This is a genomic window from Aeromicrobium sp. 50.2.37 (genome assembly GCF_024655735.1).
Classification (GTDB): domain Bacteria; phylum Actinomycetota; class Actinomycetes; order Propionibacteriales; family Nocardioidaceae; genus Aeromicrobium.
Window position 1 is genome coordinate 57,672 of record NZ_JANLGG010000005.1, and the last position, 48,676, is coordinate 106,347.

Consider the following 48,676-nt stretch of genomic DNA (forward strand, 5'->3'; position numbering starts at 1 on the left):
CAGTCCGCCGAGGATCACGTTGCGCTCGCCCGAGAGGTCCTTGATGAGTGCGGCGCCGACGCCGAGCATGCTGGGCCGTGACGACGCGTAGATGGCGCCCTTGGACGTCGGAGTCAGGCCGACGATCGCGCGCATGAGCGTCGACTTGCCCGAGCCGTTGGACCCGATGACGCCGATGCTGTCGTTCTCGTAGGCCGTGAACGAGACTCCCTTGAGGGCGTGCACGGTGCGGGTGCCGCGCGAGCGCTGCATCAGCTTGCGCCCGGAGTCGGCGGCCGTGGCGCGCTTGCCGGTGGCCAGCACCTTGTACTCCACGTGCACGTCGACCACCTCGACGACGGGGCGTCGAGCTGGGTAGTCGGTCGGCCGGCCCACGTTCGCGGCGGGCACGCTGCCGTCAGTCCGTTCGGCCATAGCGCTCCTCGGCTGCCCAGAAGAAGACCGTGCCGAACACCAGCACGGCGACCGACCAGGCGGATGCGTAGCCCCAGAAGTGCCAGGGCATGGCGTACTCGGGTCCGTCCAGCAGCACCGCCCGGCCGAGCGAGAGGAACTCGTGGATCGGCTGGGCGTCGGCGACGGCGCGGAAGATCGAGCCCTCGTCGAAGCGCTGGTCGATGCTGTAGAAGATGCCCGAGGTGTAGAAGAAGAACCGGGCGACGAACGGCAGCAGCTGCGTCAGGTCACGGAAGTGGACCGTGAGGCGTGCCGTGATGAGCGTGAGGCCCGTGTTGAACACCGTGAAGAGCAGCACGAGCGGAACGAGGAGCAGCCACTGCGCGTCGGGGGCGTTCCCGAACACCACGGCGACGATGGCCATGATCACGACCATGGGGACGTACTGCATGAAGCGCTGCACCACCAGTGCCAGGGGCAACGACATCCGAGGGAAGCTCAGGCTCTGCACGAGCGCTGCGTTGGAGGTGATCGACTTCGCGCCCGTGGTGAAGCAGGTCGAGAAGTACTCGAACATGAGGACTCCGATGACCAGGAAGGCGACGAAGTCCTCGACACCCCGGCTGGTCTGCAGAAGGAAGCCGAACACCAGGCCGTACACGGCGGCGTTCAGGAGAGGCTTGAGGACCACCCATCCCATGCCGAGGCGGTTGCGGCCGTTCTCGGCCTCGAGGCGGTAGCGGGCCAGCGAGTAGATGAACTCGCGTCGGCGGAAGACGTCGGCCAGGTACCGGGGAAGAGGTGGGCGGCCTCCGACCTTGCTGAGGCCGTGACGACCCCCGGTCTGCACGACGTTCGCGCTCTGACGACTCATGGGGTCCGAGGGCCTTTCTGTCGTCGTGGCGGCGTGCGGGTCCGGGGTGGCAGCCGTCGAAAGTGTAGAGGATGGCTCACCGGACGACGTCTGCCCGTTCCTGCTCCGCGACTCGCGTCAGCTGGTCGGCGTCGGCACCCGCCAGGACCACGAGCGATCCGCCGCCACGCAGGGCGCTCACCAGGAGCAGCGCGTCACGGCGGAGGTCGCCGGGCTCCACGAGCACCCGCCGCGGATCGGGAGCGCAGAGCTCGATGAGCCCGGCGTGGTCGAGCGGGTCCGTGCCGGCGAGGTCGAGGGCGGCCGACCCGGCGTCCGGGACGTCGAGGGGCGTGAACGCGTCCGGCTGCCCCGGGACGACGGTGGCGAGGTCGACGAAGCCCTCCGGCTCGCCGACGAAGGGACCACCGAGCGGACGCAGCGACGCGGCCAGGCGCACCGGCTCCTCGCCGACGAGCTCGGGGCCGCTGACCCCGATGTCGGCGTCGCGGTCGACGACGACCGCCCCCACGGTCCAGGAGGAGAGCAGCCACACGAAGCGCAGCCAGTGGCTCGGCAGGCCGATCCGGACCCGGGTGCCGATCTCGGCGTCGAGCTCGTCCACCAGGAGGGACGACGTCTTCGCGACCCAGTTGGCGGTGGTCGTGGCACTCAGCTCCACGCGCTCGCCGGTCGTGCGGTCGTCCCAGGTGAGCAGCGGTCGACCGGGGTCGCGGACGGCGGGGAGGAGGTCGGCGAGGGTCGGCATGGGACCATCCTCCCGCCGAGGCGAGAGCGGGGTCGAGCGGGGCCGACGAGCACGGCGTCGCCCCTGGAAGGCGGCGCGACACGCCGGAGGTTCCGCGGATCGTGCAATTCCGCTTGACGTATGGCAGCGCCGGGCGTGTAATTACGGACATGTCATTCGATCTGGGGTTGCCACTGTCGCCCGAAGAGGAGCTCATGTGGCAGGAGCGTGCGCTCTGTGCCCAGACGGACCCGGAGGCGTTCTTCCCCGAGAAGGGTGGCTCGACCCGTGAGGCCAAGCGGGTCTGCCTGACCTGCGACGTCCGGGGCGAGTGCCTCGAGTACGCCCTGGCCCACGACGAGCGGTTCGGCATCTGGGGCGGGCTCTCCGAGCGGGAGCGGCGCAAGCTCAAGAAGCGCGCCTGAGGCGGCGTCCGGGCGCACCCGGCCCCACTTTCGCCCCCCGCTAGGTTGGCGGGCATGGACGAGCCCGGCACCGAGGACGAGGCACCTGTCGTCCCCGCCTGGCGATCGTCGCCCCCGACGGTGGGGGCGGTCCTCGTCACGCACAACGGAGCCCGGTGGCTCCCGCAGGTGCTGGCCTCCTTCGCCGCCCTCGAGCACGACCCCACGCTGTGGCGGGTCGTCGACGTCAGCTCCACGGACGACGGAGCCGACCTGGTCCGCTCCTCGTTCGGTGCGGACCGCATCACGTACGCACCGGCCGGGACCGGCTTCGGCGAGGCCGTCCACCAGGCGGTCGAGGCCATGCCGCGCACGGACTGGATCTGGCTCCTGCACGACGATGCGGCGGTGCGTCCCGACACGCTGGCCGCCCTCCTCGACGAGGCCACCACGGCGGACGACATCGCCGTGGTCGGTCCCAAGATCCGCGAGTGGCCCTCCCTGCGGCGCCTCGTGGAGGTGGGTCTGACCGTCACGTCCACCGGCGCCAGGGAGACCGGGCTGGAGACGGGGGAGCCCGACGCGGGGCAGCACGACTGGCCGCGTGACGTGCTCGCGGTCAACACGGCCGGCATGCTCGTGCGACGAGACGTGTGGGACGAGCTGGGCGGGCTCGACGCCGAGCTCCCCCTGTACTTCGACGACGTCGACCTCGGCTGGCGCGTGGCGCGGGCCGGGTACCGCACCCGGATCGCCCCGCAGGCCGTCCTCTTCCACGCCGAGGCATCGCGTCGCGGGACGCGGCGGCGGGTGGCGGGCGACGTCGAGGCCTGGGAGCAGCGCCGCGCAGCGCTCCACGTGCAGCTCGCGAACGTGTCCGGTCGCCGCTTCTGGTGGCAGTACCTCCGGCTGCTGGCCGGGACCCTCCTGCGCACGTTGGGTCTCCTCGTCGCTCGTGACCCCGAGGCGGCCGGCGACGAGCTGCAGGCCCTGGTCTCCGTCTACGGACACCCTGCGAAGCTGCGCGACGCCCGACGGAGCCGGATCGGCACCGCTCGGCGCGACGACCGGGAGGTCCGACACCTGTTCGCGCCGTTCTGGCTTCCCTACCGGCACGGGTACGACGCTGCGCGCGACGCGGTCGTGGCGCTCGTGCGGCCCGAGTCCGTCGAGACGACGGGACGCCGGTCCACGGCCGACGAGGGCGTCGGTGACGCGCCCCTCGACGACGGGCCGTCGTTGTGGAGGAGGAGGCCCTGGCTCGTCACGGTGTCGGTGCTGGTGCTCCTCTCGCTCCTCGCCGCCCGGGGGCTCTTCGTCGGGCCGTCGGGGAGCTCGCTCACCGGAGGCGCGCTCGGCGCCACTCCCGGCTCGGCAGGGGAGTGGTGGCGGATCTGGTTCGAGCGCAGCCACGACGTCGGCCTGGGCAGCACCGATCCGGTGCCCACGACGGTCCTGCTGCTGGCGCTCGCCTCCACACCCGTGTGGTTCGCGCCGGGGCTCGTCGTCGGACCTCTGCTCCTGCTGGCCGTGCCCCTGGCCGGGCTCACGGCGCATCGCCTGGGGCGACGCCTCACCGACCATCGCAGGCTGCGGATCGTCTGGGCGGTCGGCTACGCGCTGACGGTCGTCGCCACCGGAGCGGTCTCGCAGGGCCGGCTCGGCACGGTCGTCGCGCTCGTCGTGCTGCCCGTCGTGGTCACCACGACGCTGCAGCTGGCCGACCACGGGGAGGCGCCACGTCGCACGGCGCTGCGGTGGGGGATCTGGGTGGCCGTGGGCACCGCCTTCGCGCCCGTGGTGCTCCTGCTGGCCGTCCTCGGTCTCGGGGTCCTGCTGCTCGTCGATCGCAGGCTCGCGCGGCCGGCGCTGATCGGCGTGACGGTCGCCGTCGTCCTGGTGGGGCCGTGGCTGCTCACCCGTGTGCTGCACCCGATGCTCTGGTGGTGGGAGAGCGGTGAGCTGCTGCCCGGTGCCGGGCCGGGGTGGCGGACCGCCCTCGGGCTCGTGGTGGGCCGGGCGGGCTCGCCGGAGCAGGCGCCGCTCTGGCTCGGGGCGGGGCTCGTCGTCCTGGCGGTCCTCGCACTCCTGCCGCGGGCCACGCGCTCGGTCGCCGCGGTCTGCTGGGTGCTGGCCCTCCTGGCCCTGGCGGTCGCGGTCGTGGGCGTCGTCGTCGACGGTGCCGTCCCGGGGAGCCCGGCTGCGGTGCAGCCGTGGGTCGGTGTCCCGGTCGGGGCCGTCGTCCTGGCGCTCGGCACGGCGGCGCTGGTCGGCGTGCCGACCCTGGCGGCCGACCGGGGCCGGAGCGCAGGCATCGCGCTGCTGGTCGTCGCGCTCGTCCTGCCCGTCGGCACGACGGCGTGGTGGGTGGCCCGCGGCGTCGCCGACCCGATCGACCGGACCCGACCCGACAGCGTGCCGGCCTTCCTCACCGAGCGCTCCGGCGACACCCTGGTCGTCTCGGGCTCGACCGCCGAGGGCGTCGAGGTCGCGGTCGTCCGCGGGGAGGGGCCCGTGATCGGCGAGGAGGGCCTGCGACCGTCCGACCGATCGACGGCGGACCTCACGGCCGCGGTGGAGTCGGTGCTGTCGGCGCCCGGTGCCGACGCGATCCGGCGGCTCGGCGCCCTGGGCATCGACGCCGTGTACGCCCCCGACGTGGACGCCGGTGTGGCCCGAGCGCTCGACGCCGCACCCCTGCTGGAGCCCTCGGGCAGCGACGCGCCGACGTCGCGCGTCTGGACGATGGTCGAACCGGCCGACCCGCCCGCCGTCGACGGTGTGGCGTGGCGGCCGTGGGTCGCCGGCGCTCAGCTCGGGCTGTGGCTCCTCGCCATCGTGCTCACCGCACCGGTCCAGCGTCGCGAGAGCACCCTCGAGGACGACGTCGAGGAGGTCCGGGCATGAGTGGCGGAACGCGCGTGCGCGGCGGGTCGCGATCTCGCACCGCACCCCGCGGTGGTCGCGGGCTCGCGTTCGCCCTGCTGCCGGGGGTCGCGGCCGGCCTGGTCGTCGTGGCCGGGCTCGCGCCCGCCGCACCGGAGTCGACCGAGGCGCCGCGTCCCGTGCCCGCGCGCGAGACGACCTACGCCTGCACCGGGGCGCCCGACCTCGCCACGGGCCAGGTCGACGCGGGATCGTCCACGTCGGCCCGGTCGCTTCCCGGTGGCGCCGACGTCGACGGTGCCGCCGACCCGCGGAGCTGGGTCCGCTCCGAGCTCGCCGACGTGCTGGGCGACGACGCCGACGCGCTCGTCGTCACGCAGCGCGGCACGGGGTCCGGCGCGGTCGGCTTCGTCTCCGGGACCCTCGACGAGGACCAGGGCGACGGCCTGGTCGTCGGCCGGTGCCCGGGCGTCGTCGACGACGCCTGGTACGCCGGGCTCGGATCGGGCCAGCGGCACCTGAGCGACCTCGTGCTGACGAACCTCGCCGACACCCCGGCCGTCGTCGACGTGGCGCTGTGGTCGGCGGACGGCCCCGTCGACGCGGTGGGAGGGGACGGTCTCGTCGTGGAGCCGGGCGACATCCGCACGGTGCCGCTGGCCGATCTCGCGGCGGGCGAGCCCGACCTCGGCGTGCACGTCTCCCGTCGTCGCGGTGCCGTCGCCGTCTCCGTGCTCGACACCTCCACGGGGGCCTCGCAGGGCTCGGAGCTCGTGAGCCCGGCACCCGCGCCCGCGCGCCGCCTCGTGCTGGCCGGCCTCCCGGCCGGGGAGCGCGGCCGCACGCTCCACGTGCTCAACCCGTCGGGGTCGACGGCACGCGTCGCGGTCGAGGTGCTCGGATCGGACGGTGCGTTCGTTCCCGAGGGCTTGGGCGAGGTGAAGGTCGGGGCCGGACGGGTCGTGTCGGTCGACGTCCCGCGCAGCGCGGGGTCGGGACGCGTCGCCCTCCGCCTGGTCGCCGACACCCCGGTCGTGGCGACGGCCTCGGTGTCCCCGACCGGCGACGACATGGCGGTGACGGAGGCGGTCGGGCCGTGGACCGGCCCGGCGGTGGTCCCGGTCAAGGGAGGTCTCGGCGTGCCCGAGCTCGTGCTCAGCGCGCCCGGCGCCGACGTGGACCGACGGGTCGTCCTCGAGGCCCGCGACGCCGACCTCGCGGTGGTGTCGCGTGCCGAGGTGACGGTCCCCGCAGGCACGACGATCGGGGTGGACCCCGACGACGAGCTCGACCTCGACGGCGCGACGTCGCTCGTGGTCCGCTCGACCGGGGGCGTGGTCGGCGCGGCGCAGTTCAGCGACGGCGACCGGAGAGCGAGCCTGGCGCTGACCGCTGCCCCGACGGACGTCCTCGCGCCACGGGTCCGACCGGCGCCCTGAGCCCGGCCCACGACCCTGCGGTGCGGTCGCCGAGGCTCAGCGAGGATCGAGGTCGTCGGGGGAGACCTGCCAGACCTCGGCGAGGCGGTGCAGGACGACGTCCCACACCCGGTCCTCGAGCTCGATCCGACTGGTGCAGTGGTCGGTGAGCGGTCGTCGGTAGAGCACCACGAGGGCCACGTCGCCGCGTCGCGACAGGTTGCTCAGCGGCACCTCGTCGGTCCAGTCGGCCGGCAGCAGGGGGACGTCCTCAACGACCACCTCGACCTCGTCGGGCTCGGCGTCGAAGTGCTTCTCCAGCGGCGCGAGCACGCCGGCGACCAGGTGGTCGAACTCCTCGCGGGGCGTCCGGTGGGCCGGGACGCTCGCGGGTGACAACGGGCCGGGCAGGGCGAGCGGCCCGCGTGCAGCGCGTCGGCGAGCCCGCATCCGACCGGGCCGGGGTCCGCTCACCGCCCCGCCGAGGTGCTGCAGACGTCCCGCCACACCGTGAGCCTAACGGCCCGGAGGGCGATCGCCCGGCTACGCTCGGCGGGTGGGTGCTGTTCGACGCTGCACGCGGTCCGCGTGCTCCCAGCCGGCTGTGGCGACGCTGACCTATGTCTACGCCGACCAGACCGCCGTCCTGGGTCCGCTGGCCACGGCGGCCGAGCCTCACACCTACGACCTGTGCGAGGCGCACTCCGCCCGGTTGTCCGCGCCCAACGGCTGGAGCGTGCTGCGGCTCGCCCCCGACCCGTCCACGGTTCGCCCGAGCCACGACGACCTCCTGGCGCTCGCCGACGCGGTGCGCGAGGTCGGCCGTCGCCGTCCGCGTCCCGCACCGGGACCCCCGGGACTGACCCTGGTCCCCCCACCGAACGAGGACTGAATGCACGCACGGCTGCGCCCTGTCGTCAAGGCCTACGACGTCCGTGGTCGGGTCCCCGACCAGCTCGACACCACCATCGCGCGGGCGCTCGGCGAGGCCTTCGCCGACGAGGTGGGCATCGCCGACGGCCGGGGACGTGCCGTGGTCGGCCGCGACATGCGGGCCTCCTCGCCGGAGGTGGTCCGGGCGCTCGCCGACGGGATCCGGTCCCGCGGTGCCGACGTGGTCGACATCGGGCTCGCCTCCACCGACATGCTGTACTGCGCGTCCGGCGTGCTCGACGTCCCGGGCGTCATGGTCACCGCCAGCCACAACCCCGCGGCCGACAACGGCCTCAAGCTGTGCCGCGCGGGTGCGCGGCCGATCGGCCTGTCCACCGGCCTGGCGGCCATGGCCGAGGCAGCCGGCCCGCTGCTCGAGCGTGAGGAGTCCGCGGTGCCGGCGCCGGTCGGCACCGTCGAGACGCTGGAGTTCCTGACCACCTACGCCGACACGCTGCTGGGCCTGGCGCCGGTCGAGGGCCGTCGGCTGAAGGTCGTGGTGGATGCCGGCAACGGGATGGCCGGGCACACGGTCCCCGCCGTGCTGGGCCGTCTGGACCTCGAGGTGATCGGTCTGTACCTCGAGCTCGACGGCACCTTCCCGAACCACGAGGCCAACCCGCTCGACCACAGCACCCTGGTGGACCTGCAGGCCGCGGTCCGTGAGCACGGGGCCGACCTCGGTCTGGCGTTCGACGGTGACGCCGACCGCTGCTTCGTGATCGACGAGCACGGCGACGTCGTCGCGCCGTCCGCCATCACGGCGCTCGTGGCGTCGCGCCACCTGCTCCTCGAGCCCGGCGCCACCATCCTGCACAACGTCATCTGCTCTCGGGCCGTCCCCGAGATCGTCACCGAGCGTGGGGGAGTGCCCGTCCGGACCCCCGTCGGGCACTCGCTGATCAAGGCGGAGATGGCCCGCACCGGCGCGGTCTTCGGCGGCGAGCACTCCGGGCACTTCTACTTCCGCGAGTTCTACCTCGCCGACTCCGGGATGCTGGCGGCGCTGCACGTCCTGGCCGCCCTGGCCGAGACCGACTCCACGGTGAGCGCCCTCATGGCGGAGTACTCGCGCTACAGCGCCTCGGGCGAGATCAACAGCCGGGTCGACGACGCGGACGCCGTGATCGAACGACTCGTCCGCTCCTACGCCGACCACGAGCAGGACCGGCTCGACGGGCTGACGGTCACCGCTCCCGACTGGTGGTTCAACGTGCGAGCCTCCAACACCGAGCCGCTGCTGCGGCTCAACGTCGAGGGCGCCGACGAGGCCACGATGGGGCGGGTGCGCGACGAGGTGCTCGCCGCGATCCGGGCCTGAGCCCACTAGGGTGGACGCATGATCCTCGACCCCGCACTCCTGGAGATCCTGGTCTGCCCGCAGTGCCGGTCGTCGCTGTTCGTCGACCACGACGCGTCGGAGCTGGTGTGCCAGGCCTGCAGCCTCGCCTACCCGGTCCGTGACGACATCCCGGTGATGCTGGTCGAGGAAGCGCGCGCTCTCTCCTGACTCCCCCCACGGACCGGGGGTGGGCCGGGTATCCTGAGCGGCATGGATTTCAACGTCGCTGACCTGTCGCTCGCCGAGTTCGGACGCAAGGAGATCGAGCTCGCCGAGCACGAGATGCCGGGCCTGATGGCCATGCGCGAGCGCTTCGGGGACAAGAAGCCCCTCGCGGGCGCCCGCATCGCCGGTTCGCTGCACATGACGGTCCAGACCGCCGTGCTGATCGAGACCCTCGCCGACCTGGGCGCCGACATCCGCTGGGCCACCTGCAACATCTTCTCCACCCAGGACCACGCGGCCGCTGCGGTCGTCGTCGGCCCGAACGGCACGCCGGACGACCCGCAGGGCGTCCCGGTCTTCGCCTGGAAGGGCGAGAGCCTGGCCGAGTACTGGGACGAGGCCGAGAAGGTCTTCGACTTCGCCGAGGGCGGACCGAACATGCTCCTCGACGACGGTGGGGACATCACGATGCTGCTGCACCTCGGCGTCGAGTACGAGAAGGTCGGCGCCGTGCCGCCGCAGGACTCCACCGACAACGAGGAGTTCAAGGAGGTGCTGCGCGTGCTGGCCCGCTCGCTGGAGGACGACCCGCAGCGCTGGACGAACCGCGCCCCGATGATCAAGGGTGTCTCCGAGGAGACCACCACCGGCGTCCTGCGCCTCTACGACCGCTTCCGCGAGGGCACGCTGCTCTTCCCGGCGATCAACGTCAACGACTCGGTCACCAAGAGCAAGTTCGACAACAAGTACGGCTGCCGCCACTCGCTGATCGACGGCATCAACCGCGCCACCGACGTGATGATCGGCGGCAAGGTCGCCGTCGTGTGCGGCTACGGCGACGTCGGCAAGGGCTCGGCGGAGTCCCTGCGCGGCCAGGGTGCGCGCGTCATCGTCACCGAGATCGACCCGATCTGCGCCCTCCAGGCGGCGATGGACGGCTACGAGGTCAAGCGCCTCGAGTCCGTCGTCGAGACGGCCGACATCTTCATCACCACGACGGGCAACTTCGACATCATCACCGTCGAGCACTTCGAGAAGATGAAGAACCAGGCCATCGTCGGCAACATCGGCCACTTCGACAACGAGATCAACATGGCGGGCCTGGCCAAGATCCCCGGCATCGTCAAGGACGAGATCAAGCCGCAGGTCCACCAGTGGATCTTCCCGGACGGCAAGAAGATCATCGTGCTCTCGGAGGGTCGTCTGCTCAACCTCGGCAACGCCACCGGCCACCCGTCGTTCGTGATGAGCAACTCCTTCACCAACCAGGTGCTCGCGCAGGTCGAGCTGTTCACGAAGGCCGACCAGTACGAGCTGGGCGTGCACGTGCTGCCCAAGCACCTCGACGAGGAGGTCGCCCGCCTGCACCTCGACGCCCTGGGTGTCGAGCTCACCGAGCTCACGAAGGAGCAGGCCGCGTACCTCGGCGTCGACGTGGCGGGGCCGTACAAGTCGGACCTCTACCGCTACTGAGGGTGGTGCGAGCGAGCACGATGGTCCGGCACACGGCGGTCGAGCGTCGATGAGCTACCGGCGCAGCAAGCGCGACCGGGTGCTCGTCGTCGACGACGACGCGTCGCTCGCCGAGATGCTGACCATCGTGCTCGAGGCCGAGGGCCTCACCACCATGGTCTGCCGGTCCGGCGACGAGGTGATGGCGGCCTTCGGGGCGTTCAAGCCCGACGTGGTGCTGCTCGACCTCATGCTGCCCGGGCTGGACGGCATGAAGGTGTGCCGGCAGATCCGCGCCGGTTCGGCCGTGCCGATCATCATGCTCACGGCCAAGTCCGACACCCCCGACGTGGTGCGCGGTCTCGAAGCCGGTGCGGACGACTACATCACCAAGCCGTTCAAGAACACCGAGCTGGTGGCGCGGGTGCGGGCGCGCCTTCGTCGCACCGACGCGGTGGGCGAGGTGCTCGAGTTCGGCGACATCGTGCTCGACCCTGCGGCCCACACCGTGAGCCGCAAGGGACGTTCGCTCGACCTGACACCGCTGGAGTTCGACCTGCTGGCGTGCCTGCTGGGCAACCCCGAGCAGGTGTTCACCCGCGAGGTGCTCCTCGAGCGCGTGTGGGGCTACCACCACCCGGGCGACACCAAGCTCGTGAACGTCCACATGACCCGGCTGCGGTCCAAGATCGAGGACGACGCCGAGTCGCCCGAGGTGATCCGCACCGTGCGCGGGGTGGGCTACCAGGCCATCTCGCCCGTCGCCGTCGACGAGCACGGCACGGCTCCATGACGGCGGCGCCGGCTCCGGCCACCCGGCGTCGGCGGGCCACGTGATCCGTCGGGTCGCCTCGCTCTGGCGTCGCTCGCTGCAGACGCGGGTGGTGACCAGCACCGTCCTGCTCGTGGCGCTGGTGGTGGGGCTCGTGGGGTGGGCGCTGCTGCAGCAGGTCGCCGACGGCCTCACCGAGAGCCGCAGCGACACCGCCGTCGCCGAGGCCCGCACGGGGTTCGAGAAGGCCCAGGCCGAGCTCGACGCAGCGGTCGAGACGCAGCCCCAGGCCCAGGCCCCCACCCTGACCCAGCTGGTCGACTCGGTCACCGACACCGACAGCGAGAACCGTGCCTACGAGCTCGTGCTCGAGGGGCCGCTCGGCTCCGGCAGCGGGGCACCGCCGGTCCGGTCGTCGGCCGAGCTCGCTCCCGGCTCCTTGCCGACGGACCTGCGCGCCGAGGTCCTGGACGGTCCCGGCGTGTTCTGGCGCTACTCCGAGCTGTCGCTCGTGGGTGCCGACGCCAGTCCGGCCGTGGTGGTCGGCAGCCAGCTCCGATCGCCGGGGACGGGCGACACCTACGCCCTCTTCTACCTCTTCTCGCTCTCGGAGCAGCAGCAGACGCTGTCGCTCGTGCGCAACGCGCTGCTGCTCGGCGGCCTGGCCATGATGCTGATGGTCGGCGGGGTCGCGTTCATCGTCTCGCGCCAGGTCCTCACGCCGGTCCGGCTGGCCCGGCGCATCGCGGAGCGGTACGCCGCCGGCAGTCTCGAGCAGCGCATGCACGTGAGTGGCGAGGACGACATCGCCCGTCTGTCCACGTCGTTCAACCAGATGGCCGCCAGCCTGCAGAGCCAGATCCGACGTCTCGAGGACCTCTCGCGTCTGCAGCAGCGCTTCGTCTCCGACGTCTCCCACGAGCTGCGCACCCCGCTCACGACCGTGCAGATGGCGAGCGAGGTGCTGTTCGACGCCCGGCGTCGCTTCGACCCCCAGACGGCCCGCTCGACCGAGCTCCTCAAGCGGGAGCTCGACCGCTTCGAGGAGCTGCTGTCGAACCTGCTCGACCTCAGTCGTTTCGACGCGGGCGCGGCGCAGCTCGAGCTCGCGGACGTCGACCTCGCGCGGGTGGCCCGGGCCGCGGCCGAGGACCCGATCCTGACGCGCGGTGGCATCACCGGCCGCGCGGTGGGTGCAGATCGTCCGGCCGTGGTGCAGGCCGACATCCGCCGCATCGACCGGATCGTGCGCAACCTGGTGGCCAACGCGGCGAAGTACAGCGGTTCCGACGTCGTCGAGATCGAGGTCGCCCAGGACGCGTTCGCGGTCTCCCTCGCGGTCCGCGACTTCGGCGTAGGCCTGCAGGGCGACGAGAACCTGCGGGTCTTCGACCGGTTCTGGCGTGCCGATCCGGCACGCACCCAGGGTGGCACCGGGCTGGGGCTGGCGATCTCGCGCGAGGACGCCGTGCTCCACGGCGGAACCCTCCAGGCGTGGGGAAGGGCAGGCGAGGGCAGTGAGTTCGTGCTGACGCTCCCGCGCGTCGTCGACCCGGCCCGACGTTCCGTGGCGCCCCTGCCGGTGGTCCGCAGGGTCTTCGCATGAGGCGCCTGCGGCTGGTCGCCGCGGCGGTCGGCCTCGTGGTCGCGGCCGGTTGCTCGGGCATCCCGACCGGGGGGACCGTGCAGCAGGTCCGCGAGGACGACGACCTCGGCCAGAGCACGGTCCGCTACGCCCCGGCCCCGCCGAGCCCGGACGCCACGCCGCAGCAGGTGGTCTCCGGCTACCTCGACGCGATGCTCGCGTTCCCCCCGTCGACCGGTGTCGCCGAGCAGTACCTCACGCAGGGCGCGGCCGAGCGCTGGAACCCGGCGGCCGCCACGCACGTCTACCGGGACCCGGTGGTGTCCGCCGTGCGTGGGGAGCGCCGCGACGACGGCATGGAGGTGGAGCTCACCGCACGTGGCGTGCTCGACCTCGATGCGCGCGGTCGTGTCCAGCCCGCCGCCTCCGGGGAACGACGCTCGTTCGGCCTGCAGCAGGTGGACGGGCAGTGGCGGATCTCGGCCCCGCCGGAGGGTCTGCTGGTCACGGAGAAGTTCTACGCCGACTACTACCGGGCGTTCCCGGTGTTCTTCTTCGACCGCTCCGGTGAGCGCCTGGTGCCCTCGGTGGTGCACCTGCCGGCGGGTGAGCAGCTCGCGACCTCGCTCGTCACGTCGCTGGCTCGGGGACCCTCCGACTCCACCGCCCAGCTCCGGACCTACGTCCCCGGCCTGGGCGACCTGCGACCGTCGGTCCCGGTGGACGCCGACGGCGTCGCCGAGGTCGACCTGGGGCCGGAGGCCGCGCAGCTGTCGGTCGCCGACCAGGGTCGTCTGGTCGCACAGCTCGTCTGGACGCTGAGCCAGGTCCGCGACGTGACCGGGGTGCGGGTCACGGCGGGTGCCACCGTGCTGACACCGCGGGGGCAGCGGGTGCAGCCGGTCGGGTCGTGGCGACGGTACGTGCCGCGCGCGGTGGAGTCGGGTCCCTTCGCCGTGCTCGACGGGGAGGACCCTGCTGTCGTCGAGATCGTGGGTTCCACGACGCGCCCGGTGCCCGAGGCCTGGGGCGTCGACCCGGACGAGACCGCCGCCATCGACGTGGGGCCGTCGCGGGTGGCCACCTTGTCCCGCTCGGGCGACGCACTGGTGGTCCGCAGGACCTCGGGCGAGGACCGGGTGGAGATCGCCGTGGCGGACCTCGTCTCGGCCCGGTGGCTCCCCGACGACGTGCTCGTCGTCGTCGACCGTCCCGGCGGCGTGGCGCGGGCGCGGGTCGTCGAGCCCGACGCCACGCGGTCGCTCCTGTCGGCGTCGTTGGCGTCGCTGGACGTCACGTCGTTCGCCCTCTCGCCCGACGGGTCGCGGTACGCGATCACCACCGCCGGCGCGGACGACGGCACCGGTGGCCGGGTCCGCATCGGGGCGGTGCAGCGGTCCGCCGACGACCGCGTGGTGGGCCTCGGTGCGTCCGTCGCGCTGCGGTGGGACGTCGGCCGGCCGGCCTCGGTGGCCTGGGTCGACGGAGCGCGTCTGGCGTTCCTCGGTGACACCGACCTCGGGCGGCAGGTCTTCGAGGGCATGGCCGACGGCACGGAGCTGGAGGGGGGCGGGGCCGGTGGAGCGCCGGTGCTGCCCGACGTCGGGGCGCGGACCCTCGTGGTCGCGGGGGAGCAGCGTTGGGCCGTCGACCGGCGCGACCGGCTCTGGTACCTCGGGCCCGGAGCCACCTGGACACGGCTCGGCGTCGGAGCGGTCAGCACGCTGTCCCCAGGGGTCTGATCCCGCCGACGGGTCGCGGTCCAGCCGTCCACACCCCGCGGGGCACCTCTGGTGCGAGGTCCGCGGGCGGCCCACGCTCGTGGGGTGGACCCCCTGCTCGCCGCGGCCGACCTGCTGCTCGGCGCCGCCTGCGCAGGCTGCGGGTCGCCGGCCGTGGACCTGTGCGGACCCTGCCGGCGCAGGATCGCTCCGCGACCGCGGACGGTCTCGGAGCGACCGGTCCGGGTCGTGGCGGTCGGGGAGCACGACGGTGTGCTGCGGGACGTGATGCTGGCCTGGAAGCGGGGCGGACACACGCGACTGACCCCGACGATCGGTGCGCTCGTCGCGGCGTCCGTGTGCGCGCTCGAGCCGGGCCCGGCCGTCTGCCTGGTCCCGGTGCCGACCACGCGACGCGGCAGACGACGACGTGGCGGTGACCTGCTGGCCGGTGCGGCCCAGGAGGCCTCCCGGCGGCTGGAGGCGGTGGGGCTGCGGTCGACGGTGGTGGCCGCCCTCGCCTTCGAGCGGGAGCCGAGGGACCAGGTGGGTCTGGCCGCACGCGAGCGTCGTGGGAATCTCGACGGCGCGCTCCGACGGTCGCGTCGTCGCCTGCCCGGCGGTCCGGACGTGGTGGTCGTCGACGACGTCGTCACCACGGGCGCCACGGTGGCCGAGGCCGTCCGCGTGCTCGTCTCCGACGGCGTCGGTGTGCTCGGGGCCGCCGTCGTGGCGGCACGTCCGGCGCCCGGATCGACCGCGGGGGAGGTGCGGTAGGGCCGGGACCGCGGGCGAGGACACCCGCCGTTCGGGACGAACTCGGCCGTCCTCTGGAATATGGGCCCCCGGCGGTCTACGGTCACTGATATGTGAACCGCACGACCGAGCGCAGGGAGGCCCTCCATGGAAATCGTCGTCAACGGCCGGAACAGCGAGATCTCCGAACGATTCCGCGAGCACGTCCAGGACAAGCTGCACCGGATCGAGAAGTACGACCAGCGCCAGAAGATCCACCGCGTCGAGGTCGAGGTCACCCACGAGAAGAACCCTCGCCAGCACGAGCACGCCGCGCGCGTCGAGATGACCCTGCGTTCACGCGGCCCGGCGGTCCGGGCCGAGGCGAGCTCGACCGACCAGCACTCGGCGCTCGACTCGGCGATCGACAAGCTGGAGGCGCAGCTGCGTCGCGCGACCGACCGCCGCCGGATCAGCCACGGCAAGCGTCGACCCACCTCGATCGCGCAGATGCCGGCCGACCTCTCGACCGACCTGCTCGACGGCAGCCAGGACGACCCGGACGTGGAGACCACCACGATCGCCGGCGTGGAGGTGCAGGGCGACTGCCCGCTCGTGGTGCGCGAGAAGACGCACAGCGGGGTCCCCATGACCCTCGAGCAGGCGCTCTACGAGATGGAGCTGGTCGGTCACGACTTCTACCTGTTCCTCGAGAAGGACTCGATGCGTCCGAGCGTCGTGTACCTGCGCAAGGGCTACGACTACGGCGTCATCCACCTCGACGTCGACGAGTCGGGCACGATCGAGGGCGGGATCGCCCCCTGACGCGATCGCGCGCTGCGTGGCATGATGCGGGAGTGACTTCTCGGGCACCTCGTATCCGTGTGCTGCTCGTCGACGACCAGGAGCTGTTCCGTCGTGGCGTGTCGATGGTGCTGAGCGCCGACGCCGACCTCGAGCTCGTCGAGGTCGGCGACGGCGACCAGGCCATCGCAGCGGTGGAGGACACCCCGGCCGACGTGGTCCTGCTCGACGTCCGGATGCCCGGTCGCTCGGGGGTCGAGGTCTGCAAGGCGATCAAGGCCATCTCGCCCTCGACCGGCATCATCATGCTGACCGCCAGCGACGAGGAGTCCGACCTCTACGAGTCGATCCGCAGCGGCGCCTCCGGCTACCTGCTCAAGGACGGCTCGACCTACGACCAGGTCGCCGAGGCCGTCCGGCTCGTGGCCGCGGGCCAGTCGCTGATCAGCCCCAGCATGGCCACCAAGCTGCTCGACGAGTTCGTGCAGATGTCGCGCAGCCCGGCGCCGGCCACGGCGCAGCTGACCCAGCGCGAGCTGCAGGTGCTGCGGCTTGTCGCGAAGGGGCTGAGCAACCGTGAGATCGCCGAGGAGCTCTACATCAGCGAGAACACGGTCAAGAACCACATCCGCAACATGCTGGAGAAGCTGCAGATGAAGTCGCGCATGGAGGCGGCCATGTACGCGGTGCGCAGCAACCTGCTCGACGACTCGGTCTGAGCGCTCCGGAGGTCGTGGTCGAGCCGCGGTGACGGCTCCTGCGGGATCCGTCCGTGCCGCAGGGCAGGATCGAGGGTGTGACCGAACGACTCACGACCCTGCAGGCCCGCCGGATCGCCCTCGCGGCGCAGGGCTTCACGCGTCCCCGCCCCGACGCGGTCGAGCGGCGCCACCTCGTCTCGACGCTGCGCCGTCTGGGCTTCTTCCAGATCGACTCGGTGAACGTGCTGCAACGGGCGCACTACCTGCCGCTGTACTCACGCGTCGGGCCCTACGACCTCGAGGTCTTCCATCGGGCGGCAGGGCGCGCACCACGCGCGATGTTCGAGTACTGGGCGCACGTGGCGACCTTCGTCGACGTCGACCTGTGGCCGGCCATGCAGCACCGCATGGCCAGCCGGCGCGGTCTGTGGGGCGGACCCGAACGGGTGGCGCAGGAGCAGCCCGACCTCGTCGACGCGGTGCTGGAGCACGTGGCCGCGCACGGCCCGCGCACCGCTCGCCAGGTCGACGCCGCCGTCGGTGAGGAGGTCGATCGGGACCGGTCCCACTGGGGCTGGAACTGGTCGGCCACGAAGAACGCGCTCGAGTACCTCTTCCACACCGGGCAGCTCACGTCGGCGCGGCGCACCGCTCAGTTCGAGCGCCAGTACGACCTTCCCGAGCGGGTGATCCCCGCGGCGGTGCTGGCGCGACCTGCGCTCGACGAGGCCGAGGCGCACCGGGTCATGGTCGAGCACGCGGCGCGAGCCCACGGGGTCGCCACGGCCCCGTGCCTGCGCGACTACTTCCGGTCCGCCCCGGAGCCCACGCGGGCCGCCATCGAGGACCTGGCCGACGCCGGCGTGCTGCTGCCGGTCCAGGTCCGGGGGTGGGACCGGCCGGCCTGGGTGCACCACGAGGCCGTCCGGCCGCGAGTGGTGCGCGCACGCGCCCTGCTCAGCCCCTTCGACCCGGTCGTCTTCGAGCGCGAGCGTACGGAGCGGCTGTTCGGCTTCCGCTACCGCATCGAGATCTACGTGCCGAAGGCCCAGCGCGAGTTCGGGTACTACGTGCTGCCCTTCCTGCTCGGCGACGACCTGGTCGCCCGCGTCGACCTCAAGGCGGACCGGTCTCGCGGCACCCTCGTCGTGCACGGCGCCTGGGCCGAGGTCGGTGCGCCGGGAGACACCGCGGCCGAGCTCGCCGAGGAGCTGCGCACCATGGCGGGCTGGCTCGGTCTCGACGCGATCGAGGTCGGCCACCGCGGCGACCTCGTCGAGACGCTGCGCGGCCTGGTGCAGGGGTCCACGACCCGACCCCGGACGTCAGGCCGCTCGGCATAGACTGCGAGAAGCCCGACTTACCAACTCAGGAGTGCGTCCACCGTGCCCAAGGTCATCGACAAGATCCTCCGCGCAGGCGAAGGCAAGATCCTGCGGCAGCTCGCCGCGATCTCCAAGCAGGTCAACGCGCTCGAGGACGAGTTCCGCGAGATGAGCGAGGACGAGCTGCGCGGCATGACCGCCGAGTTCCGTGAGCGCCTCGAGAACGGCGAGACCCTCGACGACCTGATGCCCGAGGCGTTCGCCACGGTGCGTGAGGCCGCGAGCCGCGTGCTCGGGCAGAGGCACTTCGACGTGCAGGTCCAGGGTGGCGCCGCGCTGCACCTCGGCAACATCGCGGAGATGAAGACCGGTGAGGGCAAGACCCTCGTGGCGACGCTCCCCAGCTACCTCAACGCCCTCACGGGCAAGGGCGTGCACGTCATCACGGTCAACGACTACCTCGCGCGCTACCACGCCGAGTGGATGGGTCGTGTCTACACCTACCTCGGGCTCAGCGTGGGCATGATCCTGCCCAGCATGACCCCGCCGGAGCGCCGCGACGCCTACGCGTGCGACATCACCTACGGCACCAACAACGAGTTCGGCTTCGACTACCTGCGCGACAACATGGCCGACGACATCGCGGCCTGCGTCCAGCGCGGCCACAACTTCGCCATCGTCGACGAGGTCGACTCCATCCTCATCGACGAGGCGCGCACGCCGCTCATCATCTCCGGCCCCACCGAGGACGAGGTGAAGTGGTACGGCGAGTTCGCGCGGATCGTGGGCGCGATGACCATCGACGTGCACTACGAGGTCGACGAGAAGAAGCGCACCGTCTCGGTCACCGAGGAGGGCATCGACCGCGTCGAGGACCAGCTCGGCATCGACAACCTCTACGACGCGGTGAACACGCCCCTCATCAGCTTCCTCAACAACGCCATCAAGGCCAAGGAGCTGTTCCGGCTCGACAAGGACTACGTGGTCCTCGACGGCAACGTGATCATCGTCGACGAGCACACCGGCCGCATCCTCGACGGACGTCGCTACAACGAGGGTCTGCACCAGGCCATCGAGGCCAAGGAGGGTGTGCGGATCCGCGAGGAGTACCAGACCCTCGCCACGATCACGCTGCAGAACTACTTCCGTCTCTACGACAAGCTCGGCGGCATGACCGGCACGGCCATGACCGAGGCGAGCGAGTTCGACAAGACCTACGGGCTCGGCGTGGTGCCCATCCCCACGAACAAGCCCGTGGCCCGTGCCGACCAGCCCGACCTCGTCTACCGCACGGAGGCGGCCAAGTTCGACGCCGTCGTGGAGGACATCGCGGAGCGGCACACGTCCGGACAGCCGATCCTCGTCGGCACCACGAGCGTCGAGAAGAGCGAGCGCCTCTCCAAGCTGCTGCGCAAGCGCGGCATCCCGCACGAGGTCCTGAACGCCAAGCAGCACGAGCGCGAGGCGGCCATCGTCGCCGTCGCAGGTCACCGAGGGGCGGTCACCGTCGCCACCAACATGGCGGGTCGAGGCACCGACATCATGCTCGGCGGCAGCGTCGAGTTCCTGGCGGACGCGGCCCTGCGCAAGCAGGGTCTGGACCCGCTCGAGAACGCCGAGGAGTACAGCGCCGCCTGGCCGGCCACGCTCGAGCGCATCGAGGCCCAGGTCGCCGAGGAGAAGCAGGCCGTCACGGACGCCGGCGGCCTCGCGGTCATCGGCACCGAGCGCCACGAGTCACGGCGTATCGACAACCAGCTGCGTGGACGTTCGGGCCGTCAGGGCGATCCGGGCGAGACCCGCTTCTACCTGTCGCTCGAGGACGACCTGATGCGCCTGTTCAAGGCCGACTGGGTCAACTGGGTGCTCCAGACGATGAAGATCCCCGACGACGTGCCCATCGAGAACAAGCGCGTCACCGGTGCGATCGCGTCGGCCCAGAGCCAGGTCGAGTCGCAGAACTTCGAGACCCGCAAGAACATCCTCAAGTACGACGACGTGATGAGCCGCCAGCGCGAGGTCATCTACGGCGAGCGCCGCAAGGTGCTCGAGGGCGCCGACCTGCAGGACCAGGTCACGACCATGATCACCGACACGGTCACCGGGTACGTCAACGGCGCCACCGAGGGCTTCCCCGAGCAGTGGGACCTCGAGCAGCTGTGGACCGCGCTCGGCACGCTCTACCCGGTCTCCCGCACGATCGAGGAGATCGAGGAGGAGGCCGGCGGACGCGAGCACCTCTCCCGCGAGAGCCTGGTCGACACGATGACCGAGGACGCGCTCGCCGCCTACGCGCGCCGCGAGGAGGAGCTCGGGGCGCCGGTCACCCGTGAGCTGGAGCGCCGCGTGGTGCTGAGCGTGCTCGATCGCAAGTGGCGTGAGCACCTGTACGAGATGGACTACCTGCGTGAGGGCATCGGTCTGCGGGCCTACTCGCAGCGTGACCCGCTCGTGGAGTACCAGCGCGAGGGCTTCGACCTGTTCAGCGCCATGATGGACAGCATCGCCGAGGAGTCGGTGGGCTTCCTGTTCAACCTCGACGTCCAGGTGGAGGAGAGTGCCGTCGACGAGACGCACGACCACCCGCACGTCCAGGCCAAGGGTCTGGAGCCGAAGGCGGCATCGTCCGCGGGGCAGAAGCTCTCCTACTCGGCCCCCTCCGAGGACGGCCAGGTCGAGGTGCACTCCGACGACGAGGATCCCGCTGCCGACAAGCAGCGCCAGGCCAAGCAGAAGTCCAAGGCACGCCAGAAGACCAAGGCGCAGCGCCAGTCCCGCAAGCGCAACCGCTGAGGCGGGCTCGCCGGGTCAGAGGGCCCGGCGAGCGAGGACTCGTCCGGTCGTGGGCTGATGGGCCGAGGACGTGTCCTAGGCCCAGACGAGCGCGGTGCAGGTCCACACCTGACGCCCACGGGGCGAGGTGACGAGCTCCAGCCGCAGGGCGACGGCGCGCGAGCGCCCGCGATGCACCATGCGTCCGGTGACCTCGACCGCGCTCTCGTGCACGACGCAGAGGTGGACGGACGCGAGACGTCCGCCACCGGCGCGCTCGTCGCGTCGCCGAGGTCGTCCGCAGCGCTCGCCCGCCAGCGCGGTGACCAGGGCCGCGTGGGCGTCGGGTGTCATCCAGGCCGACAGCTGACGGGCCGGTCGGCCGCCGCACAGCACCTCGGTGAGCCCCTGCATGAACCGGGCGATCGGCGCGCGCAGCTGCCGTGCGAGCTCATCGCCGTCGCGGGTGCGCGGGACGGGGACCACGGTCGAGGGTGAACCGGGCAGTGGCAGGGGCAGCTGGGCGGGGAGCGCGTCCTCGTCGGTGATGAAGCGCGCCGGGGTCCGGAGCTCCGTGGCGGCCCTCATGCTGCTCCTCCGGGAGCCACCAGGCGCTGGCCCGGACGGATGAGGTCGGGGTCGGTGCCGATGACCTCGCGGTTCTCGAGGTACCACCGCCTCGTCGCGTCGGCGATCTCGCCGTCGTGGGCCGAGGGCCCGAGCGAGCGTGCCGCGATGGACCAGAGGGTGTCGCCGGGGGCGACGAGCACGATCTCGGGTTCTTCTGGCGGAGGCGCCGACGGCTCGACCGGAGCCACGAGCACCGGTCGGTCGGGCAGCGACAGTCCGTCGAGTCCGACGCCCGTGGCGCGGTGTCCGGTCTCGGACCGGTGCACGGCACCGTGCTCGGCCGCCTGTCCGTCCGGACGTGGATGGTCGACGCCGGCGTGAGCGGCGCTGATCCCGAACCCGGTGACGACCCCGGCGAGCAGGACGCCGTGCAGGGCGCGGGGGACCAGCCGTCGTGCGACGAGGCCCGCACCGCCGCCCAGCGCGCACGCGCCAAGGGCGAGCGACGTCCACGCCGCGACGGCGAGAAGGGTCAGCTCGAGGAGTGCGCCCAGGGCCATGGGGAACGACGGCGAGGAGAGCTGGTCGAGGGTGGTCGGCGCGTGGGGCAGGCGCAGGACGAGCGAGGTGAGGGCGAGGCTCCAGGTGGCGAAGCCGGTCCGGGACAGACGCATCGGCATTTCCTTACGTTTGATGACGTTTGACGACAGTGAAGGTCAGATCGTGTCGTTTCGTCAAGGGAGCGTGCACAGATGTCGGGGCCCTGTCCTCGCGCTACGGTGCTGGCATGCGCTGGGACCGACTCTTCGCGGACCTCGAGGCCGCCGCGGACGACGACGCCCTGGTCGAGCGCGAGGCGATGGTGGCCGAGCTGCGTGACGAGGAGTGGTCACGGACGCCGTGGCGCGAGCTGCTCGGAGGTCAGGTGGAGGTCGAGGTCGCCGGGGCGGGTCGGCTCGGCGGGATCGTGGGGCTGGTGAACGAGCGGCTTCTCCGCCTCGATGCCGGGGGGCTGGAGCACGTGGTCGCGCTGGCTGCGGTGCTGGGCGTCCGCACGGACGGACGGGCGCCGGCGCTCACGTCGGTGGACGCGCGGCTGGGGTGGCGTCAGGTGCTCCGCCGGATGCGTGACGACGGCGACGAGGTGGTGCTCGTCCGCGTCGACGGCTCCCGCGTGCGTGCGCAGGTGGAGCAGGTGGTCGACGGGGGCGTGCTGGTCCGCAGTGCCGGACGGAGCCTGCTGGTGCCGCTGCACGCGCTCGCGGTCGTCACGGTGCCGCGCTGAGACCTGATCGACTCGGCGGCAGGCACGGGATCGGCAGGCGGGGGATCAGACCGTGGCGTCGTCGCCGCTCGACAGGTCGGCGTCGGCCAGGTCGCCCTCGCCGAGCTCGGCGACAGCCTGCTCGGCGCGGGCGTACTGGCGTTGGATGTAGTCCTCCAGCTGGTCCTTCTCGACCCGCCACTGGTTGCGGCCCCCGATCTGGATCCCCTTGAGCTCACCGGATCGCACGAGCGCGTAGACCTGTCGAACCGTCACGTTCAGCACCTCGCCGACGTCGGCCAGGGTGAGGAAGCGGGGAGACCCATCGGACATGGGCCCCAGTTTTCCACGCTGCGGTGTCACGTCGAGTCGCCGCCGTCCGACCTGTGGACGACCGGACGGGGGACCGTTCTCCACAGCGAAGGCTGGACGCCCACGACGTCGCGCAGTACAAACATGCCCATGGCGAACTGGCGGGGGCCACGATCGAGCGGCGGGACGACCGGACCGACGGGCGGAGCGGCGCGCGTGCGTCAGCAGCCGTGGAGCGATCCTCGGCTGGTGCTGGGCGTGCTCCTCGTGCTCGGCGCGACCGTGCTGGGTGCCTACGTCGTGGCGGCGGGCGACGACACCGAGCCCTACTGGGCGTTGAGCCACGACGTCGCCGCGGGTGACCCGGTCGAGCGGTCCGACCTCGTCGAGTCGCGCGCGCGTCTCGGTGAGCGAGCGGCCGGTGCCTTCCTGCGCACCGACCAGGAGCTGCCTGCCGACCTCGCGTCCCTGAGGTGGGCGCGTGCCGGCCGCGGCGGCGCGCTCGTGGAGCGGTCGGCGATGGCCCGCGACGGAGCCGGCGGTGCGACCGAGCTGCCGCTCTCCGTCCGGCTCGGTGCAGCGCCCGACGACCTGCGCAGCGGCGACCGGGTCGACGTGTGGGTCGGGCCGTCGCCCGAGGACGGTGCCGAGGCGGGGGAGGCCGCGCTTGCCCTGGCCGACGTCCCCGTGGTCAGGAACGGTGCCATCGTCGGCGCCGGCGGCACCCGCACCGTGCTCGTCGACGTGGCGGGTCTCGACCTCGACGGCGAGATCGTCGCGGCCCTCACCGCTCGCCACGTGACGATCGTGCGCCGCTCATGACCGACCGGACCCACCGCCGGGTCGTGCTCGCCGCCGCTGGTGCGGGCTGGGAGGTCGAGGCCGTGCGGGAGCTGGAGTCGGCCCGCGACCTCGTGCTCGTGCGACGGTGCGTCGACGTCGCGGAGCTGATCGCGGTGGCCCAGGCGGGTGGGGTCTCGGTGGCCGCGGTCGACCTGTCCGTCCCCGGCCTCGACCTCGAGGCGGTCCGGGCGGTGCAGGCGGCGGGGGTCACCCTCGTCGGGCTCGGACCCACGGATCGCGCCGAGGCCCTGGGCATCGACGTGGTGGGCCCGGGCTCGGCCGTCCTCGACGCCGTCCGTGCCGTCGAGGTGTCGGCGACCGGCAGGGCCGCGGACCTCGCGCCCGGTCCCTCGTCGACGGAGCACGTCGGGCCGCCGGACGCCGAGGGCGGCAGCGCTGCACGACGGCGCGGCTCGCTGGTCGTCGTGTGGGGGCCTGCGGGCGCACCGGGGCGCAGCTCCGTCGCCCTGGCGCTCGCCGACGAGCTCGGCCGCGACGACGTCCGGTGCGTGCTCGTCGACGCCGACACCTACGGCGGCGCCCAGGCCCAGCAGCTGGGGCTGCTCGACGAGGTCTCCGGCCTCATGGCCGCCTGCCGCGTGGCCAACCAGGGTGGGGACGTGGACCTGGGCGAGCACCTCCAGACCCTGCGTCCCTCGCTCTCGGTGCTCACCGGTCTCCCGCGGCCGGACATGTGGATCCACGTCCGGCGTGCCGCGCTCGAGCGCGTCGTCGAGCGTCTGCGTGACACCACCGACGTCGTGGTGGCCGACGTGGGCTTCTGCCTCGAGCCGGGGGAGGGGGTCGCCGGGGCCGGCCGCAACCAGGCCACGGCGGCCCTCCTCGAGCTCGCCGACGTCGTCGTCGCCGTGGGCCGGGCCGACCCCGTGGGTCTGACGCGCCTGGTGCGGGGACTGCACGACCTCGACGACCTCGGGGTCGCGCGCCCGCTCGTCGTGCTCAACCAGGTGCGCGCCGGCATCGGGTGGGGTGCCGAGGAGCTGGCCTCCACCGTGCACCGGCTGGCCGGCGCCCGGCCCGTGGCCCTGCTGCCGCAGGACGGCCCCACCCTCGACACCGCTGCGCTGCGGGGTGCCACCGCGCGTGAGGTGGCCGCCGGCTCGCCGTTCGTGGCCGCGGTCTCCGACCTCGCCCAGCACGTGCTGGGGGTGACGGACGCCGCAGTGGTTCCGTGAACGGCGGTGGTAGGTTCGTCGCGATCCGTGAGGAGTGAGATGCAGCGACTGAGTCCGCTGGACGCGATGTTCCTGAACCTGGACAGTCCCGACGTCCCGCGCCAGGTGGCGTCGCTTGCGATCCTCGAGCCCGGCGGAGCGTTGACCTACGACCGGCTGATCGGCGTCATCAGCGAGCGGCTCGACATCGTGCCGCGCTACCGCCAGGTGCCGCGCAAGGTGCCGGGGGCGCTCGGGACCCCGCTGTGGGTCGACGACGAGGGCTTCGACATCTCGCTGCACGTGAGACGTTCGGCGCTGCCACGTCCCGGGACCCGCGACGCGCTGCACGAGCTGGTCGGCCGGCTCGTGGCCCGTCGGCTCGACCTCGACCGTCCGCTGTGGGAGCTCTACCTCATCGAGGGTCTCGAGGACGGCAGCGTGGCGCTGCTGTTCAAGGCCCACCAGGCGCTCGTCGACGGCTCGGAGACGATCGACCTCGCCCAGGTGCTGCTCGAGGAGACCGACCGGGTCCGGGACATCCCCCACGAGGACTGGAACCCGCGCTCCGCGCCGGGGCCGCTCGGCGCCGTCTCGGCCACCCTCGAGCGGAACATGCGCCACCCGGGCGAGGCGCTGCGGATCGCGGAGCTGAACGTCGGTCGCGTCGCGCGGCACCTTCCGGTCGTGGGCGGTGGACCGGTCGCCGCCCGCGGCGTGCTGTCCGCCCAGCTGTCCCGCCACCGCCGCTTCACCACCCTCTCCACCAGCCTGGACGACTTCCGCCGGGTCCGCGACCAGCACGGCGGCACCGTCAACGACGTCATCCTCGCGGTCGTCACGGGCGGGATCCGCGGGTGGATGCTCACCCGCGCCGAGCCGGTCACCGCCAAGACCAGCTTCCGGGCCATGGTGCCGATGTCGGTGGTGGCCGACGACGGCCTGCCCACCTCGCTCGGGTCCAAGGTGCGCGGGCACCTGCTCTCGTTGCCCGTGGGCGAGTCCAACCCGGTGGTCCGCCTGCACCAGGTGTCGTACGCGCTCAAGGACCACCGCGAGACGGGCTCGGCGGTGGCGGCCAACCAGCTGGCGAGCCTGCCCGGGTTCGCCACCTCGACCTTCCACGCCGTGGGTGCGCGCGTCGCGGCCACGGAGACCTCGCGCGGTCACCACCTCACCATCACCAACGTCCCGGGTCCCCAGGAGCCGGTGTACATGGCCGGCGAGCAGCTGGCGGAGGTCTACCAGGCGATCCCGCTCATCGACCACCGAGCCGTGTCGATCGCGGTCACGTCGTACCACGGTCGCGTGTTCTTCGGCATCGTCGCCGATCGTGAGGCCGTGCCCGACGTCGACGTGCTGGGGCAGTGCATCAGCGAGGCGCTGGAGGAGCTCGTCGAGACCGTCGGGCCCCGGCGCGGGCGGGCCCCGCGCGGCCGCCAGAAGCCGCGACGGGGCTGACGTGCGGGTCTGGGTGGGCGTCGACGCCGACGGACTGCGCCGGTTGCGCGACGGTGGCGCGCTCGGCGGCGAGGTGGTGGCCGCGGAGTCCGAGGACGAGCAGCACGAGTACGAGGCGCTCGTCGCGGCGGCCGAGGACGGCCCCGTCGTGGTCGTCGCCGACGTCGAGGCGACGGAGACCGGCGGGGGGACGACCCTGGCCGACGTGACCGCGGCGGACGTCGAGGCGTTGCACGTGGACGCCGACGGGAGCGGGCAGCTCGCCTGGTACGCGCCGCAGGAGATCGAGGCCGTGCTCTCCCTGCTGGGCTGACCACGCCCGCTACCTGGACGGCACCGCGCGACGAAGGGCCCCGACCGCTCGGTCGGGGCCCTTCGCGTGGTGCTGGATCAGAGGCGGGTCATGCCCAGCTCGACCTCGTTCTTGAGCGAGCCGCGGATGGCCTTGGCCACCTCGGGCTCGATCTTCTTGCCGATGAACGGGATCTTGACCGTGACGTCACCGGTGACCTTGAACTCGGTGCCACCGCCCGTGGACTCGAGCACCGCGGTGCCGAGCATCTCCGCGGGCTGGCCGATGATGCTGACCTTCACGTCGGCGCGACGGCTGCCGTCGGCGGCGGGAGCGCTCCACTTCTCGGTCTGCTTGACCTTGACGGTGTCGCCGGTGAGCTTCTTGACGAAGTCGGGCATCTCGGCCGGCTGGGTGCGCACGATCGTGATCGTGACGCCGTCACCGGACTCGTCGACGTCGACGTCGATGTCGCTCGCGCCGGACTCCTCGCCGGACTCGGTGCGGAACTCCTGGCTCGAGATGAGGCCGAACACGGCCTCGACGTCGGCATCGCCGTAGGAGTAGGTCTCGTTGAACTTCATGGCGTCATCCTCGCAGGTCTCGGATCAGGGCGTGGTCTGTTCGGGGGCGTCCTGGCCGGCCTCGACCTGACCGGTCGGGGCAGCACCGAGCTGGCCCTTGAGCTCGGACAGCCGGGCCTCGATCTCGAGGGCGGTCGAGTCGGCCTCGAGCTCCTCGAACTGCGAGTCCAGGCTGGAGGACGCCAGCTCGGCCTGACCGGCGACACGTGCCTCCTCGCGACGCACCTTCTCCTCGAAGCGCGAGAGCTCGCTGGTGGGGTCGAGCACGTTGATGGAGGAGACGGCCTGCTGGACCTGCGCCTGCGCGTCGGCCGTCTTCTGGCGTGCCACGAGCTGGTCGCGGCGGGTCTTCAGGTCGTCGAGGCGCGACCGCATGGTGATGAGCCCGGTCTTGAGCTTCTCGACGGTCTCGTTCTGCGACGCGATCGACGGTGCGGCGGCCTTCGCCTCGTTCTCGAAGCCGATCTGCTTGCCGAGCGCCACCTTGGCGAGCTGGTCGAAGCGGTCGGCCTCGCCCGTCTGGCCCGCGGTGCGCAGGGCGTCGGCCTTCTGGGAGGCGGCGATCGCCTTCGCGCCCCACTCCTTGGCGGCTGCGACGTCCTCGGCGTGGTCGGCCTCGGCGAGCCGCAGGTTGCCGATGGTCTGGGCCACAGCCTCCTCGGCCTCCGCGATGCTGTTGGTGAAGTCGCGGACGAGCTGGTCGAGCATCTTCTCGGGGTCCTCGGCCTTGTCCAGCATCGCGTTCACGTTCGCGCGGGTCAGCTGGGCGATGCGTCCGAGGATGGACTGCTTCTGTGCCATGGTGCTCTCTCTTCCGGTCGGCGTGCTGGGTGCTGGTGGGACGGTGCTGCTGTGGGGGTGGGTGGTCAGGATGTCAGAAACGTCCGCCGCCACTGCGCCGAGAACGTCCGCTGCTGCTGCGTCGGCTGCTGCTGCGTCGTGAGCTGCTGCTCCGGGAGCTGCTCCGTCGTGAGCTGCTGCTGCGGGAGGTGCGGCGGCTCCGACCGGAGCTGCCGCCGAACCCGCCGGGCAGTCTGGTCAGGCCGCCGCCACCGCCGCCGCTCCCTCCGAGGATGCCGCCGAGGGAGAGATCGTCGCGGTCGGAGGTCGACCGCCATGCGGCCACGTCGGCCTCGGCCGTCGACTGGGCCTCCTTGACGAGGGCCGCGGCGCGCTCGAGGGTGCGGGTGGCGCCGGCAGGGTCGCCCGGCAGGGCGAGCCGACCCTCGTCGAGCAGGCGCGCGGCCTCGGAGAGTCGGGTGCGGGCGGTGCTGCCGACCGCGCCGCGATGGGTCTCGACGTAGGTGGTGACGGCCGAGACGGTGGCCACGACCTGTCCCAGCAGGTCGTCGGCGTCGTCGCGGATCGTCTCGAGGTCGGTCCGCGCCGTGTCGATCGCGTCGAGCAGGGCCGTGGCCTGGGCGGTGGCGTCCTCGGCGGTGCGCAGGTGCAGGGCGGCGGCCGCGGCGTCACCGCTCGTGAGGGCGCCCTGGGCGAGGGTGACCTGCTCGGCGGCCTTGGTGGTCAGGGACTCGGCCCGCACGACGTTGTCGGCCACGGCGGCCAGCGCGCTGCCGGAGTGGGTGGACTGCAGGGACTCGAGCGTGGCGCGGGAGGCGGGGAGCCGCTCGACGGTGGCGGCGAGGACCGGCTGGAGGGCCGCCACGGCCTCCGGAGCGCGTGTCTGCAGGTCGCGCACGGCGTCGAAGCGCTCCACCTGGGCGTCGAGGGCGTCGTCGACCGCGTCGCAGATCTGCAGGATCCGGGAGTGGAGCGTGCGGCGCTCGGCGTCCGTCTCGGGCTCGGCGTCGTCGAGTCGTTGACGCAGGGTGAAGGCCTCGCGGACGCGGGTGCGCCCGTCCTCGATCACCGCGCGGAACTCCGCGGTGGCGGTCGCGCCGAACTGCGCCTCGGCGAAGCCGAGCTCCTGGGCCGAGGACTGGAGGGCGTCGTCGACGTCGACGAGCGCCGTGGCCGCCGCCGCCTCGAGCTCCTCGTCGGTGAGGATGCTGGCGGGGTCGACGGGCCGGCCGTGCTCGTCCACCACCGGGTGGGTGTGGTCGTAGCGGCGACGGGAGCGGTGGATGGCGTAGCCACCGCCCGCAGCGGCGAGGCCCACACCTCCGACGATCCAGCCCCAGGGGATGCCCGAGTCCTGGGTCACCTCGGTGAGTCCCTCGGCCGCCCTGACGGCCGCGCCGGCCCAGTCGTCCTGGCGCAGCGCGGGGAGGATGTACTCGCGGTCGACCTTCTCGAGGTCGGCGTCGGAGAAGTCCTCGGCGTCCGCGTCGTAGCCGTAGGAGCGCTGGTCGAGGGCGATCGCGAGCAGCACGTCGGCGCGGCCGAGTCCCGAGCGTTCGGCGGTCTGCGCGGCCCACTCCGAGCCGGTGAGGCCGTCGAAGTCGCTGACGTAGACGACGAAGAGCTGGCGGTTGGTCTGCTCGTAGAACGCGTCGAGCGCCGTCTGGACCTCCGCCGTGTCGCCGCCGAGGGCGTCCGCGCGGTCGGTGATGGTCCCCCTGACGTCGATCGGCTCCTCGGCTGCCGCCGGACCCGCACCCACCACCGCCAGGGCGAGCAGCGTCGCGGTCGCGGCCAGGGCACGTCGGACGAAGGGTGACATCACGTGTCGATCTTGGCCGATGGGCGGTCACGGGACAACAGTCGGGCTCGGCGTGGCCGACTCAACCCGGCGGCCGGCCGTCGGGGCGGAAGATCCAGGTCCGCATCAGGACGAACCGGGCGACGGTGACCGCGAGGTTGGCCGCGGTGAGCACCGCCACCTCCAGCGCCCGGTGCTCCGTCCCGGCCAGGTGGTGGAGCGTCCACAGGGCACCGCTCGTCGCGAGGACCCCGCCCGCGAGCACGGCGAGCCCCTGCAGGTGGTGGACGGCGGCCCCGTCGCGACCCCGCACCCCGAACGTGAAGCGTCGGTTGGCGGCCGTGTTCGCCACGGCGGTGACCAGCAGCGCCGCCACGTTCGCCCCCTGGGCACCGAGGGCCGACCTCAGCAGGAGGAACAGCGCTGCGTACGCGACCGTCGAGAGCACCCCCACGAGTGCGAACACGACCAGCTGGGCCGACACGCCACCGCCGGCGCTGCGCCGCGTGGCGCGACCGAGCTCCTCGCCGAGCCGGGCGACGGGCACCTGCCCCCGGACCAGGGCGAGGCCGAGGCGAGCCATCCCGCGCAGGTCGTCGAGCGCGGTGCGGACCACGTCGACGCTGCTGTCGGGGTCGTCGACCCAGTCGACCGGCACCTCGTGGATGCGCAGCCCGGCCCGCTCGGCCACGACGAGCAGCTCGGTGTCGAAGAACCAGGCGTCGTCGTGGACGAGGGGCAGCAGGCGCTCGGCCACGTCGCGTCGGATCGCCTTGAAGCCGCACTGGGCGTCGCTGAACCGGGCGCGCATCGTGCCCCGCAGGAGGTAGTTGTACCCGCGCGAGATGATCTCGCGCCGGGGGCCGCGGGTCGTCCTGGCGCTGCGGGCCAGCCGCGACCCGATCGCGAGGTCGGAGTGTCCGGTCAGCAGGGGTGCGACCAGCGGCAGGAGGGCGTTGAGGTCGGTCGAGAGGTCGACGTCCATGTACACGAGGACGTCGGCGTCGGACGTCGACCAGGCGGCCTTGAGCGCGCGGCCCCGCCCCTTCTCGCCCAGCCTCACCACCCGGACGCTCGCGTGCTGCGCGGCGAGCGTGTCGGCGAGCTCGGCGGTGCGGTCGGTGCTGGCGTTGTCGGCGATCGTGACCCGAGACGGGAACGGCAGGGTGGCCAGGTGGTCGAGGACGGTCAGGACCGACGCGACCAGGGCTCGTTCCTCGTTGTGGACGGGAACGACGACGTCGATGGTCCCCGTGCGTCGGATGGTCGTGGTCGCAGCGGTCGCGAGCTGCCCCGCGCTCATGCGATGCCGCCCGACAGGTCGTAGAGCGTGGTGCCGTCGACCGTGGTCGCGGTGAACGTCTCCTCGACCCACTCCTGGATCTGGGTGCTCGTGCCGCCGCTCGCGCCGGGGCCCCCGCGTCCACCTGCCCCGCCTCCACCGATGAACCAGTGGACCTCGCCGTCGGCGACGAGCTGCTGGAACTGCGCCAGGGTGGGAGAGGGGTCCGAGCCGTTGAACCCGCCGATCGCCATGACCGGCTCCTCGGTGGAGAGCTGGTAGCCCGAGGCGCTGTTCGAGCCGATCGCCGCCGCCACCCAGGTGTACGACCCTGCGTCCTGGGTGAGGAGGGCATCGATGGACTCCGACGACGTGGAGCCGTCGAGCAGTCCTCCGGCGCCTGCGCCGCCCTGGTTGCCGGTGCCGGTGCCCGTGCCGTTGCCTGGGGCCGCGCCGGTCCCGCCCGGAGCCCCTTGCGGTCCCGCCCCCTGGGGCGGCTGCCCCTGGCCGGTCCGGCCGTCCTGCAGTTGCGGCGGCTGACCACCGCCGGGGCCGCGTCTACCTCCCGGACCTGCGCCGAACCCTCCGCGGCCCGTGCTGGGACCGGCGGACGGGATCGACCCGGTGTGGGCGCTGCCGGCGGTGTCGACCGCGTAGGCGGTGGGTCCGGCCAGCAGTGCGACGATGCTCGCGAGAGCGACGGCGAGCCCCGCGCGCCGGCGCAGTCGTGCGGGGAGGAACCTCAGCAGCACGATCGCGACCGCGCTGATGGCGGCCAGGACGACCACGAGCAGTGCGAGCCAGGGCAGGAAGCCGTCGGAGCGTCCGAGCAGGACCGTCGCCATCGCCGCGGTGGACAGCAGCACGGCCACGGCGGTGGCGACCGCGGTCACGGTGTGCCGGTGCTGCCAGAGGACGTGGCCGCCGATCCCCAGGATCGCGCCGATCGCCGGGGCGAGCGCCACCGTGTAGTAGGCGTGGAAGATGCCGGCCATCAGGCTGAACGTCAGGCCCGTGACCAGGAGCCAGAGGCCCCACACGACGAGCCCGGCCGTGACAGGACGGGTGCGACGGTCCTCGCCGGAGCGAAGGGTGAGCCAGAGGGCCGCGACCAGCAGGAGCAGCGCCGCTGGCAGCAGCCATGCGACCTGCCCGCCGATCTCGCTCGAGAACAGGCGCAGCAGCCCGGTCTCGCCCCAGCCTCCTCCGCCGCCACCGGGGCCTCCACCGCCGCCGACGGACCCGACCTCGTTGCCGTTCAACCGACCGAGACCGTTGTAGCCGAGGGTCAGCTCGAGGATCGAGTTGTCCTGCGAGCCGCCGATCCAGGGGCGGCTCGAGGCCGGCCAGAGCTCGACCACCAGGACCCACCAGCCGCCGGCCGCGACCATGGCCGCGAAGGCGACGACCAGGTGGACCAGACGGCGGGCCAGGGGGACGGAGGCGGCCAGCAGGTAGACACCGGCCAGCGCCGGGAGGACGAGGAACGCCTGGAGCATCTTGGTCAGGAAGCCGAGGCCCACGAGCGCCCCGCCGAGAGCCAGCCATCGCGCGGCGCGGCGGGGGTCCTCGAGCGCGCGGAGGGTCGCTGCCGTCGCGCCGACGAGGAGCAGCACCAGCAGGGCGTCGGGGTTGTTGAACCGGAACATCAGGACGGCGACCGGGGTGAGGGCGAGCACGAGCCCGGCACCGAGCCCGGCCCAGGCGTTGCCCGTCGTGCGGCGCACCGTCGCGTGCAGCAGCGCGACGGTGGCCACCCCCATGAGGGCCTGCGGCACCAGGATGCTCCAGGACGACAGTCCGAACAGCCGGACCGAGAGGGCCATCACCCAGATGGACAGGGGGGTCTTGTCGACGGTGATGGACCCCGCGGCGTCGGACGCGCCGAAGAACATCGCCTTCCACGAGTCCGACCCGGCCTGCGCGGCGGCCGAGTAGAAGGAGTTGGCCCACCCCGACGACCCGAGGCCCCAGAGGTAGAGCGCCGCGGTGCCGACGAGCAGCAGCACCAGCGCCGGTCGGGCCGCGGGGTGGTCGGCGGGGTCGCCTCGCCACGCTCGGGCGAGGAACCCCGGCTCCCTCGACGTGGGCCCGTCGGAGGCGCTGTCGTGGGAGGTGCTGGCGTCGGGGGCGCTGCGGGTCTGGTGGGTGTCGGGCATCGTGGCGGTCTGGTCCATGTCGCCGATGCTCGACGGCGCTCCTGGGGTGGTGCCCTCGGCGGACTGTGCCGCTGCTGTGAGGTGTCGGCGGGCCGTCAGGTCCGGGGGAGCGTGATGCTGAAGGTGGTGCTGCCGGGCTCGCTGGTGACGGCGACGGACCCGCCGTGGGCCTCGGCGATCGCCGCGACGAGGGACGTGCCGAGCCCGGCGCCGCCGGACTCGCGGGTGCGCGAGGAGTCGCCGCGGGTGAAGCGCTCGAACACGACGGGCAGCAGGTCGGCCCCGACGCCGGGCCCGTCGTCCTGCACCTCGACGACGGCGTGGTCCGCGTCGGGCAGGCGGAGCCGCGCCGTGACCACGGTGCCGGGTGGGGTGTGCCGGGAGGCGTTGCGGAGCAGGTTGGTGACGGCCTGGTGCAGGCGCAGGGCGTCACCGGGCACCTCGATCGGCTCGTCGGGGAGCTCGAGGCGCCAGGTGTGCCCGCCATCGACCACGCGGGCGTCGCTCACGGACTCCGCGAGCAGGAGGCTCAGGTCGACGGGCTCGCGCTCCAGGGGGCGGCCGGAGTCGAGCCGCGCGAGCAGCAGCATGTCGTCGACGAGGGTCGACATGCGCGCGGCCTCGGACTCCACCTTGGTCAGCTGGTCGGTCCCGGTGCGCCGGCCCAGCTCGGCGTAGCCGCGGATCGTCGACAGGGGTGTCCTCAGCTCGTGGGAGGCGTCGGCGAGGAACTGGCGGACCTGCTGCTCGCTCTCGTGCCGGGCGTCGAGGGCCTGCTCCACGTGCGTGAGCAGCCGGTTGAGGGCCTCGCCGACCTGCCCCACCTCGTTGCCCGGGTCGGTCAGCTTCTCGGGCACGCGGACGGTGCGGCCCACCTCGCCGCTGTCGAGCGGGAGGGTGGTCACCTCGTGGGCGGTGGCCGCGACCTCACGCAGGGGACGGAGCTGGCGGCGCACGAGGACGCCGCCCACGAGCCCGGCGGCTGCTGCGCCGAGCACGGTCAGCAGCGCCTCCCACCAGAGCAGGCGGGTGAGTGTCTCGTCGAGGTCGCCGGTCGGCAGGCCCTGGACGACGACGGTGCCGTCGGCGGTGGTGGTGGCGGCCACGCGCACGGACCCGAGGCCCGGGAGGTCGACGGTGAGGGGCTCGTCGTCGGGGTCGACGTCGGCCAGCACGTCGAGGGCGGAGCTGGAGAGTGGACGCAGACCGGCGCTCTCGGTGATCTGCACACCGGCGCGGCAGTCGTCGGTGTAGACGGCGGTGAGGCTGCGGGCGGACTGGCCGAGGGACGGCCGCGGGGGCTCGCCGCACAGGGCACTGGGCCGGGGGCGCGACCCGAACGGACCGCCCGGTCCGTCGCCGACCGGATTCCCGCCGGCCTGGACCCGGGCGCGTTCGGTGGCCTGCGCCAGCTCGGCGTCCAGGCGGTCGGTCAGGTAGGCGCGCATGACAAGGGTCGCCGCGCCGGCCACGAGCAGGCTGACGGCGACGACGAGCGCCACGACGGTGAGGACGAGTCGTCGGGTCAGGCTCATCGCGAGGCTCGCGCGCTCTCGCTCACGCGGGCTCGACCGGCTTGAGCACGTACCCGGCCCCGCGCTTGGTGTGGATCATGGGCTCACGACCGGCGTCGATCTTCTTGCGCAGGTAGGAGATGTAGAGCTCGACGACGTTGGCCTGCCCGCCGAAGTCGTAGTTCCACACGCGGTCGAGGATCTGCGCCTTGCTGAGCACGCGGCGCGGGTTGCGCATGAGGAAGCGCAGCAGCTCGAACTCGGTCGCGGTGAGCTCGATCGCGGTGCCGGCCCGGGTCACGTCGCGGCTGTCCTCGTCGAGGACCAGGTCGCCGACGACCACCACGTGCTCGGCACGGGCCTCCCGGGCTCCGGTGCGCCGCACGAGCGCGCGCACGCGGGCCACGACCTCCTCGAGGCTGAACGGCTTGGTCACGTAGTCGTCGCCGCCGGCGGTCAGCCCGGCCACGCGGTCCTCCACGGCGTCGCGCGCGGTGAGGAAGAGGACGGGCACGTGCTCGTCGCGCTGGCGGATGCGTCGCAGCACCTCGAGGCCGTCGAAGTCGGGGAGCATCCAGTCGAGGACGACCACGTCGGGTCCGAACTCGCGGGCGGCGTTCACCGCCGTGCGGCCCGTGCCGGCGGTGCGCACCTCCCAGCCCTCGTAGCGCAGCGCCATCATGAGCAGCTCGGCGATGTTGGGCTCGTCGTCGACCACGAGGACCCGCAGCCGGCTGCCGTCGACGCGCGTGAGGGAGGCGTTCATGCCTCCAGTGTGGAGGGGCTGTCCGTCGGCTGTCCGTGAGTCACCTGTGACGTTCCTGTGAGCACTGAGCCGCCGGTGAGGCCGGGTTCGCGAGGCGAGTGCTACGTGCCGAGACGGAGAGCACCCTCCGTCCTGGTGCGGGCGGAGGGTGCTGGTGGTTCCGTGCTGCTCTCAGGCGGCGCCGAGGTCGGCGGCCACGGGAGCCTCGAGGACCCGCACACGAGCGCGTGCGATCTCGGCGAGGTGCATGGTGCGGCGGGCCTCGGCCAGGTCGCCGACGGCGATGAGGTGGTCGACGAGCGGCTCGAGGTCGTCGACGTGCACGCCCTCGACGAGGCTCGCGTACTCGATGAGCTCCGACAGCAGGGCGCGCAGCAGCAGGTGGCCCTCGAGGTCGTCGTCGGTCGGCTCGTCTCCCGTGATCAGCCGCAGCTGCTGACCCAGGTCGAAGGCGGTCTCGGGGGTGAGGGCGTCCTCGCGGGCCGCGGTGGCGACGAGCTCGAGCACGGGGCTCAGTCCGTCTCGCGCGGGGATGAGCGCGGCGCCGACGACCAGCTCGAGCACGCAGGCGTGACGCGAGAACGCGTCGTCGCTCGACGGGCGCTCGGCCACATGTGTGATCGTCATGATGAAACCACTTCTCCCCACTCCCATGAAGATGCTGTCAGGTCACGAGGCGATGGTCCCTAGTTCTTCGGGACCATTTCGGCGTGGCCGACACCACACAGGATAGGCGACCCGGGTCTTTCGCCGCTAGTCCTTGGAAGGACCTCTTGGACTTCGAGGCGGTCGGTGGGTCGTGGGTAGGTCTACTCCGATGGCTCGGACAGGCCGCGCCTCAGGAATCGGTCTGTGCGAGAGCTGATGAACTGACTACGTCCTCACGTCGGCAGCTTCATGACAGGAACCCCGCCAGCGTGGCGCCCGCGAAGCGGACTGTCGGTGCGGCGTGAGGCGGGGGCTCGACCTGGTCTATGTTGTTCCGCCGAAGGTGAACCCGCCGGGCGGCACGTACGGGCCCTTCCGTGCCGTGCCACCGGCGACCATCTCAGCGATGAGAGCCTCTTCCTCCGGGGTGAACCCTGTGGTGAGGCCGCGGAGGAAGCCTGTGAAGGTGTCGGCGATTTTGACGATGTTGTCGGTGCGCGGGGGTTCGTTCTCGTCGGCTTCGCCGTCGTGGTCCCAGAACCACACCGAGCCCGATTGCTGGTAGCCGATGTCCAGCAGAATCAGGTTGCTGGAGGCGTCGAAAGCGATGGGGAGAAGGCCCTGGGGGTAGCGGCCGTCGTAGGTACGCAGAGTGTCGGCGAGGTCGTAGCTGTCGTCATCGGCGTCGATGCTGAGGAATGCGCGGACGCTTGCTCCCGAGTCGTCGTCGGGCAGGTGCGCGATCTCACCGAGGACCCCGCCGTTCTGGGCGAGCATGAACCGCCGGTAGTCGGTCGGTAGAGCGGAGCCAGCGACCTCGGCCAAGCGGACCTCAGCGAGTGGTGGGCCGGTGCGGGTGAATTCGATCGTCATCTGTGTGTCCTCACGGGGGCAGATTGCTGAGGGCGAACCCGTCAGTGTGGCGGACGGCTCTGTGTACATCTTCGGGCACGAGCTGCATGGTCCTGCGGTCCTCTACGTGAGGCCCGACGAGTTCATCAGGGACCTAGACAAGGGCACGAGCCGTTGCCGTCACCTGCGGGGGCGACCGCAACCACGCAGGTGTTGAGGGCGCAGCGCGCTCTCCGGGTGAGGTGTTGATGGTCCGACGCTTCAGTCGCGCGGGTCGGGACCTGTGGTCTCGATGGGAACGAGGAGGCGGGTGACGGAGTCCTTGGCCTGTTGATCGACGGGCTTGCTGCGTTCTTCGCGGAGGATGGAGGCGAAGTCGCCGAAGGTGGGAAAGGGTTCCCAGTGGTGGGTGAGCCGTTCGGGGGTGAGTTCGCCTTCGCTGCTGGTCTTGGTCTGTTTGCGCACGTCGGTCTCGCTCGCGGTGACCCGTCGATCGGTCCAGAACTTGAAGCGTGCGCCGTGGGTGAGGTCGCCCTTGCGGTTCCACGTGCGGGCCCACGTGAGCTGGTGGAAGAGGTCGGCCTGCATGTCAGGCAGGTCGCCGTTGAAGGTGTACTGGAGGTAGGGCTCCCGTCGGTGGCCGTCGAAGAAATCAGTTCTTCCGAAGTTGCCGCGTCGGGAGATCATCACCGCGGCTCGTGGCATCCCGCCGGGCAGCCGTAGAACGGCGCAGTAGGGCTCCTCTGCCTGGTCGATGAGGCGGGCTTCGTCCACGTCGCAGGGGTAGACCATCCCGTTGGTCATGTCGTTGTACTGGTTGCCCCAGGTCCAGTAGTAGCCGTTGGTCATCGGGTGGCCTTTCCGGGTCGCATGTTCCATGGGAGTTTGGCGTCGATCTCCCGGATCTCGATCCGCCGGGCCTCGGCCAGTCGGAGGACGGCATCGGGAATCCCGTTCTTCTGCTTCGGAACGCCGAGCACCATCTTGCCTTGGAGACTTTCGCCGACGAGCGCGTCGGGTGTCGACGGCACGGTCGAGATCTTGGTCTCCGGGTGATACTTCGTCACGAGTTCGTCGAGGTCGTGGGCGGCTCGCCTGATTCCGGCTGGGTCGTCGGTGTACTGGGTGCGTTTGAGCGAGACGATCTCACCAACCATGTCGTCATCGGGGTGGCCGTAGATGTCGACGCGGTTGTGGCGTCCGGGCCCTGCACCCTGGACGTGGAGTTCCTTGGTCCAGGCCGCGCGGGGCGCGAACCCTGGGACGGCTTCGCCTCGAACGAGGGGGTTCTGAACCTTCCGGTGCCACACGATCCCATCCCACAGGTCCTTGGGAATGTTGGGGTAATGCCGCATCTCGCGGAGTTTCGTCTCCGCCCAGGCGTGGCGGTTGCGTGCGAAGTCGTCGATCTTGCCCCGCACGGGGGCTGCAAGCCTCGATGGGGCCCATGCCGTGAATGCGAAAGTGCTCGCGTCGATGAGAAGCGAACCCGGGGTGGCATTGGCCCAGTACTCGCGGACCGCACCGACGGGATCGCGCGTGAAGGCAGCCACCTCGTCGGCGTTGTCGACGACCGAGAACGCGCCAGATCCCCAGGCTGCGGAACCAAGGAGCACGCCTCCGGCCCCTGCTCCGGCGATGGCGAGCGCCCCGCCGGAGAGGACGACGATAGCGCCGATCCCGAGGGCCTTCTCGAAGCCGGATAGGTCGTTCCACCATCGGTCCAGGCCGTCGAACAGCTGGGCGAGCCACGACTCGTCCATTCGTTCCGCCCAGGAGGTGCCGTCGAGATGACGCACCCAGTCGGGGGCGACGCTGAACGTCAGCCACAGCAGCACGACAGCGGCGGCGACGGCGAGGCCGCGGGTCAGCCAGGATGCGGGTGGTGGAGCGTCGAGATGGAAAGCAAGCTCCCGACTCTGTCGGTTCATGACGACCGAGGCTTGGGCACGGCGTGGGCCGGCCCACCACGGCTCACCTTCCTGGCGCGCGCCGGCGGCAAGAAAGAGTCCGATGCCGCGGACGGTGTCGGCGACCACGAACAGCAGCGACCGCGCTGCATCGGTTGCTCCCACCCAGCCCCAGGTGAGGACGGGACGGGTGCCCTGGGGAGGCGTTGTGTCGGCGAGCCGGGCGTCGAGGTGCGCGGCCCACGCCGGGGCTTCCACCGGAACCTGCCAGCCGCCCCATCGGCGGAGCCGCGTCCCGTCCACGAGGAGGATGACAAGGACGGCCAGGACGAGCATCCACGTGGCACCGAACTCGTCCGGGGTCACCGCGTGCCACCAGCGTAGAGGTGCGGGCAGGATGTTCGGGCTCGTCCCGGTGCCGAGGTTGTAGTAGGCGTGCGTGGTCACGGCTGACCAGAAGACTCCGGTCACGAGCACGGCCGCACCGGTGCCGGCGGCGGCCCGCCACAGCAGGTCGCGACCCCGGGAGGCGCGCCAGAGAGCGATGCCCAGGCCGACGGAGAGTGCGACGAGCATGGTCACGACGTGGTGGCCGGGCCACCAGGTGAGCCGGGTGACGCCGGAGTCGTCGAGCCCGAGGAGCCCGAACTGGACGGCGCCGTCGAGGTTGTAGCGCTCGCCGAAGATGCTCACCTGCGGTGCGTAGACGTTGAGTCGTCGCAGGATCTCCTCGGCGGCCAGGAATCCGGCACCGGAGGCCAGTCCCAGGAGTGCCCAGTCCGCGACGGCGAAGCGTCGGACCCGACCCGGTGCCACGAGCACGATCGCCAGGAGCGGGAAGAGCTTGAGCGCTTCCTCGCCGACCGAGGCGAGAGCGATCCGAGCGGCGAAGCCGCCCTCCTGCGCCAGCGGTGATGCGTCGATCGCAGCGCTGCGCAGGACGACTCCGATGACGATCGACCAGACGACGCACAGCACGAACAAGCGCAGGTAGCCCGCGAAGGTCAGGGTCTTGGTTCGCAGCAGCAGGAACCACAGCACGCAGATCCACACGGCACCGAACCAGACCGACAGGAGTGCTGGTTTGACCGCGTCGACGAACAGCCACGCCACGATCAGCCATACGAGCGCGACCGCCAAGAGAGCGAGGCGGGCGATCAGCAGCCGCTTCAGCAACGCCGTGTGCCGCTCGGCCCACGTGGTGCGTCGCTCACGCAACAGCTCCCACCACTCCGGGGCCCATGGCGAAGCGGCTGGTGTCTCCAGCCCGCCGGTGGTCTCCGTGCTCATTCATCCCCCGATGACGTCGAGGCACCAGGATCGCACCTGGTCCGGCGGGAGTGCGCCTGCCGGCCGCGTGAAGGTTCGCGCATCCGCTTCGTGACGACTACCGCTGTTGTTCGCCGGGTGTGGTGAAGGCGCGGCTGCCGCAGGCCTCGAGGGGGAAGGAGGCCGTCAACGTCATGCGTTCCAGTGACCGCAGCCACCCGACTGCGAAGACAATGCGGCGTGCCCGAGTGGAGTGAGCTTCAGTGCTTCCGGGGACCGGGGTTGAAGTTGGGATCGACCCATACGTCGCCGCCCATCATCCGCTGAACGTCGGGGTGGTCGATCGGGTCCTCGTCGTGGAGGGACCTGATGAGGTCGGTGAACGACTCTGCCAGCTGGGTGAGGTTGTCAGTTCGAGCCGGTTCGCCTTCGTCGGCTTCTCCGTCGTGTTCCCAGTAGTAGACGGGATGTGTGGTCTGTCCCCTGAGGGTGAGCAGGAGGAGGTTGCTGCCGCCGCACAGTGCAATCGGGAGCGTCCCCTCGGGGTAACGCCCGTCCCAGGTCGCGAGCGCGTCGACCATGGAGAGTTCACCGTGAACTGGCCCGAGACTGAAGAAGCCTTCGATTCCGACGAGCTCTCGAACAGGGTCGTCGACCATGTTCGGGCTCGGGACGCCGCCGTTGGTCGTCAGGACGAAGGCCCGGTAGTCGGCGGGGAGGGATGCACCGATCTGCTCCTCGAAGGACGCGACGTCTGTCTCGCTCACGGGCGGGCCGACCTTGGTGAACTCCATCTCGCCACTCCTGTCGGGTCACTGCGACGTCACCAGTGTGGCGGACTGTCTCGTGGAGACCCTGGGCGCCGGCTGCCCGAGACTACGAGGCCCGGCGAGGCGTCTCAGGGGCACCACACCGGTGGGGGCATGTTCCGCGTGCTCGGCCGGGTCAGCGTCCCGGGAAGCGCCACCAGCGGGCTTGGACGAGCTCAGTCGAAGGTGGGCTTGAAGTCCGGGTCGACCCACCCGGTGGAGCCTTCGAGCAGGCGCTGCACCTCGGCGTCGTCGATCGCATCGTCGGTCAAGGCTTCGATCAGTGCCTGGAAGGAGTCGGCGACGGGCGTGAGATTGTCGGTGCGCGCGGGCTCGCCGTCGTCGGCCTCGCCGTCGTGGTCCCAGTAGACGACTCGCCCAGCGTGCTCGTCGCCAGTGGCCATGAGCAACAGGTTGCTGCCCTCGCACCTGGCAATCGGCACGTACCCGTCGGGGTAACGACCAGCCCAGGTCTCGAGCGCCCTGGTCATCGACAGATCGCCGGAGGTCGCGTCACCCAGGGAGAAGAACCCGCTCACGCCGATGCCGATGTCGGACGGTTCGGGGATTCGTCGCTCCTCAGGGACACCGCCGTTGGTCATGAGGAGAAAACTCCGGTAGTCGTTCGGGAGTACCCCGACCTTCGTCGCGAGCGCAGAGATGACCCCGACTTTGATGGTTGGTCCTGGCTTTCGGATCGTGGTCACTGCACTCCATCCGTGTCACGTGAGCGGGTCGTCGGGTCAGTCCCTACGTGGCCCGGGTGAGAAGTCTGGGTCAATCCAGGCATCGCCGCCGCTGCCACCCATCATGCGTTGCACCTCCGGGTCGTTCATCGCATCCCACGTGTAGAGAGAGTCGAGCAGCTCGGTGAATGAATCGGCGACGTGGCTGAGGTTGTCGATGGTCGGTGGTTCGTCGTCCTCTGATTCGGCGTCGTGATCCCAGTAGACGACCTCACCCTCGTAGTCACTGTTGAGGGTGAGCAGCAGTAGGCAGCTTCCCTGGCAGAGCGCGACCGGCAGCATCCATCCTGGGTACCGGTTTCTCCACGTACGGAGTGCCTCCTGCATCGAGAGATCACCTGAGGGGACGGCGAGGCTGAAGAACCCCACGATCCCCACAACCCGCTGGGTGGGCTCGTTCACGTCCGAGTCGGTCGGGATCCCGCCGTTCACGGTGAGCAAGAACTGCTTGTAGTCGGCTGGAAGCGGCGTACCGATCGCCGCCTCGAAGTCATCTACGTCGGCGGCCGTGATCGTTGGCCCCGTCGTCTCGAACTCGGTCATCACGGCTCACGCTCCCACCACTTCGCAGCGCTGAGCGAAGCCGCTGGCGCTTCCAGTCGGGCGGTGGTCTCCGTGCTCATTCATCCCCCATGACGTCGAGGCACCAGGATCGCACCTGATTCGGCGAGGCGGGGTGCGTGACCGACGTCCGCCGACGTGAGTCCGGATGTCCGTCCACACCCTGCGTACGGGGGCCTTCACGGATGGGGGCTTCTTTGGGAGACTCTCCTGCACTGCAGGGCTTTTCGGGGGAAGGGTCGAGGTGGATCCAGTTCAGACGACGCTCGCGGACGAGGTCCGCGAGCAGGTGCGCCGCCGTCGCATCGATCCCCAGGTCGAGGCCGACGCGGTGCGCCAGCTCGCGATCGACGTGGTGGCCGAGCACGAGAAGCGGTCGCTGACGGGTGCGGTGCGCTCCCTCGACGAACCCGACCGGATCGTGGGCGGCATCGTCGCCGACGTGGCCGGGTTCGGGCCGTTGCAGCCGTTCCTCGACGACCCGACGGTCGAGGAGGTGTGGATCAACGAGCCGGACCGGGTGTTCGTCGCGCGCGACGGCAAGCACGAGCTGACGTCGGTGATCCTCACGGCGGCGCAGGTGCGCGAGCTGGTCGAGCGGATGCTGTCGTCGTCTGGCCGCAGGCTCGACGTGTCGCAGCCGTTCGTCGACGCGATGCTCCCGGGAGGTCACCGCCTGCACGTGGTCCTGGAGGGCATCTCGCACGGGTTCAGCGCAGTCAACATCCGCAAGTTCGTCGCGCGGGCCCACTCTCTGGACGACCTCGTGACCCTCGGGACCATCGACGCCACGGCCGCACGGTTCCTGCGAGCGAGCGTCGTGGCCGGGTTGAACGTCGTCGTGTCCGGGGGGACCCAGGCCGGGAAGACGACCCTGTTGAACTGCCTGGCCGCCGCGATCCCTGGGTCACAACGCCTGCTCACGGTCGAGGAGGTCTTCGAGCTGCAGTGCGGCCGCCACCCCGACTGGGTCGCGCTCCAGTCGCGCCAGGCCGGTCTCGAGGGGACCGGCGAGGTCGACCTGCGCATGCTGGTCAAGGAGGCGCTGCGCATGCGCCCGAGTCGCATCGTCGTGGGCGAGGTCCGCTCCGCCGAGTGTCTCGACATGCTGCTCGCCCTCAACGCCGGTCTCCCCGGGATGGCCAGCGTGCACGCGAGCTCGGCCCGCCAGGCGCTCACCAAGCTCTGCACGCTCCCGCTGCTCGCCGGGGCGAACATCACGAGCGACTTCGTGGTGCCGACCGTCGCGACCTCCGTCGACCTCGTCGTCCACACCTCCATCGACCACGCGGGCAGGCGAGCCGTGCAGGAGGTCGCAGCGGTCACCGGGAGGGTCGAGAACGGTCTCATCGAGTCCGAGACGGTCTTCACGCGCGAAGGAGGAGCGCTGAGGCGCGGCCATGGCCGACCGGCTCGGCGCGACGCGTTCGAGCGGGTCGGCATCGAGCTCGACGACGTCCTGGTGCCCGAGGAGGACTCCGGATGGGCGCGCTGATCGGACTGGTGCTGGGGCTGGGCCTCGTGCTCGTGCTGTGGGCGCTGGCCGACCCGCACCCGCGACGTCGGGGACGGTCGACCCGCTCGCTCCGCGAGCTGCTCGACGCCGCCGGACTCTCCGAGGTGACACCGGCCGGCTTGTTCGGGCTGTGCGGCGGGTCGTTCCTCGTGGCCGGTCTGGTGATGACCGTCGTGTCGCGGGTGCTGGTCGTCGGTCTCGTCTTCGGGGCGCTGGCGGCTCTGCTCCCCGTCGCGACGCTGCGGGGGCGCGCACGCCGGCGTGCACGGGAGCACGCCGACCTGTGGCCCGACGCCGTCGACAACCTCGCCTCCGCGGTGCGCGCCGGACTCTCGCTCCCCGAGGCCGTGGTGCAGCTGGGGGAGCGGGGTCCGGAGGGACTGCGGGAGCCCTTCGTGCGGTTCGGGCGCGACTACCAGTCCACCGGACGGTTCGACGCGGCGCTCGACCGCCTGAAGGTGCGCCTCGCCGACCCGACCGGCGATCGTGTGGTCGAGGCGCTGCGACTGGCCCGCGACGTCGGCGGCGGAGACCTGGGGCGCATGCTTCGCGCCCTCTCCGGATTCCTGCGCGAGGAGGCCCGGACCCGAGGTGAGATCGAGGCGCGCCAGTCCTGGACCGTCAACGCCGCACGTCTGGCCGTCGGTGCGCCGTGGGTGGTCCTCGCGGCGCTCAGCCTGCAGCCGGACGTGGTCGCCAGGTACGCCACCGCCACGGGGGCCGTGGTCCTGACCGTGGGTGCGGTCGTGTGCGTGGTCGCCTTCCGGCTGATGCTGTGGATCGGTCGACTTCCGCAGGAGCGGCGGGTCCTCGCATGAGCCCCGCCGTCGGAGCGATCCTCGGTGCCGTCCTCGCGAGCGGGCTGCTGCTGGTGCTCACCTCGTGGCGGCGCGTCCGTCACCCCACCCCGATGATGCGGATCGACCCGTACCTCGGCGACGTCCTGCCGACGTCGGCCCGCTCGACCAGCACCGTCGGTGCCGTCTACGGACCGCTCCTGCGCTCGGTCGGTGACGTGGTCGGCCGGATCACCGGTGGCGCCTCGAGCGTCGAACGACGACTGACCCGCCTCGGGTCGCCCTACGGCGTCGAGGAGTTCCGCATCCAGCAGCTCGTCTGGGGTGCTCTCGGGTTCGGTGTGGCGTCGGTGATCTGCACCGTCGTGTGGACCACCTACGGCGGGTCGCCGCTGGTCCTGATGGTCGTGTGCGTCACCGGCTTCGTCGCAGGTGTCCTCGGGCGAGACACCTACCTGTCGTCGCAGGTGAAGCGTCACGAGGTCCGGCTGGCCGAGGAGTTCCCCGTCGTGGCCGACCTCCTCGCCCTGGCGGTCGCCGCGGGGGAGAGCCCCGTTGCCGGGCTCGAGCGGGTGCTCCAGGTCCTGCGTGGTGGTCTGGCCGACGAGCTCGGCACCGTCCTGGCCGACGTGCGGACCGGGCGGACCGTCCCCGCGGCCTTCGACGCCCTCGCGGCCCGGACGGGCGTCGCGAGCATCGCCCGGTTCGCCGAGGGGCTCGCCGTCGCGGTCGACCGCGGCACTCCACTCGTCGACGTGCTGCACGCCCAGGCTGCCGACGTGCGCGAGACCGCCCGCCGCGACCTGATGGAGGCCGGCGGCCGCAAGGAGATCCTGATGATGGTCCCCGTCGTGTTCCTCGTGCTGCCCGTCACCGTCGTCTTCGCCTTCTACCCGGGCCTCGTCGGCCTCCGCCTCTCCAGCTGAAGGAGTGTCATGTCACGACTGAACAGAAGAGTGCTCGAACGGTTGCAGCACCCCCCGCACGACGAGCGGGGTGACGTGCCCGGGTGGGTCATGATCACCGTCATGTCCGCCGGACTCGTCGCGCTGCTGGCGGCGATCGCCGGCCCGGAGCTGAGCTCGATGCTCAGGGACGCGCTGAACTCGGTGCGTTGAGGTCCGGTGCGGATCGAGCCTCTCGCGACAGCGAGCTCGCGCATGCGGCCACCGTCGTGGCCGCCGATCGGGGTGCTGTGGGGGTACGGTGGCCGGAACCCTAGGAGGCACCGTGGCGAACGACGACCTGAAGGCCAAGATGCGCGAGGCCCTCGAGAAGAAGGCCGGCAAGCACCACGCGTCGGCCCAGACCGCCGAGCACGACGGCAGCGAGAAGTCGCACGGTGCCGACAAGCCGATCGCCCAGCCGGAGTTCCGCCGCAAGAGCGTCTGACGCGCCGGCCCCGACGCGCGCGTCGGGCACGCCAGGAGCGCGGGTCGGCCATCGTCGACTATGTGCTCGTCATGGTGGTGCTCGTCCCACTCGTGCTCGGGATCATGCAGCTGGGCCTCGTGCTGCACGTCCGCAACACCCTTACCGCCGCCGCGTCCGACGGCGCACGAGCCGGTGCGCCTCTCGGTGCCTCGAGCGGTGAGGCGGTGGCGCGGACGCGTCGGATGATCTCGGGCAGCCTGTCGGAGCGGTTCGCGAGGTCGGTCACGGCGTCGCAGACGTCCGTCGACGGCGCCCCGGCGCTCGTCGTGCGCGTGCGGGCCGAGGTGCCGGCGCTGGGGGTCCTCGGGCCGAGCGTCTCACTCGACGTCCGCGGTCGCGCGCTCCTGCAGGAGGAGCCGTGAGGTGCGAGCGCGGCTCGGCCCCGGTGGAGTTCGTCTGGCTGACGGTGCTCCTGCTCGTGCCGTTCGTCTACGTGATGATCGCGGTCTTCGACGCCCAGCGCGCCGCCTACGGGGTCTCCTCCGCCAGCAAGGCCGCGGCCCGTGCCTACGTGCAGGCGCCCGACACGGCCACGGCTGCCGATCGTGCGCGCAGGGCTGCGGCGGTGGCGCTCGCCGACCAACGCGTCGACGCCGACGTCGTGGTGACCTGCCTCCCGACGCCGGACGCGTGTCTGCAGCCCGGCTCCTCGGTCCGGGTGTCGGTGCGCACGGTCCAGCCGCTGCCGCTCACCCCGTCGGCGCTGGGGGAGCGCATCGGTGGCATCGCCGTCGACTCCGACCACACCGAGCCGTTCGGCTCCTTCCGGGAGGGCCGATGACGCGCCGGGCGGAGCGCGGCGAGCGGGGCAGCGTGACGGTCATGACGATCGGCTTCCTCGTGGTGATCGGACTGCTCCTCGCGGTCGTGGTGAACGCGTCGTCGGCGTACCTGCAGCGTCAGGAGCTCGCCCACCTGACCGACGGGGCTGCGCTGGCCGCGGCCGACGGCCTCGACGAGGGCGCCTTCTACGCCGATCGGTCCATCGAGCTCGATCCTGCGGCGTCGCGTCAGCTGGTGGCCGGCTACCTCGCGGGCGAGGACGTCGCCGGCGTCGACGTCGCGGTCCGGGGTGACACGGTGAGCGTCCGGCTCGAGCGTGACGTCGAGCTGCCCTTCACCCCACCCGGCTGGCCCGACCGCACGCGCGTCTCGGCGGAGGCGTCGTCGCAGCTGCGACGACCGTGACCCGAGTGGGGCCGTTGTGGACACCTTCGGGTCGTGGCGGCGGGCAGAACCGCCCCTCGACCGTCCGAAACGGGTGCGGGCCGCGGTGGGGCGTTCGGGGCGATCTGGTCGAATAGGGGCATGCGTCGTCTGCTGCTGCCCGTGATCGCCGCCGCCCTCGTGCTCGCCGGGTGCACCGGCGGGGACGACACCCCGGACGGCGGCGAGGAGCCGACGGCGAGCGCGTCGCCCACCTTCTCGGCCGACTTCGCCGACCTGGAGGAGGAGTACGACGCGCGTCTCGGCGTGTACGCCATCGACACCGGCACCGGCCAGGTCGTCGAGCACCGGGCCGACGAGCGGTTCGCCTATGCGTCGACCATCAAGGCGCTCGCCGTTGGGGCACTGCTGCACGAGAAGCCGCGCTCCGTGCTGGACCAGACGGTCGAGCTGGGCGAGGAGGACCTCGTCGAGAACTCGCCCGAGCTCGAGAAGGCCGTCGAGGAGGGCGAGACCGACCTGACGGTCCGCGAGCTCGCCGACGCCGCCGTGCGCTACAGCGACAACACCGCCGGCAACCTGCTGTTCGACCTGCTCGGAGGACCCGAGGAGCTGCAGGGCGTGCTGCGCGAGATCGGTGACGAGACGACGATCGTGTCGCGCATCGAGCCCGAGCTGAACGAGGCCATCCCCGGTGACGACCGCGACACCTCCACGCCGGAGGCGCTGGCCACCACGCTGCGCGCGTTCACGCTGCTCCCGGCCGACGGCGACGCCGTGAACAACGGGTACGCGCGCGCCATGCTCACCGACCTGATGGTGCGCAACACCACCGGCGACGACCTCATCCGTGCCGGGGTCCCCGACAACTGGGAGGTCGCCGACAAGACCGGGGCAGCCGCCTACGGCACGCGCAACGACATCGCCGTGCTGCGCCGGGCCGACGGCGACCCGATCGTGCTCGTCATCATGTCCTCCAAGGCCGAGCAGGACGCCGAGTACGACAACGACCTCATCGCCGACGCCACCCGTGTGGCCGTGGCCGGGTTCGACCCCGAGGCCGACTGACCGGACCTCGACCCACGACGGCGCCCCACCCGCTCCGGGTGGGGGTGTCTGTTTTAAAAAAAT

General features: G+C 71.8%; 50 protein-coding genes and 1 pseudogene (1 of these 51 running past the window's edge). 29 read left to right on the top strand and 22 right to left on the bottom strand.

Annotated features, from left to right (window positions below):
* The 3 genes from NUV38_RS04155 to NUV38_RS04165 all read right to left on the bottom strand — a co-directional run.
* On the bottom strand, positions 1–414 hold the 5' portion of the coding sequence (locus NUV38_RS04155) for an ABC transporter ATP-binding protein (RefSeq protein ID WP_257727900.1). Its footprint begins 384 nt before the window's first position; only the first 414 of its 798 coding nucleotides appear in the window; the start codon lies at positions 412–414; its stop codon lies off the left edge, out of view.
* Entirely contained in the window at positions 398–1,270 is an 873-nt protein-coding gene (locus NUV38_RS04160; RefSeq protein ID WP_257727901.1) for an ABC transporter permease, read from the bottom strand. The genes NUV38_RS04155 and NUV38_RS04160 overlap by 17 nt, the downstream gene beginning before the upstream one ends.
* A 76-nt stretch (positions 1,271–1,346) precedes the next feature.
* The gene (locus tag NUV38_RS04165) at positions 1,347–2,018 is read right to left on the bottom strand and encodes a TIGR03089 family protein (RefSeq protein ID WP_257727902.1); all 672 of its coding nucleotides are present in this window, start codon (positions 2,016–2,018) and stop codon (positions 1,347–1,349) included.
* A gap of 149 nt (positions 2,019–2,167) precedes the next feature.
* Between NUV38_RS04165 and NUV38_RS04170 the strand changes: the two genes are divergently transcribed.
* Genes NUV38_RS04170 through NUV38_RS04180 form a run of 3 tightly spaced genes read left to right on the top strand, consistent with a single transcriptional unit; the run spans position 2,168 to position 6,726 of the window.
* On the top strand, positions 2,168–2,422 hold the full coding sequence (locus NUV38_RS04170; protein WP_055970219.1) for a WhiB family transcriptional regulator: 255 nt from the start codon (positions 2,168–2,170) through the stop codon (positions 2,420–2,422).
* A 54-nt stretch (positions 2,423–2,476) separates the two neighbouring features.
* A complete protein-coding gene (locus NUV38_RS04175; RefSeq protein ID WP_257727903.1) occupies positions 2,477–5,308 on the top strand; it encodes a glycosyltransferase family 2 protein in 2,832 nt (943 codons plus the stop codon).
* Positions 5,305–6,726: a DUF5719 family protein gene (locus tag NUV38_RS04180; protein ID WP_257727904.1), complete on the top strand. Its 1,422-nt coding sequence runs from the start codon at positions 5,305–5,307 to the stop codon at positions 6,724–6,726. Before NUV38_RS04175 ends, NUV38_RS04180 begins: the two co-directional genes overlap by 4 nt.
* 36 nt (positions 6,727–6,762) lie before the next feature.
* On the opposite strand, the gene NUV38_RS04185 is transcribed toward NUV38_RS04180, so the two are convergent.
* A complete protein-coding gene (locus tag NUV38_RS04185) occupies positions 6,763–7,212 on the bottom strand; it encodes a metallopeptidase family protein (RefSeq protein WP_257727905.1) in 450 nt (149 codons plus the stop codon).
* A 49-nt stretch (positions 7,213–7,261) separates the two neighbouring features.
* On the opposite strand from NUV38_RS04185, the gene NUV38_RS04190 reads away from it, so the two are divergent.
* The 12 genes from NUV38_RS04190 to secA all read left to right on the top strand — a co-directional run bounded on the left by NUV38_RS04190 (position 7,262) and on the right by secA (position 21,033).
* Entirely contained in the window at positions 7,262–7,597 is a 336-nt protein-coding gene (locus tag NUV38_RS04190) for a DUF3499 domain-containing protein (protein ID WP_055968889.1), read from the top strand.
* Complete coding sequence (locus tag NUV38_RS04195; RefSeq protein ID WP_257727907.1) at positions 7,598–8,959, top strand: phosphomannomutase/phosphoglucomutase; 1,362 nt, start codon at positions 7,598–7,600, stop codon at positions 8,957–8,959. It begins immediately after the preceding gene.
* 18 nt (positions 8,960–8,977) lie between these two features.
* Positions 8,978–9,148, top strand: a complete 171-nt coding sequence (locus NUV38_RS04200; protein ID WP_082480477.1) for a Trm112 family protein — start codon at positions 8,978–8,980, stop codon at positions 9,146–9,148.
* 42 nt (positions 9,149–9,190) lie between these two features.
* Positions 9,191–10,618, top strand: coding sequence for an adenosylhomocysteinase (ahcY, locus tag NUV38_RS04205; protein ID WP_257727908.1), 1,428 nt, complete (start codon positions 9,191–9,193; stop codon positions 10,616–10,618).
* Positions 10,619–10,667: 49 nt separating this feature from the next.
* Positions 10,668–11,390: an MtrAB system response regulator MtrA gene (mtrA, locus tag NUV38_RS04210; protein ID WP_257727909.1), complete on the top strand. Its 723-nt coding sequence runs from the start codon at positions 10,668–10,670 to the stop codon at positions 11,388–11,390.
* 40 nt (positions 11,391–11,430) lie between these two features.
* Complete coding sequence (mtrB, locus tag NUV38_RS04215; protein ID WP_257727910.1) at positions 11,431–12,975, top strand: MtrAB system histidine kinase MtrB; 1,545 nt, start codon at positions 11,431–11,433, stop codon at positions 12,973–12,975.
* Positions 12,972–14,696, top strand: coding sequence for a GerMN domain-containing protein (locus NUV38_RS04220; protein WP_257727911.1), 1,725 nt, complete (start codon positions 12,972–12,974; stop codon positions 14,694–14,696). The genes mtrB and NUV38_RS04220 overlap by 4 nt, the downstream gene beginning before the upstream one ends.
* Positions 14,697–14,780: 84 nt before the next feature.
* The gene (locus tag NUV38_RS04225) at positions 14,781–15,452 is read left to right on the top strand and encodes a ComF family protein (protein ID WP_257727912.1); all 672 of its coding nucleotides are present in this window, start codon (positions 14,781–14,783) and stop codon (positions 15,450–15,452) included.
* Positions 15,453–15,578: 126 nt separating this feature from the next.
* Complete coding sequence (hpf, locus tag NUV38_RS04230) at positions 15,579–16,235, top strand: ribosome hibernation-promoting factor, HPF/YfiA family (RefSeq protein WP_257727913.1); 657 nt, start codon at positions 15,579–15,581, stop codon at positions 16,233–16,235.
* A gap of 32 nt (positions 16,236–16,267) precedes the next feature.
* Positions 16,268–16,933 carry a response regulator transcription factor gene (locus NUV38_RS04235; RefSeq protein WP_257727914.1) on the top strand — a complete coding sequence of 222 codons (666 nt, stop codon included), beginning with the start codon at positions 16,268–16,270 and terminating at the stop codon, positions 16,931–16,933.
* Between the two features lie 77 nt (positions 16,934–17,010).
* Complete coding sequence (locus NUV38_RS04240) at positions 17,011–18,258, top strand: winged helix-turn-helix domain-containing protein (protein WP_257727915.1); 1,248 nt, start codon at positions 17,011–17,013, stop codon at positions 18,256–18,258.
* Positions 18,259–18,312: 54 nt separating this feature from the next.
* The gene (secA, locus tag NUV38_RS04245; RefSeq protein WP_257727970.1) at positions 18,313–21,033 is read left to right on the top strand and encodes a preprotein translocase subunit SecA; all 2,721 of its coding nucleotides are present in this window, start codon (positions 18,313–18,315) and stop codon (positions 21,031–21,033) included.
* Between the two features lie 75 nt (positions 21,034–21,108).
* On the opposite strand, the gene NUV38_RS04250 is transcribed toward secA, so the two are convergent.
* Positions 21,109–21,600: an Rv3235 family protein gene (locus NUV38_RS04250; protein ID WP_257727916.1), complete on the bottom strand. Its 492-nt coding sequence runs from the start codon at positions 21,598–21,600 to the stop codon at positions 21,109–21,111.
* Complete coding sequence (locus NUV38_RS04255) at positions 21,597–22,256, bottom strand: LysM peptidoglycan-binding domain-containing protein (protein ID WP_257727917.1); 660 nt, start codon at positions 22,254–22,256, stop codon at positions 21,597–21,599. The genes NUV38_RS04250 and NUV38_RS04255 overlap by 4 nt, the downstream gene beginning before the upstream one ends.
* Positions 22,257–22,369: 113 nt before the next feature.
* On the opposite strand from NUV38_RS04255, the gene NUV38_RS04260 reads away from it, so the two are divergent.
* Complete coding sequence (locus NUV38_RS04260; protein WP_257727918.1) at positions 22,370–22,867, top strand: hypothetical protein; 498 nt, start codon at positions 22,370–22,372, stop codon at positions 22,865–22,867.
* A gap of 45 nt (positions 22,868–22,912) precedes the next feature.
* On the opposite strand, the gene NUV38_RS04265 is transcribed toward NUV38_RS04260, so the two are convergent.
* Positions 22,913–23,179: a helix-turn-helix domain-containing protein gene (locus NUV38_RS04265; protein WP_257727919.1), complete on the bottom strand. Its 267-nt coding sequence runs from the start codon at positions 23,177–23,179 to the stop codon at positions 22,913–22,915.
* 129 nt (positions 23,180–23,308) lie between these two features.
* On the opposite strand from NUV38_RS04265, the gene NUV38_RS04270 reads away from it, so the two are divergent.
* Genes NUV38_RS04270 through NUV38_RS04285 form a run of 4 tightly spaced genes read left to right on the top strand, consistent with a single transcriptional unit; the run spans position 23,309 to position 26,950 of the window.
* A complete protein-coding gene (locus NUV38_RS04270) occupies positions 23,309–23,980 on the top strand; it encodes a hypothetical protein (RefSeq protein ID WP_257727920.1) in 672 nt (223 codons plus the stop codon).
* Positions 23,977–25,197 carry a hypothetical protein gene (locus NUV38_RS04275; RefSeq protein ID WP_257727921.1) on the top strand — a complete coding sequence of 407 codons (1,221 nt, stop codon included), beginning with the start codon at positions 23,977–23,979 and terminating at the stop codon, positions 25,195–25,197. Before NUV38_RS04270 ends, NUV38_RS04275 begins: the two co-directional genes overlap by 4 nt.
* Before the next feature lie 39 nt (positions 25,198–25,236).
* Positions 25,237–26,637, top strand: coding sequence for a wax ester/triacylglycerol synthase family O-acyltransferase (locus tag NUV38_RS04280; protein ID WP_257727922.1), 1,401 nt, complete (start codon positions 25,237–25,239; stop codon positions 26,635–26,637).
* A gap of 1 nt (position 26,638) precedes the next feature.
* Positions 26,639–26,950, top strand: coding sequence for a hypothetical protein (locus tag NUV38_RS04285; RefSeq protein ID WP_257727923.1), 312 nt, complete (start codon positions 26,639–26,641; stop codon positions 26,948–26,950).
* A 77-nt stretch (positions 26,951–27,027) separates the two neighbouring features.
* On the opposite strand, the gene NUV38_RS04290 is transcribed toward NUV38_RS04285, so the two are convergent.
* The 15 genes and pseudogenes from NUV38_RS04290 to NUV38_RS04355 all read right to left on the bottom strand — a co-directional run bounded on the left by NUV38_RS04290 (position 27,028) and on the right by NUV38_RS04355 (position 42,613).
* Positions 27,028–27,513: a DUF2505 domain-containing protein gene (locus tag NUV38_RS04290; RefSeq protein WP_257727924.1), complete on the bottom strand. Its 486-nt coding sequence runs from the start codon at positions 27,511–27,513 to the stop codon at positions 27,028–27,030.
* 24 nt (positions 27,514–27,537) lie between these two features.
* Positions 27,538–28,314 (bottom strand): PspA/IM30 family protein, encoded by a 777-nt coding sequence (locus tag NUV38_RS04295; RefSeq protein ID WP_257727925.1) that lies wholly within the window; start codon positions 28,312–28,314, stop codon positions 27,538–27,540.
* Between the two features lie 73 nt (positions 28,315–28,387).
* A complete protein-coding gene (locus NUV38_RS04300; RefSeq protein WP_257727971.1) occupies positions 28,388–30,136 on the bottom strand; it encodes a TPM domain-containing protein in 1,749 nt (582 codons plus the stop codon).
* A 61-nt stretch (positions 30,137–30,197) separates the two neighbouring features.
* Positions 30,198–31,418 (bottom strand): bifunctional glycosyltransferase family 2/GtrA family protein, encoded by a 1,221-nt coding sequence (locus tag NUV38_RS04305; protein WP_257727926.1) that lies wholly within the window; start codon positions 31,416–31,418, stop codon positions 30,198–30,200.
* Complete coding sequence (locus NUV38_RS04310) at positions 31,415–33,574, bottom strand: glycosyltransferase family 39 protein (RefSeq protein ID WP_257727927.1); 2,160 nt, start codon at positions 33,572–33,574, stop codon at positions 31,415–31,417. Before NUV38_RS04310 ends, NUV38_RS04305 begins: the two co-directional genes overlap by 4 nt.
* Positions 33,575–33,651: 77 nt before the next feature.
* Positions 33,652–35,091 (bottom strand): cell wall metabolism sensor histidine kinase WalK, encoded by a 1,440-nt coding sequence (locus NUV38_RS04315; protein WP_257727928.1) that lies wholly within the window; start codon positions 35,089–35,091, stop codon positions 33,652–33,654.
* 22 nt (positions 35,092–35,113) lie between these two features.
* Positions 35,114–35,836, bottom strand: coding sequence for a response regulator transcription factor (locus tag NUV38_RS04320; RefSeq protein WP_257727929.1), 723 nt, complete (start codon positions 35,834–35,836; stop codon positions 35,114–35,116).
* Between the two features lie 171 nt (positions 35,837–36,007).
* Positions 36,008–36,463, bottom strand: coding sequence for a hypothetical protein (locus NUV38_RS04325; protein ID WP_257727930.1), 456 nt, complete (start codon positions 36,461–36,463; stop codon positions 36,008–36,010).
* Positions 36,464–36,808: 345 nt separating this feature from the next.
* On the bottom strand, positions 36,809–37,357 hold the full coding sequence (locus NUV38_RS04330) for an SMI1/KNR4 family protein (protein WP_257727931.1): 549 nt from the start codon (positions 37,355–37,357) through the stop codon (positions 36,809–36,811).
* 10 nt (positions 37,358–37,367) lie between these two features.
* Positions 37,368–37,475 (bottom strand): annotated as a pseudogene (locus NUV38_RS17140) (HNH endonuclease); the annotation flags it as partial.
* Between the two features lie 122 nt (positions 37,476–37,597).
* Complete coding sequence (locus NUV38_RS04335) at positions 37,598–38,185, bottom strand: hypothetical protein (RefSeq protein ID WP_257727932.1); 588 nt, start codon at positions 38,183–38,185, stop codon at positions 37,598–37,600.
* Positions 38,182–39,939, bottom strand: a complete 1,758-nt coding sequence (locus NUV38_RS04340) for a hypothetical protein (protein ID WP_257727933.1) — start codon at positions 39,937–39,939, stop codon at positions 38,182–38,184. Before NUV38_RS04340 ends, NUV38_RS04335 begins: the two co-directional genes overlap by 4 nt.
* 836 nt (positions 39,940–40,775) lie before the next feature.
* Complete coding sequence (locus tag NUV38_RS04345) at positions 40,776–41,309, bottom strand: SMI1/KNR4 family protein (protein WP_257727934.1); 534 nt, start codon at positions 41,307–41,309, stop codon at positions 40,776–40,778.
* A gap of 191 nt (positions 41,310–41,500) precedes the next feature.
* On the bottom strand, positions 41,501–42,031 hold the full coding sequence (locus NUV38_RS04350; protein ID WP_257727935.1) for an SMI1/KNR4 family protein: 531 nt from the start codon (positions 42,029–42,031) through the stop codon (positions 41,501–41,503).
* Between the two features lie 36 nt (positions 42,032–42,067).
* The gene (locus NUV38_RS04355) at positions 42,068–42,613 is read right to left on the bottom strand and encodes an SMI1/KNR4 family protein (RefSeq protein ID WP_257727936.1); all 546 of its coding nucleotides are present in this window, start codon (positions 42,611–42,613) and stop codon (positions 42,068–42,070) included.
* Positions 42,614–42,875: 262 nt separating this feature from the next.
* On the opposite strand from NUV38_RS04355, the gene NUV38_RS04360 reads away from it, so the two are divergent.
* The 9 genes from NUV38_RS04360 (at position 42,876) to bla (ending at position 48,613) form a co-directional block, all read left to right on the top strand.
* Positions 42,876–44,126, top strand: a complete 1,251-nt coding sequence (locus NUV38_RS04360; protein WP_257727937.1) for a CpaF family protein — start codon at positions 42,876–42,878, stop codon at positions 44,124–44,126.
* A complete protein-coding gene (locus NUV38_RS04365) occupies positions 44,114–44,965 on the top strand; it encodes a type II secretion system F family protein (protein ID WP_257727938.1) in 852 nt (283 codons plus the stop codon). Before NUV38_RS04360 ends, NUV38_RS04365 begins: the two co-directional genes overlap by 13 nt.
* Positions 44,962–45,870, top strand: a complete 909-nt coding sequence (locus tag NUV38_RS04370) for a type II secretion system F family protein (RefSeq protein ID WP_257727939.1) — start codon at positions 44,962–44,964, stop codon at positions 45,868–45,870. Before NUV38_RS04365 ends, NUV38_RS04370 begins: the two co-directional genes overlap by 4 nt.
* A gap of 9 nt (positions 45,871–45,879) precedes the next feature.
* A complete protein-coding gene (locus NUV38_RS04375) occupies positions 45,880–46,062 on the top strand; it encodes a hypothetical protein (protein ID WP_257727940.1) in 183 nt (60 codons plus the stop codon).
* A gap of 112 nt (positions 46,063–46,174) precedes the next feature.
* Complete coding sequence (locus NUV38_RS04380) at positions 46,175–46,336, top strand: DUF5302 domain-containing protein (RefSeq protein ID WP_156364647.1); 162 nt, start codon at positions 46,175–46,177, stop codon at positions 46,334–46,336.
* Between the two features lie 50 nt (positions 46,337–46,386).
* Positions 46,387–46,740 (top strand): TadE/TadG family type IV pilus assembly protein, encoded by a 354-nt coding sequence (locus NUV38_RS04385; RefSeq protein ID WP_257727972.1) that lies wholly within the window; start codon positions 46,387–46,389, stop codon positions 46,738–46,740.
* Positions 46,737–47,159 carry a hypothetical protein gene (locus tag NUV38_RS04390; RefSeq protein WP_056552297.1) on the top strand — a complete coding sequence of 141 codons (423 nt, stop codon included), beginning with the start codon at positions 46,737–46,739 and terminating at the stop codon, positions 47,157–47,159. Before NUV38_RS04385 ends, NUV38_RS04390 begins: the two co-directional genes overlap by 4 nt.
* Positions 47,156–47,566, top strand: a complete 411-nt coding sequence (locus NUV38_RS04395; RefSeq protein WP_257727941.1) for a pilus assembly protein TadG-related protein — start codon at positions 47,156–47,158, stop codon at positions 47,564–47,566. Before NUV38_RS04390 ends, NUV38_RS04395 begins: the two co-directional genes overlap by 4 nt.
* Positions 47,567–47,686: 120 nt before the next feature.
* Complete coding sequence (gene bla, locus NUV38_RS04400; RefSeq protein ID WP_257727942.1) at positions 47,687–48,613, top strand: class A beta-lactamase; 927 nt, start codon at positions 47,687–47,689, stop codon at positions 48,611–48,613.
* The last annotated feature ends 63 nt before the right edge of the window (positions 48,614–48,676 follow it).

Bases quoted from the DNA above. Each gene is read 5' to 3' on its own strand.
- NUV38_RS04300 (WP_257727971.1), bottom strand. From the start codon at position 30,136: ATGTCACCCTTCGTCCGACGTGCCCTGGCCGCGACCGCGACGCTGCTC.
- NUV38_RS04175 (WP_257727903.1), top strand. From the start codon at position 2,477: ATGGACGAGCCCGGCACCGAGGACGAGGCACCTGTCGTCCCCGCCTGG.
- NUV38_RS04180 (WP_257727904.1), top strand. From the start codon at position 5,305: ATGAGTGGCGGAACGCGCGTGCGCGGCGGGTCGCGATCTCGCACCGCA.
- NUV38_RS04280 (WP_257727922.1), top strand. From the start codon at position 25,237: ATGCAGCGACTGAGTCCGCTGGACGCGATGTTCCTGAACCTGGACAGT.
- NUV38_RS04305 (WP_257727926.1), bottom strand. From the start codon at position 31,418: ATGAGCGCGGGGCAGCTCGCGACCGCTGCGACCACGACCATCCGACGC.
- NUV38_RS04370 (WP_257727939.1), top strand. From the start codon at position 44,962: ATGAGCCCCGCCGTCGGAGCGATCCTCGGTGCCGTCCTCGCGAGCGGG.
- NUV38_RS04160 (WP_257727901.1), bottom strand. From the start codon at position 1,270: ATGAGTCGTCAGAGCGCGAACGTCGTGCAGACCGGGGGTCGTCACGGC.
- mtrA (WP_257727909.1), top strand. From the start codon at position 10,668: ATGAGCTACCGGCGCAGCAAGCGCGACCGGGTGCTCGTCGTCGACGAC.
- NUV38_RS04395 (WP_257727941.1), top strand. From the start codon at position 47,156: ATGACGCGCCGGGCGGAGCGCGGCGAGCGGGGCAGCGTGACGGTCATG.
- NUV38_RS04365 (WP_257727938.1), top strand. From the start codon at position 44,114: ATGGGCGCGCTGATCGGACTGGTGCTGGGGCTGGGCCTCGTGCTCGTG.
- NUV38_RS04345 (WP_257727934.1), bottom strand. From the start codon at position 41,309: ATGGAGTTCACCAAGGTCGGCCCGCCCGTGAGCGAGACAGACGTCGCG.
- NUV38_RS04220 (WP_257727911.1), top strand. From the start codon at position 12,972: ATGAGGCGCCTGCGGCTGGTCGCCGCGGCGGTCGGCCTCGTGGTCGCG.
- NUV38_RS04375 (WP_257727940.1), top strand. From the start codon at position 45,880: ATGTCACGACTGAACAGAAGAGTGCTCGAACGGTTGCAGCACCCCCCG.
- NUV38_RS04325 (WP_257727930.1), bottom strand. From the start codon at position 36,463: ATGACGATCACACATGTGGCCGAGCGCCCGTCGAGCGACGACGCGTTC.
- ahcY (WP_257727908.1), top strand. From the start codon at position 9,191: ATGGATTTCAACGTCGCTGACCTGTCGCTCGCCGAGTTCGGACGCAAG.
- NUV38_RS04290 (WP_257727924.1), bottom strand. From the start codon at position 27,513: ATGAAGTTCAACGAGACCTACTCCTACGGCGATGCCGACGTCGAGGCC.
- NUV38_RS04330 (WP_257727931.1), bottom strand. From the start codon at position 37,357: ATGACGATCGAATTCACCCGCACCGGCCCACCACTCGCTGAGGTCCGC.
- NUV38_RS04315 (WP_257727928.1), bottom strand. From the start codon at position 35,091: ATGAGCCTGACCCGACGACTCGTCCTCACCGTCGTGGCGCTCGTCGTC.
- NUV38_RS04170 (WP_055970219.1), top strand. From the start codon at position 2,168: ATGTCATTCGATCTGGGGTTGCCACTGTCGCCCGAAGAGGAGCTCATG.
- NUV38_RS04310 (WP_257727927.1), bottom strand. From the start codon at position 33,574: ATGGACCAGACCGCCACGATGCCCGACACCCACCAGACCCGCAGCGCC.
- NUV38_RS04250 (WP_257727916.1), bottom strand. From the start codon at position 21,600: ATGAGGGCCGCCACGGAGCTCCGGACCCCGGCGCGCTTCATCACCGAC.
- NUV38_RS04270 (WP_257727920.1), top strand. From the start codon at position 23,309: ATGGCGAACTGGCGGGGGCCACGATCGAGCGGCGGGACGACCGGACCG.
- NUV38_RS04195 (WP_257727907.1), top strand. From the start codon at position 7,598: ATGCACGCACGGCTGCGCCCTGTCGTCAAGGCCTACGACGTCCGTGGT.
- NUV38_RS04275 (WP_257727921.1), top strand. From the start codon at position 23,977: ATGACCGACCGGACCCACCGCCGGGTCGTGCTCGCCGCCGCTGGTGCG.
- NUV38_RS04200 (WP_082480477.1), top strand. From the start codon at position 8,978: ATGATCCTCGACCCCGCACTCCTGGAGATCCTGGTCTGCCCGCAGTGC.
- NUV38_RS04335 (WP_257727932.1), bottom strand. From the start codon at position 38,185: ATGACCAACGGCTACTACTGGACCTGGGGCAACCAGTACAACGACATG.
- NUV38_RS04320 (WP_257727929.1), bottom strand. From the start codon at position 35,836: ATGAACGCCTCCCTCACGCGCGTCGACGGCAGCCGGCTGCGGGTCCTC.
- bla (WP_257727942.1), top strand. From the start codon at position 47,687: ATGCGTCGTCTGCTGCTGCCCGTGATCGCCGCCGCCCTCGTGCTCGCC.
- NUV38_RS04255 (WP_257727917.1), bottom strand. From the start codon at position 22,256: ATGCGTCTGTCCCGGACCGGCTTCGCCACCTGGAGCCTCGCCCTCACC.
- NUV38_RS04260 (WP_257727918.1), top strand. From the start codon at position 22,370: ATGCGCTGGGACCGACTCTTCGCGGACCTCGAGGCCGCCGCGGACGAC.
- NUV38_RS04165 (WP_257727902.1), bottom strand. From the start codon at position 2,018: ATGCCGACCCTCGCCGACCTCCTCCCCGCCGTCCGCGACCCCGGTCGA.
- NUV38_RS04355 (WP_257727936.1), bottom strand. From the start codon at position 42,613: ATGACCGAGTTCGAGACGACGGGGCCAACGATCACGGCCGCCGACGTA.
- hpf (WP_257727913.1), top strand. From the start codon at position 15,579: ATGGAAATCGTCGTCAACGGCCGGAACAGCGAGATCTCCGAACGATTC.
- NUV38_RS04265 (WP_257727919.1), bottom strand. From the start codon at position 23,179: ATGTCCGATGGGTCTCCCCGCTTCCTCACCCTGGCCGACGTCGGCGAG.
- NUV38_RS04295 (WP_257727925.1), bottom strand. From the start codon at position 28,314: ATGGCACAGAAGCAGTCCATCCTCGGACGCATCGCCCAGCTGACCCGC.